This window comes from Flavobacterium sp., assembly GCF_031422135.1.
Lineage (GTDB): Bacteria > Bacteroidota > Bacteroidia > Flavobacteriales > Flavobacteriaceae > Flavobacterium.
In genome coordinates this window covers 1-46,591 of record NZ_JANOQD010000117.1, presented here as the reverse complement: position 1 = coordinate 46,591, position 46,591 = coordinate 1, and the positions used below count along the sequence as shown (strand labels likewise).

Sequence of the window (46,591 nt, the reverse complement as noted above, 5' to 3'; positions counted from 1 at the left end):
CCAACTCGTAAATATACGCAACTGCTAAAAACGCAGTTATCTCATTTACAGCTATTTATAACAATCTATTTAAAAAACGCATTGCGTTTTTTAAATAGATTTTGATTTCTTACCAAATATATAAATTTTTCCCACACCCCTTTAGTTTCTTTTCCTTTTATGTAAACAAAATTGAATTCTTAGTTTTTTCATTTTCACTAACTATTCATTTTTCTAGTACTCTCCAATTAAATTCGTTGATACAAAAGTTTGATAAATGGTACTCTGTTTTTTCTTCCATTTTTTAATATTTATCTCACCGTTTTCTGTAGCTCTAAACTGATGCTCAACTCCAAAACATCCCAGTTTTCGACTCAAATATTATTACTTTTTATCATTAAAAAGTTTGCCAACCATTGGTATGCAAAAAATCCTATTATAAAAAACAAGCTAAAATTATTGAATAATTCATTTGTTAAAAATGTGGTTACTATGGACAAAATACCAATAACTCCAATTATAATCGTAATTATCAGTGGTAAGTTTTTATATTTTGAAGGTGTGAACATTACACTTATAGGAATCATCATAACAAATCCAAAGGCTGCTACTGGAATGAAATTTTCATTTTTGGTAATAAAATAAGTTGATAAGCCCAAAATAAACAGGATTAGACAGAACCCTACAAATGTGGCACTAGTTTTCTCCTTTTTGTCTAGCAAATATTTTCCATAAGGATTGAGCCTAAACAGTAAATTACTTATGGGTGTAATTACCCAAGTTGAAAAAGCAAAAACGGAAAGCAAAATGATTATAGGAGTTAAATAAGGTTGCAATGCTTCATTGTTTTGAGCAATGCTTCGCAATAGTTTAGTTCCAAAATAAAACCCGATAATAAATATCCATTGATTTTTTTTGGTCAAATTTTCCATAAAAAAGGAGTATTTTAAATACCAACGGTAAATAAAATAATTTGCTTTTAAGGCTTCAACCATTCCCGATTGAGCGTGACCGTTGTTAGGGTTGTTCTTTAACGATTCTCTAAAATGGTCTAAAGCTTTTTTATGATCTCCTTTCTCTAACAATCCCCAGCCATAATTAGAATGGGTATAGGAGTTTTCAGGATCTTCTCTCAAAGCACCTTCAATGGTAGCAAACGATTCTTCTTTTCTATTTAATTTTAGTAAAGCTGTGCTTCTGATGTTTAATGCCAATATGTTTTCTGGATCTAACTCAAGAGATTCATTGGCTAGTTCTAATGCGCTTTGATAGTCTTTTTTTAATAATCTAAATTGTGAAAATTTGGATTTATAATCCGCAATTTCAGGGTCAATTCGAATGGCTGTTTTTAGTAAATCTTCTACTTCGTTGTATTTTTCTGATGACAATTTGATACAAACTTTAAAATAATAGTAGAAGCCTGAATCGGGATATAATGTTATTGATTTGTCTATTAATGAATTTGCCTCATCGTATTTTTCTTGTTGGTATTTCACATTTGAAAGTAAATAATATAAGTAGGAATCGTCAGCATTTTCAAGCAACAATTGATTAATTTCATTTTGAGCCAAATCAAATTTCTGATGATTAATTAAAAGCTCAATTTTTTCTATTTGTTCGTTAAACATATTATTTTTTTATTTTCAGGTAGTTTAAAATTTCGTCATACAGTCCAGTTTCATTAGCATAAAGGGCATAATTCTTTGCCGTATTAAACCATTCTTGTGTGCTTGGGCGATGCTTTTTTGTTGCATTCAATAAATCTTTTGTAGTCAATGGTTTCGGAATCCCATCAATAAATGATTCTTCGAGTTTTACTTCAATGGCAATATCGATGATGGCTTCAATATCGGCTCCAGAATAATTGTCTAATTTTTTCGAAATTTGAATATAATCGATACTATCAATAGGTTTTTGCTCTAGTTTAATTTTTAGAATAATTTCTTTGGCTTTTTCATCAGGTGGTGGAATAAAAATAATTCTGTCAAATCTTCCAGGTCTTCTAAACGCAGTATCAAGATTCCAAGGTGTGTTTGTTGCTCCTAGAATTAATATCCCGTCATTATCACTGTTTATTCCGTCTAATTCTAGCAAAAATTGATTTATCAAGTGTCTTGAAGAGGATTGTTTCATATCACTTCGACTGGCACCTAAGGCATCAATTTCGTCAAAAAACAAAACACAAGGTTTGTTTTGACGGGCAATTTCAAATATTTCATGCAGATTTTTTTCACTATTTCCAATCCACATATCCAGAATGTCATTCAATCCCACACTAAAAAATTTTGATTGAATTTCACCAGCTGTCGCTTTAGCAATAAATGTTTTACCACAACCTGGTGGTCCATAAAGTAAAATACCACCTCCCGTTTTTTTACCGTATGATTTATACAAATCTTGATGAACAAGCGGTTTGATTATTTTCAAATCAATTTCCTTTTTTATATTGTCCATTCCGCCTACATCATTAAAATTCAGGTCGGTAATTTGTAAAAATTGGTTGCTCGTTAGGGAATCATTTTCTTCTTCCAAATCATCATCATAATCTATATTAAAATTTGTAGATCTCAAATTAGTATCTAATAAGTCATCTTTATAATTTGGATTAATTTGCAGCGCTTTTTGATATATGTTTTGAGCCTTACCAATTGATTTTTCTTCAAGCAGCACTTTAGCATACAAAATTAAAGAATCAAAATGATCTTCAAAATTCAATATATCTTCTAATATAACAATCGATTTTGAAAATTCTCTTTTAAAAAAATAAACTTGCGATAGCCCAAATTTATACTGACTTGATGGCGATTGTTTGACTAATTCGATAAACTGAATTTCAGACTCTTCATATCGCTTTGATTTCAGTAAAGTATCGGCTAAGTGAAATCGTAACGGTAAATTATCCGGTGAAAATTTTAAGGCTTCGAGTAAACTGTCAATTGTATTGTTGTCCATTTTTATAAAACTATATAAACGCAATATAACAAAAAAAAACTCTCCAAGTGGAGAGCTTTTTCAAAATATTAGTTACTAATATCCGAATCTTCTAATTCTTTATCTTTAATGGTATTGTTATGAAGTTTAACAGGATTCTTGCTCTTTTTCATTCGTAAATTCAAAAATTCTACAAACAATGAGAAGAATATGGAGAAGTACAAATACCCTTTAGGAATACTGTGCATTTCTTCGCCACCAAAGAATTTAAAATGGGCTAGGTGTGAACCTTCTGCCAAAAGCATTACACCAATTAGTATTAAAAACGACAATCCTAGTATTTGAATAGTTGGATGATTGTTTACAAACTTGCTCACTGGCCCAGCAAAAATCATCATAATTACAATAGAAATTACAATAGACAAAATCATAATTGCCAAAGCACCCTCATAACCAAAACCACCTTGAGCAGGCTCTTTCATACTGATTAATCCCACAGCTGTCAAAATACTATCAAACGAAAAAACCAAGTTTAAAACAGCAATTTGAATAATAGCTGATGATAAAGTATTGCTCGCTTTTCCTTTTTCAGAATCTTCTTCGCCTTCTAGTTTATGATGAATCTCTGTAACCGATTTGTACAATAAGAAAATACCACCACCAAAAATAATCAAACTTTGACCATTAATATAGGCGTCAAAAACAGTTAAATGAATCTCAAAAAGCGTATTTTGTAGTCCTAAAACCCACGTAATTCCAAAAAGCAACACAATTCTAAAAGCCATAGCAAGTATTAATCCTATTCTTCTGGCTTTGGGTTGGTCTTCTTCTTTGAGTTTCCCTGAAACTATCGACAAGAAAACAATATTGTCAATTCCTAGAATAATTTCAAGAAATGTCAATGTTAATAAGGCAATCCAAGCATCTGGGTTCGATAATAATTCAATCATTTTGGGTTTAATATTTAGTTTTTAAAATAATTATACGCAACTAATTCATTTTAGTTACAGTTCCTTTTTGTTTTTTGGCCTCGCCCACAAAAGAATACTCAAAAGTATAGGTTTTTTCGTTTGTAGTCAAAATTTTCATCGAAATAGCCTTTCTTTCTTCTCTGTTTTTTGGATTTATTTTTTGCAATACAAACTCACAATCGTTAATCCATCGCACGGTTGCCGAATCCGTTTTGCCTTCAAAACGCTCTATTTGCAGGGTTTCTGTTCTTTCAAAAGTTGAGGTAACAGCAATCGAATCAATCTTTTGGGTAAAAGAAAATTTTCCAGTTTTAAAATCCCTGCAATTGCGTTCTTGATTGTAGCAAGACAACAATAGTAGGAGCAGAGGCAGTATAATTATTTTTTTATTCATTGTTATTTGGAGCTATTCCTGCTTTCGGCTTTATCTTTTTGTTTTTAAAGAAAAAACAAAAAGGATATCGCCTCTATCAGGGCTATTTTAGTTTATTCAATTCATCATCAGTGAAACTTTTCACATTTTTTTCTTTAGCAAATTTATCAGCATTGTATTCATTAGACTTATTTCGTGGTATCGAAAGACTTTCCCAACCCGATTTTTTAAGCATTTTTGCATAAAAAACAATTTGCCCAATATGATACGGATAATGTGCTAGTTGCCTGTTGATTGCATCAATCGCAGTATGACCTTCGTTTCTAATATAAATAATTTTTGATAAATCTTCAGGTTTTAGGGCATTGATAGCATCAAAAAGACAATTCCAACCTGTATCCCAAATTGCCATAATGGCTTTTTTGTCATTTTCATCAGAATCAAATTCAGCATCACGATTCCTCCATTCTTTTTCGCCATCTGTTGTCAAAAAATCAGTCCAACGAGACACCATATTTCCCGACATATGTTTTATGATTGTGGCAATCGAGTTGCTATCATCATTTGTAGTTACAAACAATTGTTCTGGTTCCAATTGTTCCATCGCTTTTTCCGCAATAGTTTTATAATACAAAAATTGCTTTTTTATACTTTCTAAATAGTTATTGTTTATCTCCATCGAACATACTGTTTAATATGGTTTTTAATCCTTTGAAAGTTAAATAAATGGCAAGAAAACAAACTGCAATTCCAACTCCTAAAACAATATAATGAATCCAGGTATGCTTATTTTTTAACGCATTGTATATCACGGAAGGCCCAATAAAATAACACGGCACTGCCCAAGCCATATATTTGATTCCTTTAGAAAGTATTTCTTTGTTTGTAGCCATTGTTAAAAATTAACACGCATCCCAATACCATTTTGGTTTGCAATAATGGTTGTTTTTTCAATATTGAAAACAGTTTTCTTCTCATTATAAAGTGCTATGGCGCTTTTTATTTTTTTGTTAGTTCCAATCGAAATTGGCAATCCTATAACAAAACTTGCTGCTCCAACATAAGTCAGAGCCGATGGATATTCTTTAGTAGTAAACAATGCTCCAACCAAATCGCCTATTGTCAAACCAATTCCAAATCCTACCAAAAATCCACCAACACTACCCTTTGATATTCCTGCATTGAACTTTTCTAAAGCTTCTGGATTACTTGCTAATAATTCTCGAACCTCTGGAGTGTTAAGTTTTTTATCTTCAGAATTGTAGACATTACCTTTTTTGAAGGTTAATTGTTGTGAAAATGAAAATGTTGTTACTAAAAATAAGGCAATAGTTAAGAAAAAAGTCTTCATAAAATTTATATATATTTAAGATTTAAAATTAGTAATTGATGCTCTCACACTTCCATATTTTTCTAACAATTCAGAAGCTTCTTCGTAAGAAATATGTATTTCATTCATTATCATTTTGACACCACGATCCACCAGTTTGTCATTAGTCAATTGCATGTCGACCATTTTGTTGCCTTTTACTTTCCCAAGTTGAATCATAGTAGCTGTTGAAATCATATTTAAAACAAGTTTTTGTGCGGTTCCAGCTTTCATTCTCGAACTTCCAGTAACAAACTCAGGGCCAACTACAACCTCGATAGGAAATTGTGCAACTTTGGATAGTGGACTTCCTTCGTTGCAAGTAATGCAACCCGTTACAATATTGTTTTCGTTGCATTTTTCTAATCCAGCAATCACATAAGGAGTAGTTCCTGAAGCTGCAATCCCAATGACTACATCGTTTGTATTTATGTCAAATTCACATAAATCAATCCAAGCTTGCGTGGTATTGTCTTCGGCATTTTCGACTGCTTTGCGTATGGCTTTGTCTCCACCAGCAATAATTCCGTTGACTAAATCAGCCGAAACACCAAAAGTTGGTGGACATTCCGATGCATCAAGTATACCCAATCGACCTGAAGTTCCAGCTCCTATATAAAATAATCGTCCACCCAATTTCATTTTTTCAACTACTTTTGAGACTAAAGTTTCTAGTTGGGGCAATGCTTTTTCGACTGCTAAAGGCACAGTTTTGTCTTCGTTATTTATGTTAGATAACAATTCTTGGACAGACATTTTTTCTAAATGTTCGTATTTTGAGGATTGTTCTGTGGTTTTTATGAAAGTCATTTTTTTTATGGTATAGATTCAATATGGTTGTCTTTAACGATTAGCAACCTATTATTTTCAATTTCGAATTGAATTATTTGCCAATTAACTGAAAAAAATCGATAAAGTTGTTTTAATGAAAAATTCCCTAATTGGAAGTAAACAATTTTGGGAGATTTTTCGGAAACTAAAAATCGATTAAAAAAATCCACATCTTTTGTTAAAATGATAAGGTTGTTTTTGAGAGCATAATTCCAAATTTCTGTATCCGTCATTTTAAGATTCAAATCAGAAACAAAAATGAAATTGGTGCTATTAAAAAAATTAAAATATTTAGGTAAATTCACATCTACTAAAAAAGACAAACTCATATTAACTAGCGAGTTGAATATCGTTTTTGAATGTCGATAAGTTTTTTAAAGCAAATGCAATACACGCCTGAATATCTAATTTTTCTAGGAAAGGATAAGCATTTATAATATCTTCAGAAGAATCTCCAGCCGAAAGATATTGAAGAATTGTTTCCACAGTAATTCTCATTCCTCTTATGGTTGGTTTCCCATTACAAACGTCAGGAATTAGTGTTATTCTATCTAAAATTGAAGTTTCCATTTTAATATTTTTACAAATTTAGCTAAAAAATCAAATCCTTAGTTAATTTATCACAAAAAATAAGCCAATACAATTCCTAAAACAATCATCGAAATTTTGGCAATGTTGAATTTGTGTCCTTCACTACTTTCAAAAATAATAGTGGACGAAATGTGAAATAAAATCCCAATCACAACAGCTGTAATTTCTGTGTAATATTGATTTAACACCGGAAAATTATCAGAAACAAGAGTTCCCAAAGGTGTCATTACAGCAAAAGTTATCATAAAAATAAATAAGGCTATTTTGTTGAGTTGCGCATTTAAGAAAAAGGAGGTCAAAATAATAGCAATTGGTAGGTGATGAATGGCAATTCCTATGGCTAAATCGTGGTGATGTCCTACTGGAAATCCTTCGAGTAAGGCGTGTAAACATAAACTAATAAACAAGGCCCAAGGCATTTGACTTAGTTTGTCGTGACCATGAACGTGACCGTGTTCCGCTCCTTTTGAAAAAAATTCGAGTATAATCTGGAACAAAATACCAATCATTATGAATATTCCAATACTATGATTGTGTGATTCGTAAACTTCGGGTAATAAATGTATCACAGTTAAAGACAATAAAAAAGCACCACTAAATGCTAACAACAATTTGAGATTGGTTTTGTTTTTAGGTTGCAAAAACAAAGCAATTCCAAACCCTAATAATACTGAAAAAAGAGGTAAAAAATATTCCATTTAGATTGCTTGTTTGGTTATTTGTTTATACGGCTAATCGTTTAACCGAATAAACAAATAACTTTTTATTTGAAAATCATTATGAGTCGTTCACTTTCTGTTTTATGAAATTTTTTGAGTTTATAGTCTCCAAAAATATCTAGTAAAAATATTCCAGCTTCTTCCATCATTGTTTCAAAATCGTGCAAAGTTAAGGCTTGTACTTTTTCAGTGAAATGAAATTTTTCACCCTTATCTTCAAAAGTTATTTCCTTAAAAATATGATTGTCTTTTACATATCGCTTAATGTGAAAATCAATAGTATCGACTGTTTTCATTTCCTCAGAAACTAGATTCGCAATCACATTTGTCACATTCATAAAATCGATTACTGCAAAACCATATTCCGACAGACTTTCTTTAATAGCAATTAATGTGGTCAAATTATCATCGTCACTTTCAAAATAACCAAAACTTGTAAATAAGTTAAAAATGGCATCAAATTTTTCTTCAAATGGCTCACGCATATCGTGAACTTTGAAATTTAGATTTTTATTGGTGTTTTTAGAGGCTTCTGCAATACTGTTTTCGGACAAGTCTGCTCCCAAGACATTGAATCCCAATTGGTTTAAATAAATCGAATGACGCCCTTTTCCACAAGCCAAATCTAATATTTTTGCTTCTTCTGGTAGATTGAGATAATGTGTTAAATTATCCATAAAGACTTGTGCTTCACGATAGTTTCTGTCTTTGTAAAGAGTGTGGTAATAGTTCGTGTCAAACCAAGAAGCAAACCAGTTTTTGGTTTCGAGTTTCGAGTTTTTGGTTTCGGGTTTTTGGAATTCTGACATTTATTCTGTTTCAATCAAGTATTAAAGTGCAAATTTAATGTATTTTTGCAGAAAAATTGCACTCAAACACACAGAGTTTTAATTTGAAATTGCAATTGTTATTGATATTGAAAATGGAAAATTTTAAAATGATTGCCAAAACTTTTTTTGGCTTCGAAGAAATATTGGCAAAAGAATTAACCCAACTAGGTGCTCAAGATGTCGAATTAGGAACAAGAATGGTAAGTTTTGCTGGTGATAAAGGTTTTATGTACAAAGCCAATTTGTCACTTCGAACGGCATTAAAAATATTGAAGCCTATTTATTACTTTAGAGCCAAAAGTGACGAAAACTTATACAAAAATATGCAGGGCATAGATTGGTCAAAGTATTTGAACACCAATCAAACTTTTGTTATTGATACTACGGTTCATTCTGATTATTTTAAACATTCTCAATTTGTTTCACAAAAGTGTAAAGACGCTATTGTAGATCAGTTCAGAGCAAAAACAGGAGTAAGACCAAGTGTAGACAAAGATTTTCCAGACTTAAGGATCAACATTCACATAGATAAAGACCAAGTTTCGGTTGCCTTAGATACTTCTGGCGCTTCATTGCACCAACGAGGGTATAAAACCGCTACCAATATTGCACCAATTAATGAAGTTCTAGCAGCTGGAATGTTATTGCTTTCGGGCTGGGAAGGTCAAGGTCATTTTATGGATCCAATGTGTGGTTCTGGAACTATTCTTGCCGAAGCTGCAATGATTGCTTGCAATATTCCTGCAAATATTAACAGGAAAGAATTTGCTTTCGAGAAATGGAACGATTGGGACAACGAATTGTTTGATCAAATTTTGAATTCGTTACTAAAAAAAGTTAAGGAGTTTCACTATAAAATCATTGGTCACGATAAAGCGCCAAGTGCGGTTCAAAAAGCCAAAGACAATATCAAAAATGCTAATTTGGACGAATATGTAACCATTTCTGAAAAGAATTTTTTTGATACTCAAAAAGAAACCGAAGGCAAGTTGCACATGGTATTTAATCCACCTTATGGGGAACGATTAGATATTGAAATGGAACGTTTTTACAGAGAAATTGGCGATACATTAAAACAAAATTATCCTAATACGAATGCTTGGTTTATTACTGCTAATTTGGAAGCGTTAAAATTTGTGGGACTCAAACCTTCACGAAAAATTAAGTTATTCAACGGAAGTTTAGAAGCTCGATTGGTAAAATATGAAATGTATGAAGGAAGCAAGAGAACGAAGTTTCAAGTAACCGATTTGTAGAGAGTTATTTTTATTTGTTTTAAATTTGTGTATGAAAGTATTTCTAAAAAACGTCTTCCTCTTTGTTTTTCCATTACTACTACTTGGATTTGGTTCTGAAGTCTTGATACGTAAAATTCCAAATGACTATTTATACAAAAAAGAATCATTAGATAAGTGCGCCAAAAATATTGAAGTCTTGTTTCTTGGCAATTCTCATTTTTTTTATGGTGTAAATCCCGCTTTTATTCAAAAAAAAAGCTTCAATGCAGCTTGTGCATCTCAATCGTTAAATTTCGATTTTGAAATTATGAAAAAATACCAAAATGATTTTAAAAACTTAAAATATATTGTTTTGCCAATTGATTATCTTTCTTTATTTACAACCATTGAAAAAAGCAAAGAAAATTGGAGAGTCAAAAATTATAATTTATATTTTGATATTAATTATAATTATGCCTTAGAAGATAATTCAGAACTATTTAGTAATAATTTAAAAACGAATTTTAAAAAGCTAAAATATTATTATATTAAAAAACAAAATACCTTAACCACAACTAGTTTGGGTTGGGGAAATGGGTTTGATTCAAAAAACAATCAAGATTTAATCAAGTCTGGTAAAGAATCGGCCATTAGACATCGTAGTGATGATGTGGATATTTTTAATCAAAATATTGTAATTTTGAAATCAATTGTAGAATTTGCAAAGACAAATCATATCCAATTACTACTTATTTCTTCTCCTGTGTATAAAACATATATTGATAATCTAAATCCATACCAAATGAATAAAACCATTCAGGTAGCAAAAGATTTAGATGAAAGATATAAAAATGTGAAGTATATAAATTGGATGAATAATAAAGCATTTGTTAAAAGTGATTTTTACGATGCCGATCACTTGAATAATATAGGTGCTGAAAAGCTATCTAAAAAGTTAAATTATTTTCTTAATTAAAAAACTGTAATGTCAACAAAAACTAAAGCTTTCATATATCAATTAACTTGTTTTGCTATCTTGTTTATTCCTTTGCGCTATGTTATAGATATGTATACTGGATTAACTGGGTATTGGATTCCAATTACCGCATTTGTAGTAGCCACTATTTTAGCACCTAAATTTCAAGCTATTCGCACTAAAGATGGAGAAAAACTAGCTGTAGTATGGTTTTTTTATAAAAAAATCAAATAACCGCAATCATAGATATTTCGATATTCACGTTTTTTGGCAAACAAGCTACTTGAACAGTTTCGCGTGCAGGAGCAGTTTTCTCGTCAAAGTACTTAGAATAAATGGAATTGATTTTTGCAAAATCATTCATATTCATAATGAATATGCTTGTTTTTATGACATTTTCAAAAGTCATTCCAGCAGCCTCAAGAACTGCCTTTAAGTTTTGCATTACTTGTTCGGTTTCTACTTCAATAGTTTCTAAAACTAATTCGCCATTGTTTGGGTTTAGGGCAATTTGACCTGAAGTATATAAGGTGTTTCCGCTCAAAACTGCTTGGCTATAAGGTCCAATAGGTGAAGGAGCTTTGTCAGTAAAAATTATTTTTTTCATTTTCTAAATACTATAAAGTTAAAGTCTTCTATCTGGAAGATCACGTTTGTCCCATTTAATATCGCTTAATACTGAGGAACTAATTCCTATAAAAAAGTACCAAGATTTTCTTTCCCCAATAGGAACCCAGTCAAAATTCAATCGCCAACTTAATAAATCTCTTTCAAATCGAAATTGTGTTGGAGTTACTCCTTTACGAACAAAATCATATCCTGAGGATAAACCCACCTTCCATTTTGGAGTGATGTCAATATTTCCAGAAAACATTAATGAACTATTCGAAATTTCTTTTTGACGATTGGTATTAGTGTAATTCATAGAATAAGCAAGTCTCAAATCCCAAGGCAATTTTGCGTTAAAAAAACCCTCAAATTCATTTTCTTCCCCATCATCTTGGTCAAATTCACTTTTTCTTCGATCCGCAAAATCAGTTGCAGTTCCAAACAAATCATCTTCCCGACCTCCATTTCTGAGTCCTTGATTGTTGAATGAATCTTGTTTTTTATTTTTGGTTTTATTGTCAAAAGAATAATTCAAATTTATGTTGGCTCCCGTTAATCGGAACAAACTTCCGCCATTATCAATATTAAAGATGTTAACGGGTTGTCCTGTACTGCTAACAGCATAGGGATCTAAAGTGGCACCAAAATTAATCCCTAGTTTCTCTTCAAATATACTAGTTCCTCCACTAATTGAGACAGGAGCCCATTTGCGGGCATCATTCTCAGCAGATAAATTATAACTTGTTCCAAAGGTTAAGTTATTTAATAATTTGATTTTCTTAGCTTCTACCTTGGTGGAATCTCGATCTCTTACCTTTGCTTCGATATTATTTGACAATGAAAAACTGACTACATTAGAATAGTTTTTTCCAGGTACAGAAAATATACCCGATTCAAAGCGTGTATAATTACTTATAGTTCCACTGGCGTCAGAAATATAATTTTCATAATACCGTTCGAAACTTGGGACATAACTGTAACTTACACTTGGGGACATAACATGTCGTATGGCTTGTATTTTTTTATCTTCACCAAAATTAAACGTTCCGTATATGGTAGTTCCTATATTCGTACTGAAATTATAGGTTCTAAAGGCATCAAATCCATTATTGTCGATATTATCAATTACGTTAGTTTCTGTGTTAAACTTTTTTTGTATGGTTTTGAAATACCATGTTTCTGTAAAATTTGTGGAAGCTCGAACATTAAAATATTTGAATACTTTAAAATTTGTTGCTAACGGAATAGAATGTTCAATGCCGTTTTTTGCATCACGAAACATTTCTGATTTTAAGAATAAAGAATCAACAGTATTTATTCTGTTTTCGCCTCTCACGCTATATTGCAAATTTATATTCTTTATAAATCCTTTTTTTACTTCTGATTTTCCAGCAAATGGATATAATTGAGCCACACTAGCTGTCAGTGTTGGTAGTGTCATATTAATTGCTCCAGACTGAGTGTTTTGGCTGTGATTAGCACTCAATGCCATATTCACTTGTGGTTCAACATTAAAAGTTTTTGAATAAGTTATGGATGAACTTAATGTATTATTTAAGCTCGCACTTGTATTTAATTGATTGAAAGAATTTCTAAAATACTTTTGACTTCCTAGATTCACTGAAGCTGAAAATCTTGAATTTGGAGTGGCCTTAGCATCTGGTGAATGACTCCATTGAATATTATACAAGTTAGTCTTAGCGTAACCAGGTAATCCTCGTTCTCCTGTGATTTGATTTTCAAATCTGAAATTCACATTTCCTCTAAATTTGTAACGTTTGGCATAGTTGCTTTCTGCTCTGAAAGCATAACTTCCATTGGTGTAATAATCGCCTAATAAGGCTAAGTCTACTCTTTTGCTTAAAGCAAAATAATACCCTCCATTTTGTAAAAAATAGCCTTGAGCATTTGTATCACCAAAACTAGGAACAATTATTCCTGAGGTACTTTCTTCAGTCATTGGGAAAAAAGCAAATGGTAAACCAATAGGAGTAGGGACATCAGCAATAACCATATTGGTAAGTCCAGTTACTACTTTTTTACCTGGAACTAATTTGATTTTTCGTGCTAAAAAGTAATATTCAGGATCATCTATATTTTTTGAAGTCGTAAATCGAGCATTTTTTACAAAATAAACAGAATCATTTTCCCGTTTCGTGATTTCTCCTTTTAATTTAAATTCTCCTTGATCCGTTCGTGCATTCCATATTAATGCTTTCTTGGTTTTGAAATTGAATCGAATCGAGTCAGGCTCTACAACATCTTTACCTTGTTTAAATTCAGGATATTGTGAGTAAACTCCCGCAGAATCTTTTAATCTTCCAGCATAAACTTCGTCTTTCTCGTAATCAATGACGATAACTCCAGCTTTAAGTTCAATATCTTTATAATAAACTTCTGCCTTGTCATAAAGCATAATTTGCTTCTTTTTTTGATTTAATTTAGCATAATTAATAGATTTATACTTAATTTTCGCATCAATAAATTGTTTTTTCTTGATTGAATCCTTTTTTATGGTATCATTGGCTTTAACTAGATTTTTAAACCCTAGATTTAAGCTATCTGATTGTTTTTCAGAGGATATGGCACTACTTTTTGTGCCCAATTCTTGCGAGTATGTTATTGAACTTGAAAAAGTTAATAAGATTGATGATAAAACGATATGAAATAAGTTTGTATGCAACGGTATAAATACTATTTTTGTAAAAATATGGCTTAATTTTTGAAGTGACAAACTTACAATCTATTTTTAAAAAAATTAAGCATTTAATAAAATTATAACCTTTTTAGGCCTTTATAAAAAATATTCAAGTATGAAAATTATAAACAAATTAAAATACTCTTTGTTTGTTATAGGGTTGTTTATTTCTGTAACTACTTCTGCACAAACCAGTTCTAAATTTAAAGTTGTTCTAGATGCGGGTCACGGCAGCCAAGATTTTGGTGCTACTTATCATGGTTTTGTTGAAAAAAACATTGCATTGAGTGTGGTTTTAAAGGTTGGTAAAATATTAGAAAGCGATCCAAACATTCAAGTTATATACACCAGAAAAGACGATACTTTCATTGAATTGGTTGAAAGGGCAAATATTGCAAACAGAGTGGATGCTAATTTTTTTGTGTCAGTACATTGTAATGCCAATAAAAATACAGAAGCTTATGGAGCGGAAACCTATGTGATGGGACTTTCAAAAAGCGCTTCGAGTCTTGATGTGGCAAAAAAAGAAAATGCAGTTATTACACTTGAAGCGGATTACAAAACAAAATATGCGGGATACAATCCCAATTCGCCAGAATCATTAATAAGTGCTACTTTAGCTCAAGAAGAATATCAAGATCAGAGTATTGAGCTGGCTAGTAAAATTCAGGATAATTTCGAATTCAAATTAAACAGAAAAGTTAGGGGCGTTAAACAAGCACCATTTATGGTACTACACAAAGCTTTTATGCCGAGAGTTCTTATCGAAATGGGGTTTATTTCAAATAAAGCAGAAGGAGAATATCTTAATTCTGAAGAAGGACAAGTGAATATAGCAAAATCTATTGCCGATGCAATTTTTAAGATGAAAGTTGAGCATTTTGGTGGTTCAATGCCTATTATAGAGATTAAAAAATGGGAAAAACCATTAATAGTTAAAGATACCCCAAAAGTAGTTGTCAAAAATACAAAGCCAGATGAGTTCTTAATTGAAACAAAGCTGGATACCAAATTCGAAATTAAAAAGATTGATACTACAAAACCAATTTTTAAAATTCAAGTACACGCAAGTAGTACTTCAATCGAAATAAAACCTAAAAATTTTAAGGGACTAGACAATATCACCTATTTGTCAGAAAAAAATATTTATAAGTACATGTATGGCGAAACAAATGATTATGTGGAAGCTAAAATGTTATTATTAGAAGCTAAAACTAAAGGATATGATGCCGCTTTTATCATTGCATTCAAAAATGGAGTTAAAACAACACTAACCGAAGCTTTGAAGAAAAAATAAACCTATACAATTATTTACTATTTTTGTTAAAACAATCTATTTTGAAAATAACCAGAGAAATTAAAACCGCCGTATTAGTAATTGCTTCCATCCTTTTGTTTATTTGGGGATACAGTTTCCTAAAAGGACAAAATTTATTCAATTCACACAAAAAATTGTTTGTTGAATTTGAAAACATAGAAGGATTAGCGGCATCAGCCCCTGTTACCATAAGTGGAAAATCTATTGGAAAAGTAAATGCAATTACTTTAAATAAAAATGGAATGTTGCTTATTGAACTTCAAATAAATGAAGATAATTTTCCTATTTCTAAAACCAGTATTGCACAAATATATGAGCCAGGATTTATAGGAGGAAAACAAATTGCTATCATTCCAAATTATAAAGATACTGAAATGACGGTAACAGGCGATATGCTTTTGTCAGACATAAAGTTAGGTTTAATGTCAACTGTGGGTGAAAAGTTAGTCCCAACACAACAAAAAATCGACAAATTAATTGTTGATGCTGATGGTTTGGTTTCTAATATGAATGATGTTTTAGATGCACAAACCAAACAAAACTTGAAGAATAGTATTGCTCAGCTGAATCAAACATTAACTGAAATTAACAAAGCAACACAAAAAGTAAATGAAATGTTAGCTTCAAATCAGCAGAAAATCAACAATTCGCTTTCAAATGTTGAAAAAGTTTCAGAAAATTTTGTTAAAATTTCTTCTGATTTGGAAAATGCAAATTTAGGTCAAACTATAAAAACACTTGAAGGAACACTTGATAATGTCAATAAAATAATGGCAAATTTAGAATCAGGAAAAGGAACAATGGGAAAAATGCTTAAAGACGATGCAATGTATAACAACCTAACCAAAACCTCAAAAGAATTAGAACTTTTGTTACAAGATGTTCGTTTGCACCCAACTCGATATGTGAATGTTTCCCTTTTTGGAAAAAAAGAGAAACCATACACGGAACCACAACCTAAAAACTAATCTTATTTATTATGAGTTATTTAGATAATATATTATTTTTCATCATTCTCTCCATCGGAATTGGGTATTTTGCCATCAATGTCAAAAAAATAGTCCGTAACATAAAATTAGGCCAAAATGTAAATCGCTCTGACAATTCTTTAGAGAGATGGAAAAATATGGCAATGATTGCTCTTGGACAATCCAAAATGGTCAAACGACCAGTAGCTGGAATACTTCATATTATAGTTTATGTAGGATTTGTAGTGATTAACTTAGAAGTTTTAGAAATAATTATCGATGGATTGTTTGGAACACACAGAGTATTTTCTTTTTTGGGAATTCTTTACAATGTTTTAATCGCATCATTCGAGGTATTGGCCGTTCTAGTATTGATTGCTGTTTTTGCTTTTTGGATTAGAAGAAATACCATAAAACTAAAACGTTTTGTAAGTTCAGACCTTAAAGGTTGGCCGAAATCGGATGCTAACTATATTCTTTATTTTGAAGTCGTTTTGATGTCGTTATTCTTGTTAATGAATGCTTCCGATTTGTGGTTGCAAACTATGAATGCTTCTCATTATTCACAAGCGGGATCATTTCCAATAAGTCAATATATTGCGCCTATTTTCAATGGAATGCAAGAAGGTTCTGTTATAATAATAGAAAGAGCCGCTTGGTGGTTGCATATTTGTGGTATTTTAGTGTTCTTGAATTACCTTTATTTTTCAAAACATTTACACATACTTTTAGCATTTCCAAACACTTATTTTGCTAATTTGAATCCGCAAGGACAATTTGACAATCTCGAAAGTGTTACAACAGAAGTCAAACTAATGTTGGATCCAAATGCGGATCCATTTGCAGCTCCAGTAGCGGATGCTAATGCTGTTCCAAGCAAATTTGGAGCTTCGGATGTGCAAGATTTAAACTGGGTACAATTACTCAACGCCTATACTTGTACGGAATGCGGAAGATGTACTTCTGCTTGTCCAGCGAATCAAACTGGGAAAAAATTATCTCCACGAAAAATAATGATGGATACTCGTGATCGTCTTGTTGAAGTTGGGAATAATATCGATTTAAACAAAGGAATATTTGTTCCAGACAACAAATCATTGTTAAACGATTATATTACACCCGAAGAACTTTGGGCGTGTACCTCTTGCAATGCTTGTGTGGAAGAATGTCCAGTAAATATTAGTCCATTATCCATAATTATGGACATGCGACGCTATCTAGTAATGGAGCAAAGTGCTGCGCCAATGCCAATAAACGCTATGATGACTAATATTGAAAACAATGGAGCGCCATGGCAATACAATCAACAAGACAGATTAAACTGGAAAAACGAAAATTAATATAAATAAGTATGAAACAATGCCATAAAAGTGAGGCTTGGATTGTTTTGAACAAATAAAATTAGAAAATGAAAACAGAAGACATTGAAAAAAGCCTCTTATTAGCGACAGAAAACGGACAAACAATAAGCCCGATTTTACCCGAAGGAGTAAAAAATTATTTGATAGACATAGACGGAACAATTTGTGATGATATTCCAAACGAAGAACCAGAACGAATGCTTACCGCTGAGGTTTATCCAGATGCATTAGTGACTTTGAATAAATGGTATGACGAAGGACATATTATTTTCTTTTTCACATCACGAACGGAAGCACATAGAGAATATACCGAAATTTGGCTCAAAAAATACGGTTTCAAATACCACGGAATGGTAATGGGGAAACCACGAGGAGGAAATTACCATTGGATAGACAACCATTTAGTAAAAGCCACACGATATAGAGGGAAATTTACAGATTTAGTAGATAAAGAAGTTACAATTCAAGTTTTTGATGACGGAAAACACTAATTAAATCGATTATTTGATAGTTCGATTATTCGAAAAATCTAACAATCAAAAAATCTAACAATTATTAAAATAAAAAATATGTCAGAAGTCTTAATAGTACCAACAATGGCAGAAATGCTGGCACAAGGCAAACAACCAGAAGTTTTGTTTTGGGTAGGATGTTCCGGTAGTTTTGATGATAGAGCCAAAAAAATAACCAAAGCATTTGTACGAATTTTAAATCGTGCAAAGGTAGAATTTGCTGTACTTGGCACCGAAGAAAGCTGTACTGGTGATCCAGCAAAACGAGCTGGAAACGAGTTTTTGTTTCAAATGCAAGCTATGATGAACATTGAAGTTCTTAATGCATATGAAGCAAAGAAAATTGTAACTGCATGTCCACATTGTTTCAATACCTTAAAAAATGAGTATCCAGAATTAGGAGGTAAATACGAAGTTGTTCACCATACAGAATTCCTAAAATCGTTATTAGATTCTGGAAGATTAACCATCGAAGGAGGTCAATTCAAAGGAAAACGTATCACTTTTCACGACCCTTGTTATTTGGGTAGAGCGAACAAGATTTACGAAGCACCAAGAGATTTAATACAAAAATTAGATGCCGAACTAGTCGAAATGAAACGTTCTCGTGCCAATGGCTTATGTTGTGGAGCTGGTGGAGCTCAAATGTTTAAAGATGCTGAGCCAGGAAACAAAGAAGTAAATATCGAAAGAACAGAAGATGCTCTAGAAACCAAACCAGATATTATTGCTGCGGGTTGCCCATTTTGTAACACGATGATGACTGATGGAGTAAAGAATAAAGAAAAAGAAGCGGATGTAAAAGTTATGGATATTGCCGAGTTAATTGCTAATGCTCAAGATTTATAATGATTGAATATTGTTTTAATTTAAAAAAAAATATTTTAATAACATCGTTTTTTCTTTACATTAGTTTATCATCGTTTGCACAAATAGCTACTAATAATATTGCGAATGATTCTACCAAAGTTCCTAATAATATAAAATTGAATTACAAACAACTAGTAATTCCAACAGTTTTAATAGGATATGGTTTTATAGGTTTAGAAAGTCATCAATTATTGTCGTTTAATACTGAAATAAAAGCAGAAGTAAAAGAACATATTGATGATAAATTAACTATTGACGATTTTTCTCAATATGCACCTTTAGTTTCAATATACGCAATTGATGCTATGGGAATTAAGAGTAAGAATTGCTTTAAAGATAAAGTGATAATTTCTGCAACATCTTATTTAATTATGGGATTAGCTGTAAATACTTTAAAAAAAACATCTGTATCAGAAAGACCAGATGGAACATCTGCTAATTCATTCCCTTCAGGACATACTGCTACAGCATTTATGGGAGCAGAACTTTTATTTCAAGAATATAAAGATAAGTCTTTTTGGTATGGCTTATCTGGATATGTAGTTGCCACAGGAACAGGAATTTTCAGAATTTATAATAATAAGCATTGGTTAACTGATGTTGCCGCTGGTGCTGGAATTGGTATTTTAAGTGCAAAAGCAGCGTATTGGTTGCACCCAACAGTTAGTAAGATTTTTAATAAAAAACAAAGTAAGACCGCAACAACCTTTATCCCTTTTTATGATGGAAAAACAACAGGGTTCGGAATGGTTTCAACTTTTTAAATAACAATATATGTATCTTCCCTTTGAAGAATTACCGCTAGAATCAAAAATTTGGATTTACCAATCAAACCGTAAATTCACTGATGATGAATTTTCAGAAATTGAACTTTCAGTAAAAGATTTTGTCCAAAACTGGGCTGCTCACGGAACTAGCCTTGAAGCATCTTATTTGTTGAAATACAATCGATTTATTATTTTTGCTGTAAACCAAGAAATACAAGCTGCAACAGGTTGTTCTATTGATAAATCGGTTCAGTTTATTCAGGATTTAGAACAAAAATATAAGGTCGATTTACTAGACAAAATGAATGTAACTTTCAAAAATGGCGAATTTGTAGCTCACAAAACATTAATAGAATTCAAAAAAATGGCTAAAGACAAAGCCGTAACTGGATCAACCATTGTTTTTAATAATTTAGTCAACAATATTGAAGAATTTAATGATTCTTGGGAAATAGCTGCTGAAGATAGTTGGCACAGTCGTTTTTTCTAAAATTATAAAATGAAAAATTTTCTTTATAAATTATTTTATGTGACTACCATTGTTTTAGTTGCAATAAATTGCGCTACTAAAAAAAAAGTAATTGCAACTACATCCTCTATTATTCCAAATAAAGTAATAACGAGCAAACAAATTGAAATTGACAATATCGATTCTTCAAAAGTAGGCTATAATTTATTGGTTGATTCCCCTAAAGAAAAAAAATGGGTAGACAGCATATATAAGGATATGACTTTTGAGGAAAAATTAGGACAACTCTTTATGATTGCAGCTTATTCTAATCGAGACTCGGTTCATTTTAATGCAGTTGATAAGTTGGTCAAAAACTATAAAGTTGGAGGCTTAATTTTCTTTCAAGGAGGGCCAATTCGTCAAGCACAATTAACAAATCGATTTCAGGCAAAATCAAAAATACCATTATTTATTGGGAATGATGCCGAATGGGGATTGAGTATGCGCCTGGATTCTACTTACAGTTATCCTTGGAATATGACACTTGGTGCCATTCAAGATATGAAACTGTTAGAGCAAATGGGTAACCAAATGGGGCAAGAATGCAAGCGAATGGGAATTCATTTTAATTTTGCGCCAGTAATTGACATTAATACCAATCCAAAAAATCCAATTATTGGAAATCGTTCCTTCGGAGAAGACAAGTTTCAAGTTACCGAACGCGCCATTGCCTTAATGAAAGGTTTTCAAAACCAAGGAGTATTAGCAACAGGAAAACATTTTCCAGGTCACGGTGATACAGAAACCGACTCGCATCATACTTTGCCAACCATCAATTTTTCGAAAGAAAGAATCGATGAAGTTGAATTGTATCCGTATAAAAAAATGTTTAATTTAGGTTTGGCATCCGTTATGGTAGCACACTTGAATGTACCAAGTTTAGAAACAAGACCTAATTATCCTTCGTCTATATCCTATAATATTGTGACCAATGTTTTGAAAAATGAATTAGGTTTTAACGGTCTAATTTTCACCGATGCTTTGAATATGAAAGGGGCTAGTAATTTCAAAAAACCTGGTGAAATTGATTTAGAAGCCTTTCTTGCTGGAAACGATATTCTACTTTTTGCGGAAGATGTTCCTACGGCAATCGAAAAATTTACTCAAGCCTACAAAGACACTTTGATTACTGATGAAAGAATCGAATTTTCGGTTAAAAAAATACTAAAATACAAGTATAAAGCAGGATTGAATAAATACAAATCTATTGATACAAAGAATTTATTTGATGATTTGAATAAACCAATAAACAATTCGTTGCAGTATAAACTTTATGAAAATGCAATTACGGTTTTAAAAAGTGAAAAAGAGATTATACCAATCAGAGATTTATCCAAAAGTAAAATTGCATATGTGAAAATTGGAGACAATCCAGACAACACTTTCCTTTCTACACTACAGAAATATGCTGAAGTTACTGAGGTTTCACATTTTAATATTGACAGTTTGAATGTTGATTTAAAAGAGTACAACACTGTAATAATTGGTTTGCACAAATCAGATAAAGCGTGGCGAAAATACGAATTCACAGAAAAAGAACAACTCTGGGTTCAAAAAATAGCCGAAAATAATGATGTGATTCTTGATGTTTTTGCAAAACCTTACGTTCTGTTACCAGTAAATTCTTTTGATGCTATTGAGGGTTTGGTTATGACCTATCAAAACAACCCAATAGCCCAAGAAGTTTCTGCACAATTAATTTTTGGAGTTCTTGAATCCAAAGGTAAATTGCCGGTTTCTATAAATGAAAATTTTAAACGTGGTGATGGAATGACAACGCAAACTATAAACCGTTTGGGTTTCACAACTCCTGAAAATGTAGAGATGAATTCCGATGTTTTAAAGCGTATTGAAGCTGTAGTACAAAAAGCAATTATCGAAAAAATGACTCCTGGCATTCAAGTTTTAGTAGCTCGAAAAGGCAAAGTAATTTATCAAAAATCATTTGGATACCATACGTTTAAGAATGATATAAAAGTAAAAAATTCTGATATTTATGATGTGGCTTCCGTTACTAAAATTGCAGCAACGCTTCCTAATGTCATGCAACAATACGATTCTGGAAAAATAAATTTAGAAACGATATTAGGGGATATGGTTTCACAAACTAAAGGAACCGACAAAGATTCTATAAAGCTTAAGGATTTACTATCCCATTACGCACGACTAAAAGCTTGGATTCCATTTTACAAGTCAACTTTAGATTCTTCTAGAAAACCTTTAAAAAAATTATATCGAAAATCATATTCTGAAAATTTTAGAAATCAAGTTTCTGAAAATTTATTTATTAGAAATGATTACAATGATACAATTCTAAAAACAATTGTAAATAGTAAATTAAACGATAAGAAAGAGTATGTTTATAGTGACTTTACATTTATTTTATTAAAAGAATATCTAGAATGGGAAACAAAAAAATCATTAGATATATTGTCTGAAGAAAATTTCTTTTCCAAATTAGGGATGAATAATACGTTGTATAATCCACTTCGAAAATTTGATATGAGTAGCATTCCTCCAACCGAAGTCGATACTTATTTCCGTCACACCACAGTACAAGGATATGTTCATGATATGGCAGCCGCAATGCAAGGCGGAGTAGCGGGACACGCTGGTTTATTTTCTAACTCGATGGATATCGCAAAACTAATGCAAATGTATTTGAATAAAGGGAACTATGGAGGAATTCAATATTTTTCAGCGAAAACCTTCGACGATTTTAATACCTGTCACTTCTGTCCAGAAGGCAATAGGAGAGGACTCGGTTTTGATAAACTACAGTTAGATAAAGAAAATCCTGTATCAAAATCTAGTTTTGGTCACACGGGTTTTACAGGAATTATGACCTGGGCAGATCCTGACACTGAAATAGTTTATGTGTTTATGTCCAACAGAACTTTTCCTGATTCAAATGCTCCAAATACTTTATCGAAAGAAAATATTCGGGAAGATATTCAGAAAATAATTCAAGAAGCGATTATAAAATAATTATCTTTGATACTTGAATAAAATTGAAACAATATTACTATCTATATATATGATAGCACTTTCGTGCTTTCCTTGTGCTGATGTTAAATCACAAGATAGTATTACTCACACTTTAAACGAAGTTGTTTCAAGTCATGAAAATCATTCTCATAAATCTGAAAATGACTTGTGTCCTCCATTTTGTATTTGTAATTGTTGTGGTTCATTAATGCTCAGTTACCAACCTACAAATTTCTTTAGTTTTCCGTTACTTTCTAAAAGTATTATCACTCCATTACACACATACAAATCAATACTTTCTTCCAGCTTTTACGTAAGTATTTGGCAACCGCCTCAAATAGCATAATCAAGCCCCGCAATTTGTTGGGGTTAAAAATTTGTGACCTTTTCACAAATAATTTTGCTTATTTTCTAATTCGTATATAATATTTTCAATGTTAGATAAAATCATACTATTTAGTATAAAGAACAAGTTCATTATACTTTTATTTACCTTAGTGCTTATTGCTTGGGGGAGTTATTCCATTAAGAATTTACCGCTTGATGCTTTGCCAGATGTTACTAATAATCAGGTGCAAATATTAACCACGGCACCAACTTTGGCAAGTCAGGAAGTAGAACAATTAATAACCTATCCATTAGAACAATCCGTAAAAACGATTCCAAAAGTAATTGAATTGCGAAGTATTTCTCGTTTCGGTTTATCAGTGGTTACCGTGGTTTTTAAGGACGATGTAGATATTTACTGGGCAAGAGAACAAATATTTCAACGTCTTTCTGCAGCCAAAGAAAATATTCCTGCTTATGCTGGAACTCCAGTTCTAGCACCTATTTCTACTGGTCTTGGCGAAATTTATCAGTACGATGTCTATGCCAAAAAAGGCTATGAAGACAAGTACGATGCAATAAAGTTACGAACCATTCAAGACTGGATTATTATTCCGCAATTGCAAGGAATTGAAGGTGTTGCAGAGGTAAGTTCTTGGGGCGGAAAACTAAAGCAGTATGAAATTGCAGTAAATCCAAACAAACTTAATAGTTTAGGCGTAACTATAACGGATATTTTTGAGGCGTTAGAAAAAAACAATCAAAACACTGGCGGTGCGTATATCGAAAAAGACCAATATGCCTATTTTATCCGTGGGGTTGGAATGGCTTCTGGTATCAAAGATTTAGAAAATGTAGTAGTTTCCAATAAAAACGGTTCGCCAATTTTAGTTCGCAATGTTGCCGAAGTTCGTGAGGGAATTGCTTTGCGATATGGTGCTTCAACCAAAGATGGAAAAGGCGAAATAGTTTCTGGTTTAGCCTTAATGTTAAAAGGCGAAAATTCAAGTGCAGTAGTTGAAAGAGTAAAAGAACGAATGATTCAAATCAACAAAACCTTACCGGAAGGTGTGGTTGCAGAAGCGTTCATTGATAGAGGGAAATTGGTTGATTCAGCCATTGGAACAGTGACAAAAAACTTGCTAGAAGGAGCATTAATAGTAATTTTTGTTCTGATTTTATTTCTAGGAAACCTTCGTGCTGGATTACTAGTAGCTTCTGTAATTCCACTATCTATGCTGTTTGCTGTGATTTTGATGAATTATTTTGGCGTAAGCGGTAACTTAATGAGCTTAGGAGCAATCGACTTCGGTATTATAGTCGATGGTGCCGTAATTATTGTGGAAGCTACTATGCACCATTTGCAAAAAATTAAAAGAGAAAAAGATTTAACACAAGATGAAATGGATACTGAAGTGTATAACTCAGCTTCTAAAATCAGGAATAGTGCGGCTTTTGGAGAAATTATTATCTTAATTGTGTATTTACCAATTTTGGCATTAGTGGGGACAGAAGGAAAAATGTTTCGTCCAATGGCAATGACAGTTGGTTTTGCAGTTATTGGTGCGTTTATTTTGTCATTAACATATGTACCAATGATGAGTGCACTATTTCTATCTAAAAATACGGAACACAAACCTAATTTTAGTGATCGAATGATGGCTTGGTTTGAAGGAATATATTCCCCATTTTTAGAAAAAACCTTGCGTTTCAAAAGAGCAGTTTTAGCTTTTACAATAGCAATATTTGTTTTAGCCATTTTTGTTTTCCAGAATATGGGTGGCGAATTTATACCAACCATAGAAGAAGGCGATTTAGCAATCAACGCAACCATTATGACAGGAAGTTCGCTTTCACAAATGGTAAAAACTACTACCGAATATGAGAAAATTCTAAAATCAAAATTCCCAGAAATTAAAACTATTGTTTCAAAAATAGGAAGTGGCGAAATTCCAACCGATCCTATGCCAATTGAAAGTGGTGATTTAATTATCGTTTTAAAAGACAAAAGTGAATGGCGGGATGGTTATGACAATTGGGAAGACATTGCCAATGCAATGAAATCCGAAATGGAAGCCATTCCAGGAGCTACTATTGAAGTTTCACAACCTATTCAGATGCGTTTCAACGAATTGATGACAGGTAGCCGAAGTGATATTGCTATTAAAATTTTTGGTGATGATTTAGAAATTTTAGACGCCAAAGCCAATGAATTAATATCAAAAATCAGTAAAATAGAAGGAATCGGAGATTTAAAAGCCGATAAAGTAACTGGTTTGCCACAAATAACCGTAAAATACGATTACAATAAAATTGCCTTATATGGTTTGAATATTACCGACATCAACCAAATTATTCGTTATTCATTTGCTGGGGAAAGTGCAGGAAAAATTTATGAAGAAAGCAAACGTTTTGATATTGTTGTCCGAATGGATGCTAGTAATCGTAGCGATATCACCGATGTTAGTAATTTATTTATTCCATTGCCAAACGGGCAACAAGTGCCACTTTCGCAAGTCGCAACTGTAGCGTTTGAGCAAGGTCCAGTTCAAGTTTCTCGTGAAGATGGTAAACGTAGAATTACAGTTGGATTGAATGTTCGGGGTCGTGATGTAAAAAGCGTAGTGGAAGAAATTCAAGCCAAATTAGATAAAAATTACAAACTTCCAGCTGGGTATTTTATCACCTATGGCGGACAATTTGAGAATTTGGTTGAAGCCAACAAACGACTTTCGGTAGCCTTGCCCATTGCATTGGGATTGATTTTAGTTTTATTGTTTTTTACTTTCAATAGTTACAAGCAAGCCTTATTGATTTTTACAGCCATTCCGTTATCAGCTATTGGTGGTGTTTTTGCTTTGTGGTTACGAGGAATGCCTTTTAGTATTTCAGCAGGAATTGGTTTTATTGCCCTTTTTGGGATTGCGGTTTTAAACGGAATTGTATTGATATCCTATTTCAACCAACTCAAAATGGAAGGTGTTTCCGATGCCTTGCAACGTGTTTTGATAGGAACCAAAGTCAGATTAAGACCAGTTTTAATGACAGCCGCTGTAGCCTCACTAGGTTTTTTACCAATGGCATTGTCAACCAGTGGTGGTGCAGAAGTGCAAAAACCATTGGCAACAGTAGTTATTGGTGGACTTTTATCAGCAACATTGTTGACGTTAATTGTTTTACCAATTTTGTACTTATTAGTTGAACAAGGTTTTAAAAGAAGAAAAAATAGGACAACAACAGTAATTACAGCAATTTTGTTATTGATTAGCACATTTTCATTTGCACAAAGTCCGCAAACAATTTCGTTAGAAAGCGCCATCGAAATGGCTAAAACCAATAATATCGATTTAAAAATTGCCGATAAAGAGATTGAAAAGCAAACCACGCTCAAGAAAACAGCTTTTCAATTAGATCCTTTGCAAGTGCAATACCAAGGCGGACAGTTTAATAGCGATGAATACGATCATAATATTTCGGTGCAACAATATTTTCCGATTGGAAAAATCACCAAAGCCAACCGCCAATTGCAAGAAGAATTGGTAAAACTTGCTGAAAAACGAAAAGCATTGTCAGAATATGAAATTGAAAAAGCGGTAACTATTGCTTATTATCAATATTTGTATGGCATTTCAATTCAAAAATTAAATACAGAGTTACTCACCATTTATGCCAAATTTCTAAAAAATGCCGAACTACGTTTCAAAACTGGCGAAAGTGGGAATATTGAAGTAATTAGCGCCAAAGCAAAAGTAAAAGAAATAGAAACCCAAAAAGAACAATTGGCATTTGACTTGGCAATTTATCAAAAACAATTGCAGTTTTTTGTCCAAACTGATGAGGATATTTTACCAGATATAAAAATCCCGTTGCAATATCAATCCATTAAAAAAGTTGATGTTGCAAAAGTAGAAGGTTTGTTGAGCGATTACTATTTACAACAAATTTCGGTATATCAAAAAGAAGCCAATACTTTCAAAGCCTTGAAAACACCAAAACTTGGATTGGGCTATTTTGCACAAACTATCGATACCAAATCGTTGTTTCAAGGATTCACTGCAGGCTTGCAAATTCCGTTGTTTGGTGGCGCAAATTCGGCAAGAAGTAAAGCATCAGAAATTAGTATTTCGCAATCACAATTAGAATTAGATAAAAGTAAATTTACATTGAAAACACAAATGCGACAATTGCAAAACGAACTTTCAAAACAGCAAAAAGCATTGGATTATTACAACAATGAAGGTTTGCAATATGCAGATCAAATTATTGCAACAGCCCAAAAAAGTTATGCTGGTGGCGATATGAGTTATTGGGCGTATATCAATTTTTTGAACCAAGCATTAGACATCAAAAAACAACATATTGAAGTTGTAAATACGTACAATCAAAGTGCTATTCAACAGCAGTTTCCATCCATTTCTAATAATTAAAATTTCTTAAAATGAAAAATACAAAATCAAAATTCAAGATTTTCATATTACTTAATACTCTAGTCTTGACACTTTTTACTTCTTGTGGCGAAAAGAAAACCGAAGTAACTCCCGATGAAGAAACATCAGAAAACGAAGTTGCCTTAACCCAAGTGCAATTCAAAACAGTTGGTATTGAAACTGGAACAATAGAAAACAGAAATTTAAATACCATCATAAAAGCCAATGGATATACCACAGTGCCACCACAAAATATGGCAAATGTTTCTACCTTAATTGGTGGAACTGTCAAAGATATTTTGGTGCTAGAAGGAACTTTTGTAAACAAAGGAAAAGTACTGGCAACCATTCAAAACTTGGAAGTGGTTGAGATGCAAGAAGATTACCGCTCGGCATCGGCAAACATTGAATTTTTGCAATTAGAATACGATCGCCAAAAAACATTGAGCGAAGAAAACGTAAATCCTAGAAAAACATTTCAAGAAGTAAAAGCAAAGTTAGCTGTAGAAAGAGCCAGAGCACAAGCCGCAAAAAACAAATTGCAAGCCTTGAATATGAGTACCAATGGTTCAAGCTTGGTGCCAATAGTTTCACCAATTTCTGGTTATGTTGGTAAAATTAGTATTGCCAAAGGTGCTTATGCAGAAACAGGAACAGCACTTTTTGAAGTGGTTGACAATAGCCAGATGCACTTGGATTTGAACGTCTATGAAAAAGATTTAGGTTCAATATCTATAGGTCAAGAAATAGATTTTGTATTGACCAATCAGTCAAATAAATCGGTAAAAGGCAAAATATTTGGGATTAACAAATCATTTTCTAACGAAAGTAAAACCGTTGCCGTTCACGCTAAAATAAATCCTGCTGATGCAAAAGGACTTATTTCTGGAATGTATGTTTCGGCAAATATTAATATTACCAACGCTACAGTTACTGCGTTGCCAAAAGATGCAATTGTAAGAAATGGAGATAAATATTTTATATTTGTCCAAGATGAGTATGAAGAAGAAATAAAACCAGTTGCAAAAGAAGAAATCCACAGCGAAATTCATTTCAAAGCCATTGAAGTAATTCCTGGCACAACAGATTTAGGATATACCGAAGTCAAACTTGTTTCACCAATTCCTACCGATACAAAAATAGTTGTAGAAGGTGCTTTTTATCTTTTATCAGCAATGAAAGGCGGTGGAGGTCATGAACATTAAAATAAAACACAATATTAAAAATTAATTCAAATGAAAAATTCAATTTTAAAATCAATCTTTTTTTTAGCCATATTATTTTTCGTAACTAATACTCTATATGCACAAAAAAAAAATCAGAAAGCGGTAATCAAAACCACTTTAAACTGTGACCATTGCAAGGAATGTGAAACTTGCGGCTTGAAATTCAAAACGGAAATACTTAAAATAAAAGGCGTAAAAATGTATGAACTTGATGATAAAGCAATGACATTCACAGTGTATTATAATGCCAAAAAAGCCAATCTTCAAGCCATTAAAGAAGCCATTTCTAAATTAGGATATGATGCCGATGATGTAAAAGCAACTTCGGAAGGAATTGCAACTTTGGACGGTTGTTGTAAGATTTAATTGCAATATTTAACTTTTATTTATAGAAGTATAAATTCCATTTTTCTACATTCGTATCATTAAAATCAATAAATGAAAATAGCAGTTGTTTGTTACCCAACATTTGGAGGTAGTGGGGTAGTAGCCACAGAATTAGGATTAGAAATGGCGCGTCGAGGGCACGAAATTCATTTTATAACCTACAGACAACCCGTCCGATTAGCACTATTAAGTCCAAATGTGCATTACCATGAAGTAAACGTTCCGGAATATCCATTGTTCCATTATCAACCATATGAATTAGCTCTTTCAAGTAAATTGGTTGATATGGTTAAACTTCATAAAATAGATTTATTACACGTTCATTATGCTATTCCTCACGCTTATGCAGGTTATATGGCAAAGCAAATGCTTAAAGATGAGGGAATCACAATTCCAATGGTGACAACTCTTCACGGTACAGATATAACGTTAGTTGGGAATCATCCGTTTTATAAAACTGCGGTAACTTTCAGCATCAATAAATCGGATAAAGTGACTTCGGTTTCTCAAAGTTTAAAGGATGATACTTTGCGACTTTTTAATATTAGAAAGGAAATAGAAGTTATTCCAAACTTTATTGAATTAAACAACGATAATTCCATTCAAAATCCATGTAAACGCTCCGTAATGGCTCAAGCTGATGAGCGAATTATAACACACATTAGTAATTTTAGAAAAGTAAAAAACATACCAGATGTAATTCAGATTTTTTATCTAATTCAACAAAAAGTGAAAGCGAAATTAATGATGGTTGGTGATGGTCCTGAGAGAGCCAAAGCGGAGAAACTTTGCGAAGAATTAGGGATAAGTGACAAAGTTATTTTCTTTGGAAATAGCAATGAGATTAATCAAATTCTAAATTACTCTGATTTATTTTTATTACCTTCTCAAACCGAAAGTTTTGGATTGGCAGCTTTAGAAGCTATGGCGTGTAAAGTTCCGGTAATTTCTAGTAATTCAGGAGGTTTGCGAGAAGTTAATATTCAAGGAGTTTCTGGATATTTGAGTGATGTTGGAAATGTCATAGAAATGGCAGAAAATGGAATAAAAATAATTTCTAACGACAAAAATTTACTTGAATTTAAAAATCGAGCATTAGAAGTAGCTCATAGTTTTTCTATCGAAAAAATAGTACCTTTATATGAGAATTTATATAAAAAAGCTATAAATGATTTAAAATGAATAAATTAACACTTCTATTTTGTTTCTTATTTTTAACTTCCTGTGGTGTTTTGATACCAAATAAAGACGAAAAGAATATTTCAAATGCCTTTGAAGTCATTTACAAAAGTAATTTTAGTGGTGTTCCTTCAAAATCATATCGAGTTGTAAGAAACAATGAAGATTATAGAGCATTTTTTATTTCGATGGGAGAAGACAAGATTCCTGATGTGGATTTTGTAACCCACAATGTATTGATTCTTAATTTTGGGCAAAGAAAAACAGGTGGTTATGAAGTAATACCTGAAAAATTGATTGATGATACCACTAATTTAATTATGATTGTAAAAGAAATATATCCTAAAAAAGGAGATATGGTTACAACCGCTATGTCAAGTCCAATATGTATTGTCAAAATCAAATCTAAAAAAGATATTGTTATAAAATAAAAAATGCATCTTTAATTTAATAAAGATGCATTTTTTTTATTTTAATCTAATTAACTTCTTCTTGGTCTTTTTGGTCTTTCAGCACCTGCTTCAGAAGATCGAGGTGTAAAACCACCAGAACGTCTTTCGTTTCTTGGAGCTCTATCAGAGGATTCACTTCTATCAGAACTTCTTCCAAAACCACCTTCACGTGGAGCAGAACCTCTACTGAAACCTCCTTCTTTTGGAGCTGAACTTCGAGGGCCAAAAGCACCACCACCAGATCTTGGAGCTGAACTTCTTTCGCCTCTAAATCCGCCACCACCAGAACTTCTTCCTCCGCCGAAACCGCCAGATCTTCCGTTATGATCACGACGTCCAGAACTTGAACCACCGTCATTTTTAGAAATTTCTACATTGATTCTTCGTCCATTAAGGTCAAATCCGTTCAAAACTTCCATTACTTTATCGGTGTGTTCTGCGTCAGTATTAAAGAAAGAAAAACCTTCTTTTACATCTACTTTGAACACATCGTCACGACCTAATTCTAAGGTGTCTTTTAAGAAATCTTTCAATTGCATCCAATCGAAATCATCTCTTGAACCAATGTTAACAAAATAACGAGTTGCTCCGTTGTTGTTGTTTTCTCTTGGAGCACCATCTCTATCATCACGCTCGCGTCTGTCAGAAGATTGGTTAGAGATATCTCTATTTTTCTTGTAGTAAGCAATAAAACGATTAAATTCTACCGATACCATTTTCTTGATTAATTCTTCTTTAGAAAGCCCTTCTAAAACTTGGTTAATTGCAGGTAAGTAGTTATCAATCTCGTGATCAACTTCGGTATCTTTGATTTTATTTGCTAAGTGCAACAATTGGATTTCGCAAATTTCGATTCCAGAAGGAATTGTTTTTTCTTCAAACTTTTGTTTGATGATTCTTTCAATTGACGAAATTTTACGAATTTCACTTTTAGTTACAATAACAATAGAAGTTCCTAGTTTTCCAGCACGACCAGTTCTTCCTGAACGGTGGTTGTAGGTTTCTATTTCGTCTGGCAATTGGTAGTTAACAACGTGTGTAATATTGTCCACATCGATTCCACGAGCAGCAACATCAGTCGCTACAAGCATTTGGATTTGACGACCTCTAAAAGATTTCATTACACCATCACGTTGCGCTTGCGATAAATCGCCGTGCAAAGCAGCTGCGCTATACCCATCTTCGATTAATTTTTCAGCTACAGCTTGTGTATCTCTTTTTGTTCTACAAAAAACTACCGAAAAAATGTCTGGATTAGCATCGGCCAAACGTTTCAAAGCTTCGTAACGATCACGTGCATTTACTAAGTAAAATTCATGTGAAACTGTTGCAGAACCTGAATTTTTAGCACCAACCGTAATTTCTTGTGGGTCATGCATAAATTGTTTTGCAATTCTCGCTACCTCTTGTGGCATTGTAGCCGAGAATAACCAAGTGCTTTTTTCGTTTGGAGTAGTCGATAAAATGTTTACAATGTCTTCATAGAAGCCCATATTTAACATTTCGTCTGCCTCATCAAGTACACAATAATTAATTTGAGTAATGTTTACCAATCCTCTGTTAATCATATCTTGCATTCTGCCTGGAGTAGCCACTATAATTTGTGCGCCTCTTTTGATGTCTCTTGCCTGTTCTGTAATACTTGCACCACCATAAACGGCCACTACATTAATACCTTTTTCGTATTTTGAGTAGTTTTTAATCTCGTTTGTAATTTGCAAACATAGTTCGCGAGTAGGTGATAAAATTAACGCCTGTGTATTTCTATTGTTGGCATCAATTTTTTGAATCAGCGGAAAACCAAAAGCTGCCGTTTTCCCCGTCCCTGTTTGAGCCAACGCAACTAAATCAATGTCTTTTTCCAATAGCATCGGAATCGCTTTCTCTTGTACTTCGGTCGGATTCTCAAACCCTAGATCGATAATCGCACGTTGTAGCGACTCACTCAATCCTAATTGTTCAAATTTGTTCATTATTTATTTTTAAATTCGGTGCAAAAGTAGTGTGAATAAATGAGATAAACTAATGTTATTTTAACATTTGTCAATTTATTAACTATTGAAAATCAATACGTTACTTTTTTAAGAATTCTAAAAGCAGTTGAGTAGCCTTGCCGCGATGGCTTATTTTGTTTTTTATCTCGCCAGAAATTTGCGCAAATGTATGTTGATAACCTTCGGGTTTAAAAATTGGATCGTAGCCAAATCCTTGATTTCCAGTTTTCTCTTTAATGATTTCGCCAGCCGCAATTCCAGTAAATAAATATTGTTCTTTATTAATGTTCAAACAAATGACGGTTTTGAATTGGGCATTACGATTGTTTTTTGATTCTAATTCCAGTAATAATTTATTCATATTATCATCGGCATTTTTTTGTAGGCCAGCATAGCGAGCCGAAAAAACACCTGGTTCTCCGTTTAACGCTTCTACTTCTAATCCAGTATCGTCAGCAAAGCAATCGTAGCCGTATTTTTGGGTTACATAGTTCGCTTTTAAAATAGCATTGCCTTCTATGGTATCCGATGTTTCAGGAATGTCTACGAAACAGCCAATATCTTCCAAACTCATTATTTTGATATTTGACGGAAGCATACTTTGTATTTCTTGAATTTTATTCTTATTGTTAGATGCAAAGACGAGTTGTATCATGTTTTTATATATTTAAAAGTGTAAAGTTACAATGTTTCTTTCGAGTTAGCGATTGTAGCGGCATCCTTTTGTGGAATACAATGGAACAAAAGATAGAGCGGAAAGCGCGGTTGCAAAACCCACCAAAAGGTTTTGCGAAACTCCCGAAAAATAAATTATAATGTAAAAAATATTATTACTAATTTTGCAACTTGTAAAAAAACGTAAAATTTTATACTTATATATAATGGTAAAAGATTTATTTGAAAGAATTCAGAATAATAAAGGTCCTTTAGGAAAATGGGCTTCGCAAGCAGAAGGGTATTTTGTATTTCCAAAATTAGAAGGAGAATTAGGGCCGAGAATGCAATTTCACGGAAAGAATATTTTGAACTGGTCTTTGAATGACTATTTAGGATTAGCAAATCATCCAGAAGTGCGTCAAGCGGATACTGATGCGGCGATTCAATATGGTGCTGCTTATCCAATGGGCGCTCGTATGATGTCAGGTCATACTTCGGCTCACGAACAATTGGAAAATGAATTGGCTACTTTTGTTATGAAAGAATCAGCTTATTTATTGAATTTTGGTTACCAAGGAATTATGTCAACTATTGACGCTTTGGTAACTAAAAACGACATAATTGTTTATGATGTTGACGCACACGCATGTATCATTGATGGTGTTCGATTGCATATGGGAAAACGTTTTACATACCGTCACAATGACATTGAAAGTATGGAAAAAAACTTGCAACGTGCTACCAAAATGGCTACTGAAACTGGCGGTGGAATACTATTTATCACTGAAGGCGTTTTTGGAATGCGTGGACAACAAGGTAAATTAAAAGAGGTTGTTGCTTTGAAAAAGAAATACAACTTTAGACTTTTAGTTGATGATGCTCACGGTTTTGGAACTCTAGGAAAAACCGGTGCTGGAGCAGGTGAGGAGCAAGGAGTTCAGGCTGATATTGATGTTTATTTTTCAACTTTTGCAAAATCAATGGCTAGTATTGGTGCTTTTATTGCAGCTGATAATGAAATTATTGATTATTTAAAATACAATTTGCGTTCGCAGATGTTTGCAAAATCATTACCAATGATTCAAACTCTTGGTGCTTTAAAACGTTTGGAGTTGTTGCGTAATCATCCTGAATTGAAAGATAAACTTTGGGAAAATGTAAATGCATTGCAAAGTGGGTTACGTGAACGAAATTTCAATATAGGTGATACAAATACTTGTGTTACTCCTGTGTACCTTGAGGGTAGTGTTCCAGAAGCAATGGTTATGGTAAATGATTTGCGTGAAAACTATGGTATTTTCTTGTCGATTGTTATTTATCCCGTAATTCCAAAAGGGATAATTTTGTTGCGAATGATTCCAACTACTTCACACACTTTGGGTGATGTAGCTGAGACCTTAACAGCATTTGAAGCAATTCGGGAGAAATTAGTGAATGGAACATATAAAGAAATTGCAGATAGAACTACAGTTGATGTTTCATAAATGTTGATTTAAGTTTTCATTTATAAAATAGACATCTATAAACATAAAAATCCTTTTCAATTTGAAAAGGATTTTTAATTTTTACATTGTCTTAAATTTAAAAACTTTAGTTCTAAAACGAAAAAATAACCCCAAACTGAGCTTGCCATTTTGAATTTACAGGATCTATTTGCCAAGGTTTGCCTCGAGGATTGTTAAATTGATATACAGGTTGACTCCCATCAATTTTCACAAAATCAAGTAGTGCATACCCTGAATTATTTATGTTGGGCACAAAATGTTGTGCTCCCCAATTTCTATTTAATAAATTGCCTAAATTGAAAATATCTATCGAAAATTCGATTTTATTTTTAAATATTTTTTTTTCAAATACTATTTTCGCATCTACTTGATGATTCCAAGGTGTTCTTGCGGCATTTCTTTCTGCATATTGACCTCTGTTTTTGCTCAAATAACTATCGCTATTTATATAATTATTCAGTTGATTCCATTGTTCGTTTGCTGAAACCAATACAATGTTTGAAGCATCAACTATATTTTGTAGTTTAATTTCGGATTGATTTCTTGGGATGTATAAAATATCATTTTTAGCAGAACCATCACGATTTACATCACCTTCATATACAAACGAAAATGGACTTCCAGATTTGCCATTATAGATCAATCCAAATTTTAATTTACTAGATTTGAAATTGATATCATAAAAATGATAGGAAACAAATTTATGTCTTAAATCAAAATTTGAATACGTTAGCTCAGGAGTATTGGCGACAAGTGCTTGATTCCATTCAAAATTTGCTGCATGCGAATTGCGAACTGTACTACTAATATCTTTACTTATTCCATAGGTGTAGCCTAAAAAGCCATTATAGTGTGTTTCAGATTTTGTTAGTCCAAAAGTTATATTATAACGATAGCCTTGTTTAACATTAGTGAGTAAAAATACATTTGTAAAATTGGAGTTTATTTTTATTGCATCCGAAGTTGTATTATAATAAGGACGATTGTCAGTTCCTATAAAATTATTTTTCTGATCTTCTTTTCGGTTTATGGATTTAAATAGCAATCCGTTGAGAACTTTGGAATAAGTTGCATCAATATTTAAGGCATAATTATTCTTAAATTTTATGTCAAACGAAAGATTACTTTTCCAGTCACGAGGTAAATTGAATCCGTTGTCAACTAAATTTATTTCGGTTAATCTTTTAGATTGCAAAGGTTCAAGAGCATTTAAATTTTCATTGATAGGTAAGACTCCAGTGGGTTTATAATCAATATTAAAATATTTTGTTCCTGATATGTACTCTGGATAGGCATACCAAACAAAAGGCATTCTACCGGTAAACAATCCGCTTCCGCCTTTTAAAACATAGTTATTATCTTTATCAAATATATAGCTAAAACCAATTCTTGGATTAAGTTGAGGAGCAACATTTATGTCATTTTTATAGTTGGAAAATTCAGGAGTTTTTATGAATTCCTGACTTATTGGAAAGTCACCAGGGTGAAATTGTGAATCAATACGAATTCCTGCTAAAATATTGAATTTACTAGAAATTCTAAATTCATCTTGCAAGTAAATACTAGATAAAATGACTCCGTAATCTGCTGAGGGTGTTCTTTTATTATAATCAAAATCATTGTTTTCAACGTTATAAACACCTCGAACTCTATTGGGTTTGTCGTTAAGGAAATCAGAAACGGATTTGTATTGCCAGCGGCCATTATAAGCCGTTAGAAATCGGTATTTTATATTATTTATCTCTGTAGATGAACCAAAAGTTACTGTATGATTGTTCTTTATAAAAGTAACATTGTCTGTAATTTGTGTAGTGTTTAAAGTCAAACCATAAATAGACGCTTCTCTGTAAGTACCCGCAAAAATAGTGTTTGCAGTATTGTCAATAATTTCAAGATGTGGAAAAACACGACCATTATAAGTTCTATTGTCGTTTACAATAGAGTTTGAGACAATTAATTTGTTTGAAATAGCATTGTTAATTTTACTTTTTAATTCTGCAGCCAGTGTATTTGTAACGGAGTTGTGCCTATAACCTTGATTTCCAAAATTAAAAACATTGGCACTCCATTCTAAATTATCTGTAAAGCCAGTTACAAAATTATTCCTTAGTGTAAGTTTATTATTTTCAGATAAATTATAATCAAAGCGCAAAAATAGTTTGCCACTTTTTCGCTCTAAATTTGCATTTGACGTGGCTCCTGGGTCATAATTGTAGTTGGTTCTTAAATGATTGGCTATTTGTTCTACCGTCAATTTTGATATGTTTGAAGTCTCGCTTCCGGGTTCATTTTGAACAGGTTCTTTTCGGAAAGCAAATTCAGTATTAAAAAAATAAAATAATTTGTTTTTGATAATAGAACCACCAATACTTGCCCCTGTTTGATTGTCAATAAATGCTACCGATGGTTGTTTTATACCGTCTGCATAATTACCTGTTAATGTTTTGTTTCTCAAGAAACTATAGCTGCTTCCAGTAGTTTTATTAGTTCCATATTTAGTAACTGCGTTAATACTTGCTCCTGTAAAATTCCCTAAAGTAACATCAAAAGGAGCAGTTTTTATGGATAATGCACTTATTGCTCCAAACCCTATAGGCTGTGTTCCTGCTAATCCACCAGGCGTTCCAGAAGCTAATGAACCCGAAGCCCCGCTTGAAGGTTCCTGAAAACCTAAAACATCATTAGTAGCACTACCATCAATGGAAAGGTTATTGAAGCGATAATTGGCGCCTCCAAACGAGTTTAAATTTGAATCGGTTAGTAATCTTGTAGCATCTTGAATGCTGCGATTTAGAGTTGGTAAACTAGTTATTAAATCTATTTTTAGCTTTTTTTCGTTTCCATTTTTTGAACTGTTCCTCACACCATTTAAAACAACTTCATTTAAGGTGTTAGTTGATGAAATTAAAACAATGGTAATGTTAGTAATTTTGCCCAACTGAATTTGAATGTTTTCTTCTTTATATGGTTGATGTGAAAAAGCATTTATTTCCAATTGATAATCTTGACCAGGTTGTAGTTGATTGAAACTGAAAAAGCCGTCATTTTGAGAAATGGTAGAGTATTTTAAACCTGTGGAATTCTGATATAGTGTAATTGAAGCAGAAGTAATTGAAATGGTGTGATTAGAACTAATTCGACCATTTAAAACACCAGTTGTTTCTTGTGAAAATAATAAATATGAAAATAATAGAATAAATATTGTGAAAAAAAGCTTCATAAATTATATTTGTTTGACGAAAATACGTTTATATGTCAACTTTGGTTTTGAATGTAGACATTTTTTATTAGTTTGTTATCGTATATTAGCGATTAATATATGTTTTAAACTATTGTAAATAGTCTAGATTAGTGTAATCCTTATTTAAAATAATTATTTTCCCCCATCTATAAAATACGATTAATGAAAAATGTAAAGTTTCATTCTTTTGAAGTTGAATTAGCTCAATTGTCAAAATGCATTTCAAATCCGGCTAGGATAATGATTATATTAATTTTGTCTAAACATCAAGATAGAACCTGTAAGGAAATTGTTGCCGAATTACCTTTGAGTCAATCAACAGTTTCTAAACATTTGAAAGATTTGTTGGAACAAAAATTAATTTGTAGAAAAATCGAGGGAACCCAATCTATTTATACTTTAGAATGGAATAAATTAGAACGGGTTTTTACTTTATTCGATAGATTATCAAGCAAAACTATGCCTAATAGGCCAAAACGAAATTGCTGTTAATTACAGATTTTTTCTATAAGTACATCTACGCTTGTTGATTTTTGGATTAAAATTTTTCCAAAGATTTTGAATTGCAATATTATTTTCAAGTTCAGGGGTTCTAATACACTTTATAATTCCTTTTTTAGAGAATATATTATGATATTCGTCAAAAATAATAGCAGTTACTCCTTTATTTTGATATTCTGGCAAAATTCCTATAAGGTAGAAAAGAACTTCTTTACTGTTTTTGCGTGCTTGTAGCAAATGTAAAAAACCGAAAGGAAATAATTTTCCTTTTGATTTTTGAAGTGCTTGAGCAAAATTAGGCATAACAATAGCAAAAGCAACCATTTTGTTGTCTTCGTCTACAATAAATTGTATAAATTCAGGATTTATAAAGTTGATATACTTCTTTTTAAAATATTCTTTTTGGATTTCATTTATAGCAACAAACGATTCTAATTTTTCATACGATTGATTAAATAAATCGAACATTTTGTCCACATAAGGCATAACGTCTTTAGTTTTTGTAAAAATTAAAGATTTTAAACCATATCGTTTTTGGATTAATAAACTTGCTTTGTGAATTGGGAGATTATCAATATCACTAAAATTAAAAACACTTTCTATATATTTTTTTTCGACTACAAAACCTAATTTTTCAAAATGGTGTTTGTAGTATTCGTGGTTGTACCACGTTATCATATTTCCTAGTTGATCGAAACCTTCCGTTAGTACACCTACTTTGTCCAAGTTTGAAAAACCCATGGGACCTTCCACATATTCCAAATGGTGCTTTTTGCCGAGTTCATATACTTTTTCAAGTAAAGATTTTGTCACTTCAATATCATCAACAGTATCAAACCAACCAAAACGAACTTTATTTTTCTGTTGATTTTTTACCTCATCCCAGTTAACTATGGCAGCTATTCGTCCTACTGGAATATCGTTTTTGTAAGCGATGTAGAAATATGCTTCTGCTGACTCAAAAACTGGATTTTTGGTTTTGTCAAATGATTCCAGTTCATCAGCAATAATAGGAGGAACCCAATTTGTATTGTTTTTGTATATTGAAAAAGGAAAAGTAACAAATTCAATCATTTCCTTTTTAGAAATGGCATTTTTAACAACAATCATACTAATTTGGTTTTACTTCTTCCTTTATTATGTTTTCAGGTTTGATTTCGGGTATGATTTGCTCTTTGATTTCAGTTTTTGGTTCATCAATATTTTCAAGATCATCTAACCGTTTTAACTTTTTTGGTTCTTCAGTTGTTTTTTCGGTTTCGGTTTCAGGCTCTTTCTTTTCTGCTTTTTTATCTGTTTCAGATTGTATTTTATCTAATTCGTCTTGGGTTTTGATATTAGTTGTTGGTTTAGTTGAATTTCCTTCAACTTCCTTTTTAGCTTTCTTTTCCTTGTCTTTGTGTTTTTTGTCAAAACGCCAAGAAAACCCAACTCCTCCAAACAGTAGTGATGGCGTGTCTTTAATGTTTTTACTTATAGAAGCATCTATTTGCATATTGGAAGCAAGTAGGTAAGTTGTGCCTAGAGTGAAAATTCCATCAGAATAATAGTCTCCTTTTATACCTTTATTTTCAATAAAACCGGTCCATTTTTGACCTATACTTTTTGTAACAGTCAAAACATAACCAAAGCTGGAATTCTCAGAGCCTATTTTATCAGCAATAATATTTGTCACAACTACTAATCCACTTGTAAAATGATTTTGCGCTAGAATCATAATTTTTGGATTAATTGTAGATTCGTTTGGTATTGAATATTCATTGTCGAAAACATAGTTAACCCCAGCATATCCTGAAATTGCTGGAATGTACTGACGCCATTTGGGTTTTTGATTTGCTTTCCAACTGTAAATATTTGGTTTTTCATTTTTTTTCTTCTTAAAAGGATCGTAAATCAGGTATTTACCACCAAAAGTAGTTCTAGTAATCCCACTTCTATTGTATTGCAAGTTACCATTGGTGTATTGGTCAAACTGAAATTCAGCTTCAAGAATTAATTCTAATTGTTCAAAAAACAAACCGCCACGAGCAGCAAGATCAAATGCAAAACCTCTATCGTCATACTCAAGTAGGCTATGTTCTGACTTGAAACCAGTTACGCCACCCTCTGCTTGATACACATTTTTTCCAACAGAAAAAGCACCCATTGAAGATCCTGGTCTATTTGTATTTATCTGATCTGTAAACTGTGAATAGATTGTTGTTGTGAAGCTGTAAATCGCTATAACAAATAGAATCTTGATATATTTCATAGATTGTTTTTATTTAAGAAATCAAAAGTAATATATTTTATCATTATTTTAAGATTCAATATTTAATTTTAAAAAATAGTTTTATTAATTTTGAAAAAAAAATATGATTCAATACGCTTCTTTTAACGGTTTTTTCAAAACGATATTGTTGTTAATTGGATTTTATTATCTAGTTAAGTTTTTGGCTCGTATTTTTTTACCTATACTATTAAAAAAAGCGGTAAACAAAGTACAAGAAAATTTTGAAAAACAACAATCACAAGGAGGTTTTGCTAAAGGACAAAATTCTGATTTTCAAACTACAAAAAAAGATAATCCGAAATCAACCAAGAAAGTTGGAGATTATATTGATTATGAAGAAATAGAATAATGTTTTTCAAAAAGTATTTTATATTAACAATCTGCCATATTTACGGCTACTGCTAATCCACCTTCGGAAGTTTCTTTGTATTTGTTATTCATATCTTTAGCGGTTTGCCACATTGTATTTACAACTTTATCAAGTGGGACTTTCGCATTTTTCGGATCGGTTTCCAGAGCTAATTCTGCTGCGTTTATGGCTTTAATAGCACCCATAGTATTTCTTTCAATACATGGAATTTGAACTAATCCACCTATTGGATCACAAGTTAAACCCAAATGATGTTCCATTGCAATTTCTGCAGCCATTAAAACTTGTTCAGGTGTACCACCCATTAATTCACACAAAGCCGCTGCTGCCATTGATGAAGAAACCCCAATTTCTGCTTGACAACCACCCATTGCCGCCGATATTGTCGCTCCTTTTTTGAAAATACTACCTATTTCGCCAGCAACCATAAGGAATTGCTTGATTTCTTTCTCGCCAGCTTGGTGATTTTCGATGCATAAATAATACATCAAAACGGCTGGAATAACACCCGCACTTCCATTGGTTGGAGCAGTGACTACTCGACCTAATGAGGCATTTACTTCGTTTACAGCTAGTGCAAAACAAGAAACCCATTTTAGGATTTGACGAAATTTAACTTCCGTTTTTCGAATGCATTCCAACCATTCTTGCGGATTGGAATAATTTGCCAATCCTATTAAATTTTGATGCATATCAAAAGCTCGTCTACGTACGTTTAATCCGCCAGGAAGTATGCCTTCAGAATGACAGCCAATGTGCATACACTCAAGCATAGTATTCCAAATTCGCATTAATTCAGTATGGATTTCGGTTTCAGAACGCATTGATTTTTCGTTCTCGTAAACAATTTCAGAGATTTTTTTATTTTTAGAAATACAGTACTGTAAAAGTTCTTCTGCCAAAGTTATTGGAAACGGAAATGCGCATTTTATTGCGATTTTTTTCTTAGCATTTACACGTTCTTCTTTAACGACGAATCCACCACCTATGGAGTAAAATGTAGACGTATATTTAGAATCATCTTCTAAAAAAGCGATAAAAGTAAGTCCGTTTGCGTGAAATGGAAGAAATTTTTTATTGAAAACAATGTCTTGTAAAAAATAAAATGGAATCACAATTTGATTGTCCAGCTTGATTTCTTTTTTGTCTTCAATTGTTTTGATAATTCCTGAAATATCTTGAATGGGAATGTATTCTGGATCTTGACCGCTAAGCCCAAGCATAACAGCTAAATCTGTGGCGTGACCAGTACCTGTTAATGATAATGAGCCATACAAATCAACTTTGACTCGAGTTGTTTTTTGGAGAAGTTGTAAATCAGTTAGTTCTTTTAAAAATCGTTCTGCTGCTCGCCACGGACCAAGTGTGTGTGAACTTGAAGGGCCAACACCAATTTTTAACATATCAAATACTGAAATACATTCTTCCATATACTATACCGTTTTAACAAAACAAATATAGTGGCAAATTCACAACAAAAAAGTTATATTTCTTTTAAAATTTCTGTTTTGATGAATTAAAAAATTATTTTTGCGTATAATTTTTTAATTAAATGAAGGATACAATACGATTTTCGGAATATAAAGTACTATTTTTTAGGTTATTATTAGTCTATGTTTTTTATTTTATTGCAAGACTAGGTTTTTGGCTTTATAATTATGACGCCCTTCAAGTGGATTCTTTTTTCGAATTTTTACGATTGGCTTATCACGGATTAGTATTCGATACGACTTCTATACTTTATATCAATAGTCTTTTTATTTTATTATCTGTTTTACCATTGGTAATCAATACAAGAATAGGATTTCAAAAGATTTTGATTTACTTGTACTTTGCTACAAATTTACTAGCATATGCGACAAATTTTGCTGATTTTATTTATTACAGGCATACCTACACTAGAACTACCACTGCTGTTTTAGATGTATTGGCAAACGAATCCAATAAATCGGATTTGATGTCTCAATTTTTAATTGATTTTTGGCATGTATTTGTATTGTTCTTCTTGGTTAGTTTTTTGTGGATTTATTTGTACAAACGAGTAAAAGTTGTATACAATAAACCAGCCATTACAGGAAAATATTTTCTATTTTCAACTTTACTATTTTTGGCTATTACAACTTTGGCTATAGGTGGAATTCGCGGTGATTTCAAAAAAAGTACTCGTCCATTAAATTTGATTGATGCCAACAGATATATTAAAAATATTGTCCACGCAGACATTGTTTTGAATACTCCTTTTGCTATTATAAGAACATTGAAAACAGTAAGTTTCAAACGACAAAATTTTGTTTCACAACAGAGTATTGATTCTACTTTTGTACCAATCAAAAAGTACAATAATAACAAACCAAACAAGCAAAATATTGTAATTTTTATTCTGGAAAGTTATGGTAGAGAATATGTAGGTAGCTTTAATAAAGGACTAGAAATCCCCAATTATAAAGGATACACACCCTTTATAGATTCTTTGGCACAGCACAGTATGATATATACTAATGCATATTGTAATGGTAGTAAATCCATACACGGAATGTCCTCAATTCTTGCAGGAATTCCTTCGTTTAAAGATGCTTTTACTTCCTCTCCATTTGCCAATCAAAAAATTGAATCGTTGGTTTCTACTCTGAAAAGTGATGGGTATGACACTTCTTTTTTTCATGGTGCACCAAATGGTTCAATGGGTTTTCTTGGTTTTGGAAACATTTTAGGTTTCAATCATTATTATGGAAAAACGGAGTTTAATAATGATAAGGAGCACGATGGTTTTTGGGGAATTTGGGATGAACCGTTTTTTCAATATATGAAAAGCACTTTGGATGCAAAAAAACAACCATTTATGGCAACTTTGTTTTCTTTGTCATCCCATAATCCCTATATAGTTCCAGAAAAATATAAAGGAAAATTTCCAAAAGGCAATCTTGAAATACACCAATGCGTGGCTTATACTGACTATTCGTTAAAGCAATTTTTCAAACAAGCTAAAAAAGAAAAATGGTATGACAATACCATTTTTGTAATGGTTGCCGATCATGGGAATTATGTATATTATGAAGAGTTTATGAAACCTATAAACCGCTTTGCTGTTCCTATTTTGATTTTTAAGCCCAATAGTAATTTAAAAGGTGTTGATACTAATTTTGCACAACAAATCGATATTTATCCTACAATTTTGGATATGATAGGTTATCAAAAACCATTTAGAAGTTGGGGTAGAAGCCTGTTAGGCGATAAACAAGTAAAACCATTTGCTATAAACCATTCAGGAAGTGTGTATCAGTTTATGCAAGGGAATTATATATGTACTTTTGACGGAAAACAAGCCGTTGGTTTTTTTGATAAAAACGACAAAGGACTAACCAAAAATTTAATACAAAATCGTAATCAAGAAATGAACGCTGTTGAAATTGCATGCAAAGCATTTTTGCAAAATTATATGAACAGTATTATTGATAAAAAATTAGCACCAAATTAGCATATTCTTGTATTTTAAATGCATCTAATTATGCTACATTTGTTAAATAGAATCAGAATTTTATGAAATCGGTAGTTAAAAAAGTCATCATTGGAATTGTTTTTGTAGCTCTTTTAGTTTTAGGTAAAAACTATTATGATATGTACATCGCTCATAATTTTGAAACTATTACTGAAGGGAAAGTATATAAATCAGGCGTTCTTCCTCCAGACGAAATTGCGGATTATATCAAAAAATACAATATAAAATCGATTGTTGATTTGCGTTTTCCAGGCACAGCAGACTTGATAAACAATCCTGAAAGTCCGCAAGAATTAAGAGCAGAGAAAGAAGCCACAGAAAAAATACCTAACTTGAATTATTTTAATCTAGGTTCAGATCAAGTACCAAAACAGGAAAATTTAGATGGTTTTTTTAAAGTGATGGACAACCAAGATAATTATCCAGTACTTATTCATTGTTATCACGGGGTAGGTCGAGCCGAAATGTATTCAGCTCTTTATCGCATTGAATATGAAGGGATGAATCCAGACGAAGCCAGAAAAAAAACAAGATTGTTGACTAAGTTTAGTTCATTTGACATCGGAAAACCCAAGGGAGATTTCTTGAATAATTATGAACCACGTAATAAAAAAAAGAAATAATTAAGTTTTTTTAAGCTAAAATGAATGATACTGAAATTATCTTATTCTAAAGTTGTTCTTTTTTAAGGTTAAAATTTGTATTTCAAATGGATCGATTTAAGGCTGAACTTGCAAGTACAAGATCAACTTTGGAGTTTACTTCGTCAGTTCGCTATCGCTCGTGTGCCTAAAACCCCACTTGAGTCTGAAAGAGTGAACAGACGAAGTAATACCGTTAACTGTTGTTTTATTCTTGGATTCTGTTTTTCAAATCCATTCTCTAATGTAAGAATCTGACAATTTCAATTTCTTTTTCATTCAACAATCTGTAAAATATTATATGTTGCCCTGATTTATACCCATAAATTTCCAAATCAATTTCGATGTAATTTAGTCCTAAATTCTGATTTCCGGATAATTCTTGGCAATCTTCAAGCAATTCATAATAATATTTGTCGGCTTGATTTTCAGACCAAACTTCATAAGTATAATCCCAAATTTTAGATAAATCATCGACGGCTTTATTGGATAAAAAATATTTAGACATTTCTTTTTTCCGCTTTTAA

General features: G+C 32.2%; 44 protein-coding genes. 22 read left to right on the top strand and 22 right to left on the bottom strand.

Translation table 11 applies throughout. The features are described 5' to 3' along the window. Nucleotides 1-213: 213 nt before the first annotated feature. From RMO70_RS15430 to RMO70_RS15375, 13 genes are all read right to left on the bottom strand, one after another. Nucleotides 214-357, bottom strand: a complete 144-nt coding sequence (locus RMO70_RS15430; protein ID WP_310557337.1) for a hypothetical protein — start codon at nt 355-357, stop codon at nt 214-216. Next, complete coding sequence (locus tag RMO70_RS15425) at nt 354-1,607, bottom strand: tetratricopeptide repeat protein (protein WP_310557336.1); 1,254 nt, start codon at nt 1,605-1,607, stop codon at nt 354-356. The genes RMO70_RS15430 and RMO70_RS15425 overlap by 4 nt, the downstream gene beginning before the upstream one ends. 1 nt (nt 1,608) lies before the next feature. After that, nucleotides 1,609-2,931 (bottom strand): AAA family ATPase, encoded by a 1,323-nt coding sequence (locus RMO70_RS15420; RefSeq protein WP_310557335.1) that lies wholly within the window; start codon nt 2,929-2,931, stop codon nt 1,609-1,611. 68 nt (nt 2,932-2,999) lie between these two features. Beyond that, nucleotides 3,000-3,860 (bottom strand): TerC family protein, encoded by an 861-nt coding sequence (locus RMO70_RS15415; protein ID WP_310557334.1) that lies wholly within the window; start codon nt 3,858-3,860, stop codon nt 3,000-3,002. A gap of 40 nt (nt 3,861-3,900) precedes the next feature. Beyond that, nucleotides 3,901-4,275 (bottom strand): DNA topoisomerase IV, encoded by a 375-nt coding sequence (locus RMO70_RS15410; protein ID WP_310557333.1) that lies wholly within the window; start codon nt 4,273-4,275, stop codon nt 3,901-3,903. 82 nt (nt 4,276-4,357) lie between these two features. Beyond that, nucleotides 4,358-4,933: a DUF1572 family protein gene (locus tag RMO70_RS15405; protein ID WP_310557332.1), complete on the bottom strand. Its 576-nt coding sequence runs from the start codon at nt 4,931-4,933 to the stop codon at nt 4,358-4,360. Continuing rightward, nucleotides 4,917-5,147 carry a DUF6095 family protein gene (locus RMO70_RS15400; protein ID WP_310557331.1) on the bottom strand — a complete coding sequence of 77 codons (231 nt, stop codon included), beginning with the start codon at nt 5,145-5,147 and terminating at the stop codon, nt 4,917-4,919. Before RMO70_RS15400 ends, RMO70_RS15405 begins: the two co-directional genes overlap by 17 nt. A 2-nt stretch (nt 5,148-5,149) precedes the next feature. Then, a complete protein-coding gene (locus tag RMO70_RS15395) occupies nt 5,150-5,605 on the bottom strand; it encodes a hypothetical protein (protein ID WP_310557330.1) in 456 nt (151 codons plus the stop codon). Nucleotides 5,606-5,620: 15 nt separating this feature from the next. Next, complete coding sequence (gene murQ, locus RMO70_RS15390; RefSeq protein ID WP_310557329.1) at nt 5,621-6,433, bottom strand: N-acetylmuramic acid 6-phosphate etherase; 813 nt, start codon at nt 6,431-6,433, stop codon at nt 5,621-5,623. A 5-nt stretch (nt 6,434-6,438) separates the two neighbouring features. Next, on the bottom strand, nt 6,439-6,783 hold the full coding sequence (locus RMO70_RS16965; protein WP_409025097.1) for a DUF5615 family PIN-like protein: 345 nt from the start codon (nt 6,781-6,783) through the stop codon (nt 6,439-6,441). A gap of 1 nt (nt 6,784) precedes the next feature. After that, nucleotides 6,785-7,024 (bottom strand): DUF433 domain-containing protein, encoded by a 240-nt coding sequence (locus tag RMO70_RS15385; protein WP_310557328.1) that lies wholly within the window; start codon nt 7,022-7,024, stop codon nt 6,785-6,787. A gap of 50 nt (nt 7,025-7,074) precedes the next feature. Further along, a complete protein-coding gene (locus tag RMO70_RS15380; RefSeq protein ID WP_310557327.1) occupies nt 7,075-7,743 on the bottom strand; it encodes a ZIP family metal transporter in 669 nt (222 codons plus the stop codon). A 65-nt stretch (nt 7,744-7,808) separates the two neighbouring features. Continuing rightward, entirely contained in the window at nt 7,809-8,573 is a 765-nt protein-coding gene (locus RMO70_RS15375; protein ID WP_310557326.1) for a class I SAM-dependent methyltransferase, read from the bottom strand. A 113-nt stretch (nt 8,574-8,686) separates the two neighbouring features. Between RMO70_RS15375 and RMO70_RS15370 the strand changes: the two genes are divergently transcribed. From RMO70_RS15370 to RMO70_RS15360, 3 genes are read left to right on the top strand one after another with little or no spacing between them, the layout of a single operon-like run. Continuing rightward, nucleotides 8,687-9,850 carry a THUMP domain-containing protein gene (locus RMO70_RS15370; protein ID WP_310557325.1) on the top strand — a complete coding sequence of 388 codons (1,164 nt, stop codon included), beginning with the start codon at nt 8,687-8,689 and terminating at the stop codon, nt 9,848-9,850. 31 nt (nt 9,851-9,881) lie between these two features. After that, nucleotides 9,882-10,787 (top strand): hypothetical protein, encoded by a 906-nt coding sequence (locus RMO70_RS15365; RefSeq protein ID WP_310557324.1) that lies wholly within the window; start codon nt 9,882-9,884, stop codon nt 10,785-10,787. 9 nt (nt 10,788-10,796) lie between these two features. Continuing rightward, on the top strand, nt 10,797-11,021 hold the full coding sequence (locus RMO70_RS15360) for a hypothetical protein (RefSeq protein ID WP_310557323.1): 225 nt from the start codon (nt 10,797-10,799) through the stop codon (nt 11,019-11,021). Here RMO70_RS15360 and RMO70_RS15355 read toward each other — a convergent pair. Further along, nucleotides 11,014-11,394 (bottom strand): RidA family protein, encoded by a 381-nt coding sequence (locus tag RMO70_RS15355; protein ID WP_310557322.1) that lies wholly within the window; start codon nt 11,392-11,394, stop codon nt 11,014-11,016. The genes RMO70_RS15360 and RMO70_RS15355 overlap by 8 nt on opposite strands. Nucleotides 11,395-11,412: 18 nt before the next feature. Next, nucleotides 11,413-14,130, bottom strand: coding sequence for a putative LPS assembly protein LptD (locus RMO70_RS15350; RefSeq protein WP_310557321.1), 2,718 nt, complete (start codon nt 14,128-14,130; stop codon nt 11,413-11,415). 79 nt (nt 14,131-14,209) lie between these two features. Between RMO70_RS15350 and RMO70_RS15345 the strand changes: the two genes are divergently transcribed. From RMO70_RS15345 to RMO70_RS15280, 14 genes are all read left to right on the top strand, one after another. After that, nucleotides 14,210-15,391: an N-acetylmuramoyl-L-alanine amidase gene (locus tag RMO70_RS15345; protein WP_310557320.1), complete on the top strand. Its 1,182-nt coding sequence runs from the start codon at nt 14,210-14,212 to the stop codon at nt 15,389-15,391. Nucleotides 15,392-15,432: 41 nt separating this feature from the next. Beyond that, nucleotides 15,433-16,380 (top strand): MlaD family protein, encoded by a 948-nt coding sequence (locus RMO70_RS15340; protein ID WP_310557319.1) that lies wholly within the window; start codon nt 15,433-15,435, stop codon nt 16,378-16,380. 11 nt (nt 16,381-16,391) lie between these two features. Further along, nucleotides 16,392-17,720, top strand: a complete 1,329-nt coding sequence (locus RMO70_RS15335; RefSeq protein ID WP_310557318.1) for a (Fe-S)-binding protein — start codon at nt 16,392-16,394, stop codon at nt 17,718-17,720. A 68-nt stretch (nt 17,721-17,788) separates the two neighbouring features. Further along, nucleotides 17,789-18,232, top strand: a complete 444-nt coding sequence (locus tag RMO70_RS15330) for a phosphoheptose isomerase (RefSeq protein WP_310557317.1) — start codon at nt 17,789-17,791, stop codon at nt 18,230-18,232. 78 nt (nt 18,233-18,310) lie between these two features. Beyond that, entirely contained in the window at nt 18,311-19,102 is a 792-nt protein-coding gene (locus RMO70_RS15325) for a (Fe-S)-binding protein (protein ID WP_310557316.1), read from the top strand. Next, entirely contained in the window at nt 19,102-19,887 is a 786-nt protein-coding gene (locus RMO70_RS15320; protein WP_310557315.1) for a phosphatase PAP2 family protein, read from the top strand. The genes RMO70_RS15325 and RMO70_RS15320 overlap by 1 nt, the downstream gene beginning before the upstream one ends. 10 nt (nt 19,888-19,897) lie before the next feature. Further along, a complete protein-coding gene (locus RMO70_RS15315; protein ID WP_310557314.1) occupies nt 19,898-20,380 on the top strand; it encodes an ABC transporter ATPase in 483 nt (160 codons plus the stop codon). 9 nt (nt 20,381-20,389) lie between these two features. Next, nucleotides 20,390-23,389 carry a glycoside hydrolase family 3 N-terminal domain-containing protein gene (locus RMO70_RS15310; protein WP_310557313.1) on the top strand — a complete coding sequence of 1,000 codons (3,000 nt, stop codon included), beginning with the start codon at nt 20,390-20,392 and terminating at the stop codon, nt 23,387-23,389. 13 nt (nt 23,390-23,402) lie between these two features. Further along, a complete protein-coding gene (locus RMO70_RS15305; RefSeq protein ID WP_310557312.1) occupies nt 23,403-23,735 on the top strand; it encodes a DUF6660 family protein in 333 nt (110 codons plus the stop codon). Nucleotides 23,736-23,823: 88 nt separating this feature from the next. Continuing rightward, nucleotides 23,824-28,143, top strand: coding sequence for a CusA/CzcA family heavy metal efflux RND transporter (locus tag RMO70_RS15300; RefSeq protein ID WP_310557311.1), 4,320 nt, complete (start codon nt 23,824-23,826; stop codon nt 28,141-28,143). 11 nt (nt 28,144-28,154) lie between these two features. Further along, complete coding sequence (locus RMO70_RS15295; RefSeq protein ID WP_310557310.1) at nt 28,155-29,348, top strand: efflux RND transporter periplasmic adaptor subunit; 1,194 nt, start codon at nt 28,155-28,157, stop codon at nt 29,346-29,348. 30 nt (nt 29,349-29,378) lie between these two features. Beyond that, nucleotides 29,379-29,735 (top strand): heavy-metal-associated domain-containing protein, encoded by a 357-nt coding sequence (locus tag RMO70_RS15290; protein ID WP_310557309.1) that lies wholly within the window; start codon nt 29,379-29,381, stop codon nt 29,733-29,735. Between the two features lie 72 nt (nt 29,736-29,807). Then, entirely contained in the window at nt 29,808-30,938 is a 1,131-nt protein-coding gene (gene bshA, locus RMO70_RS15285) for an N-acetyl-alpha-D-glucosaminyl L-malate synthase BshA (RefSeq protein WP_310557308.1), read from the top strand. Beyond that, nucleotides 30,935-31,366, top strand: a complete 432-nt coding sequence (locus RMO70_RS15280) for a protease complex subunit PrcB family protein (RefSeq protein WP_310557307.1) — start codon at nt 30,935-30,937, stop codon at nt 31,364-31,366. The genes bshA and RMO70_RS15280 overlap by 4 nt, the downstream gene beginning before the upstream one ends. 50 nt (nt 31,367-31,416) lie before the next feature. Here the strand turns inward: RMO70_RS15280 and RMO70_RS15275 are convergent, their stop codons facing one another. Both RMO70_RS15275 and RMO70_RS15270 read right to left on the bottom strand, forming a co-directional pair. Next, nucleotides 31,417-33,360: a DEAD/DEAH box helicase gene (locus RMO70_RS15275; protein WP_310557306.1), complete on the bottom strand. Its 1,944-nt coding sequence runs from the start codon at nt 33,358-33,360 to the stop codon at nt 31,417-31,419. A gap of 100 nt (nt 33,361-33,460) precedes the next feature. Next, a complete protein-coding gene (locus RMO70_RS15270) occupies nt 33,461-34,033 on the bottom strand; it encodes a non-canonical purine NTP diphosphatase (protein WP_310557338.1) in 573 nt (190 codons plus the stop codon). Between the two features lie 229 nt (nt 34,034-34,262). Between RMO70_RS15270 and RMO70_RS15265 the strand changes: the two genes are divergently transcribed. Next, nucleotides 34,263-35,522: a pyridoxal phosphate-dependent aminotransferase family protein gene (locus RMO70_RS15265; protein WP_310557305.1), complete on the top strand. Its 1,260-nt coding sequence runs from the start codon at nt 34,263-34,265 to the stop codon at nt 35,520-35,522. Between the two features lie 112 nt (nt 35,523-35,634). Here RMO70_RS15265 and RMO70_RS15260 read toward each other — a convergent pair whose 3' ends face one another. Then, entirely contained in the window at nt 35,635-38,763 is a 3,129-nt protein-coding gene (locus RMO70_RS15260) for a carboxypeptidase-like regulatory domain-containing protein (protein ID WP_310557304.1), read from the bottom strand. Between the two features lie 183 nt (nt 38,764-38,946). On the opposite strand from RMO70_RS15260, the gene RMO70_RS15255 reads away from it, so the two are divergent. Beyond that, nucleotides 38,947-39,276: a metalloregulator ArsR/SmtB family transcription factor gene (locus tag RMO70_RS15255; protein WP_310557303.1), complete on the top strand. Its 330-nt coding sequence runs from the start codon at nt 38,947-38,949 to the stop codon at nt 39,274-39,276. Here the strand turns inward: RMO70_RS15255 and RMO70_RS15250 are convergent, their stop codons facing one another. Beyond that, entirely contained in the window at nt 39,277-40,395 is a 1,119-nt protein-coding gene (locus tag RMO70_RS15250; RefSeq protein WP_310557302.1) for a GTP cyclohydrolase, read from the bottom strand. Nucleotide 40,396: 1 nt separating this feature from the next. Continuing rightward, nucleotides 40,397-41,536: a transporter gene (locus RMO70_RS15245; protein ID WP_310557301.1), complete on the bottom strand. Its 1,140-nt coding sequence runs from the start codon at nt 41,534-41,536 to the stop codon at nt 40,397-40,399. 103 nt (nt 41,537-41,639) lie between these two features. Between RMO70_RS15245 and RMO70_RS15240 the strand changes: the two genes are divergently transcribed. Continuing rightward, nucleotides 41,640-41,906 carry a DUF4834 domain-containing protein gene (locus RMO70_RS15240; RefSeq protein ID WP_310557300.1) on the top strand — a complete coding sequence of 89 codons (267 nt, stop codon included), beginning with the start codon at nt 41,640-41,642 and terminating at the stop codon, nt 41,904-41,906. A 23-nt stretch (nt 41,907-41,929) separates the two neighbouring features. Here the strand turns inward: RMO70_RS15240 and RMO70_RS15235 are convergent, their stop codons facing one another. Beyond that, nucleotides 41,930-43,357, bottom strand: coding sequence for an L-serine ammonia-lyase (locus tag RMO70_RS15235; protein WP_310557299.1), 1,428 nt, complete (start codon nt 43,355-43,357; stop codon nt 41,930-41,932). 122 nt (nt 43,358-43,479) lie between these two features. Here RMO70_RS15235 and RMO70_RS15230 point away from each other — a divergent pair, with 122 nt between their 5' ends. Both RMO70_RS15230 and RMO70_RS15225 read left to right on the top strand, forming a co-directional pair. After that, the gene (locus RMO70_RS15230) at nt 43,480-45,402 is read left to right on the top strand and encodes a sulfatase-like hydrolase/transferase (protein ID WP_310557298.1); all 1,923 of its coding nucleotides are present in this window, start codon (nt 43,480-43,482) and stop codon (nt 45,400-45,402) included. Nucleotides 45,403-45,464: 62 nt separating this feature from the next. Beyond that, the gene (locus RMO70_RS15225) at nt 45,465-46,046 is read left to right on the top strand and encodes a dual specificity protein phosphatase family protein (protein ID WP_310557297.1); all 582 of its coding nucleotides are present in this window, start codon (nt 45,465-45,467) and stop codon (nt 46,044-46,046) included. Nucleotides 46,047-46,305: 259 nt separating this feature from the next. Here RMO70_RS15225 and RMO70_RS15220 read toward each other — a convergent pair whose 3' ends face one another. Beyond that, complete coding sequence (locus RMO70_RS15220) at nt 46,306-46,572, bottom strand: type II toxin-antitoxin system RelE/ParE family toxin (RefSeq protein ID WP_310557296.1); 267 nt, start codon at nt 46,570-46,572, stop codon at nt 46,306-46,308. Nucleotides 46,573-46,591 lie beyond the last annotated feature (19 nt).

Excerpts from the sequence above, each read along its gene's own strand:
- RMO70_RS15295 (WP_310557310.1), top strand. The coding sequence starts at position 28,155 with ATGAAAAATACAAAATCAAAATTCAAGATTTTCATATTACTTAATACT.
- RMO70_RS15415 (WP_310557334.1), bottom strand. The coding sequence starts at position 3,860 with ATGATTGAATTATTATCGAACCCAGATGCTTGGATTGCCTTATTAACA.
- RMO70_RS16965 (WP_409025097.1), bottom strand. The coding sequence starts at position 6,783 with ATGAGTTTGTCTTTTTTAGTAGATGTGAATTTACCTAAATATTTTAAT.
- RMO70_RS15395 (WP_310557330.1), bottom strand. The coding sequence starts at position 5,605 with ATGAAGACTTTTTTCTTAACTATTGCCTTATTTTTAGTAACAACATTT.
- murQ (WP_310557329.1), bottom strand. The coding sequence starts at position 6,433 with ATGACTTTCATAAAAACCACAGAACAATCCTCAAAATACGAACATTTA.
- RMO70_RS15335 (WP_310557318.1), top strand. The coding sequence starts at position 16,392 with ATGAGTTATTTAGATAATATATTATTTTTCATCATTCTCTCCATCGGA.
- RMO70_RS15345 (WP_310557320.1), top strand. The coding sequence starts at position 14,210 with ATGAAAATTATAAACAAATTAAAATACTCTTTGTTTGTTATAGGGTTG.
- RMO70_RS15275 (WP_310557306.1), bottom strand. The coding sequence starts at position 33,360 with ATGAACAAATTTGAACAATTAGGATTGAGTGAGTCGCTACAACGTGCG.
- RMO70_RS15410 (WP_310557333.1), bottom strand. The coding sequence starts at position 4,275 with ATGAATAAAAAAATAATTATACTGCCTCTGCTCCTACTATTGTTGTCT.
- RMO70_RS15385 (WP_310557328.1), bottom strand. The coding sequence starts at position 7,024 with ATGGAAACTTCAATTTTAGATAGAATAACACTAATTCCTGACGTTTGT.
- RMO70_RS15365 (WP_310557324.1), top strand. The coding sequence starts at position 9,882 with ATGAAAGTATTTCTAAAAAACGTCTTCCTCTTTGTTTTTCCATTACTA.
- RMO70_RS15425 (WP_310557336.1), bottom strand. The coding sequence starts at position 1,607 with ATGTTTAACGAACAAATAGAAAAAATTGAGCTTTTAATTAATCATCAG.
- RMO70_RS15375 (WP_310557326.1), bottom strand. The coding sequence starts at position 8,573 with ATGTCAGAATTCCAAAAACCCGAAACCAAAAACTCGAAACTCGAAACC.
- RMO70_RS15360 (WP_310557323.1), top strand. The coding sequence starts at position 10,797 with ATGTCAACAAAAACTAAAGCTTTCATATATCAATTAACTTGTTTTGCT.
- RMO70_RS15325 (WP_310557316.1), top strand. The coding sequence starts at position 18,311 with ATGTCAGAAGTCTTAATAGTACCAACAATGGCAGAAATGCTGGCACAA.
- RMO70_RS15260 (WP_310557304.1), bottom strand. The coding sequence starts at position 38,763 with ATGAAGCTTTTTTTCACAATATTTATTCTATTATTTTCATATTTATTA.
- RMO70_RS15265 (WP_310557305.1), top strand. The coding sequence starts at position 34,263 with ATGGTAAAAGATTTATTTGAAAGAATTCAGAATAATAAAGGTCCTTTA.
- RMO70_RS15420 (WP_310557335.1), bottom strand. The coding sequence starts at position 2,931 with ATGGACAACAATACAATTGACAGTTTACTCGAAGCCTTAAAATTTTCA.
- RMO70_RS15280 (WP_310557307.1), top strand. The coding sequence starts at position 30,935 with ATGAATAAATTAACACTTCTATTTTGTTTCTTATTTTTAACTTCCTGT.
- RMO70_RS15240 (WP_310557300.1), top strand. The coding sequence starts at position 41,640 with ATGATTCAATACGCTTCTTTTAACGGTTTTTTCAAAACGATATTGTTG.
- RMO70_RS15310 (WP_310557313.1), top strand. The coding sequence starts at position 20,390 with ATGAAAAATTTTCTTTATAAATTATTTTATGTGACTACCATTGTTTTA.
- RMO70_RS15370 (WP_310557325.1), top strand. The coding sequence starts at position 8,687 with ATGGAAAATTTTAAAATGATTGCCAAAACTTTTTTTGGCTTCGAAGAA.
- bshA (WP_310557308.1), top strand. The coding sequence starts at position 29,808 with ATGAAAATAGCAGTTGTTTGTTACCCAACATTTGGAGGTAGTGGGGTA.
- RMO70_RS15245 (WP_310557301.1), bottom strand. The coding sequence starts at position 41,536 with ATGAAATATATCAAGATTCTATTTGTTATAGCGATTTACAGCTTCACA.
- RMO70_RS15320 (WP_310557315.1), top strand. The coding sequence starts at position 19,102 with ATGATTGAATATTGTTTTAATTTAAAAAAAAATATTTTAATAACATCG.
- RMO70_RS15380 (WP_310557327.1), bottom strand. The coding sequence starts at position 7,743 with ATGGAATATTTTTTACCTCTTTTTTCAGTATTATTAGGGTTTGGAATT.
- RMO70_RS15330 (WP_310557317.1), top strand. The coding sequence starts at position 17,789 with ATGAAAACAGAAGACATTGAAAAAAGCCTCTTATTAGCGACAGAAAAC.
- RMO70_RS15355 (WP_310557322.1), bottom strand. The coding sequence starts at position 11,394 with ATGAAAAAAATAATTTTTACTGACAAAGCTCCTTCACCTATTGGACCT.
- RMO70_RS15220 (WP_310557296.1), bottom strand. The coding sequence starts at position 46,572 with ATGTCTAAATATTTTTTATCCAATAAAGCCGTCGATGATTTATCTAAA.
- RMO70_RS15300 (WP_310557311.1), top strand. The coding sequence starts at position 23,824 with ATGTTAGATAAAATCATACTATTTAGTATAAAGAACAAGTTCATTATA.
- RMO70_RS15250 (WP_310557302.1), bottom strand. The coding sequence starts at position 40,395 with ATGATTGTTGTTAAAAATGCCATTTCTAAAAAGGAAATGATTGAATTT.
- RMO70_RS15315 (WP_310557314.1), top strand. The coding sequence starts at position 19,898 with ATGTATCTTCCCTTTGAAGAATTACCGCTAGAATCAAAAATTTGGATT.
- RMO70_RS15400 (WP_310557331.1), bottom strand. The coding sequence starts at position 5,147 with ATGGCTACAAACAAAGAAATACTTTCTAAAGGAATCAAATATATGGCT.
- RMO70_RS15405 (WP_310557332.1), bottom strand. The coding sequence starts at position 4,933 with ATGGAGATAAACAATAACTATTTAGAAAGTATAAAAAAGCAATTTTTG.
- RMO70_RS15255 (WP_310557303.1), top strand. The coding sequence starts at position 38,947 with ATGAAAAATGTAAAGTTTCATTCTTTTGAAGTTGAATTAGCTCAATTG.
- RMO70_RS15235 (WP_310557299.1), bottom strand. The coding sequence starts at position 43,357 with ATGGAAGAATGTATTTCAGTATTTGATATGTTAAAAATTGGTGTTGGC.
- RMO70_RS15225 (WP_310557297.1), top strand. The coding sequence starts at position 45,465 with ATGAAATCGGTAGTTAAAAAAGTCATCATTGGAATTGTTTTTGTAGCT.
- RMO70_RS15230 (WP_310557298.1), top strand. The coding sequence starts at position 43,480 with ATGAAGGATACAATACGATTTTCGGAATATAAAGTACTATTTTTTAGG.
- RMO70_RS15290 (WP_310557309.1), top strand. The coding sequence starts at position 29,379 with ATGAAAAATTCAATTTTAAAATCAATCTTTTTTTTAGCCATATTATTT.